Raw genomic sequence first — 54,700 nt, forward strand, 5'->3', positions numbered from 1 at the left:
CGGCGTGCTCGGCCTGATGCGTGCCGTGCAGGCCGAGCCGCAGCGCCGCGCGCTCGATCAGCTTTTGGTGCTGGGCACCCTGCTGGAGGGGCACGCCGATCACGTGATGGATGCCGTCGGGCCGGCGGTGGTGCCCACGGTCTCGACCATCCGGCGTCGCTTCGACGAACGCAGGCAGCGTAAGCAGCCCCCGCTGCAGCGCGTGGTCCGCGCCCTGTTGGGCTTCGATGCCAAGATCAGCCAGTACACCCGGGGCAAGGCATTCGTCGACCATGTGGTGCGGGAAGTCGGGATGGCCCGGTTCAACACGGTCTGGTCCAGCCCCGACACCCTGCCGCAACCCGACGAGATCGACGAACCGCAACGATGGATCGAACGGGTGCTGTAGCCGCGCTGCGGCAAGCGGTCGCGGCCACCGGCGAGGGCGTCGATGGCTCGACATGGTGTGTGGCATTGTCGGGCGGCCCGGACTCCCTGGCGTTGACCGCCGTCGCGGCCGGCCTGCGGCCCACCACCGCGCTGATCGTCGACCACCGGTTGCAAGCCGGATCGGACGCCGTCGCCGAAGCTGCGCGCAGGCAGGCGATGGCATTGGGATGCGTTGCAGCGCATGTTCTTTTGGTTGACGTAGGCCGTACCGGCGGGCCGGAGGCGGCGGCACGTCAGGCCCGTTACGCAGCACTCGACACGGCCCGTGCCGGCGCCCCGGTACTGCTCGGCCACACGCTCGACGACCAGGCCGAGACGGTGCTGCTCGGGCTGGGCCGCGGATCGGGTGCCCGCTCGATCGCCGGGATGCGCCCGCATGACCCGCCGTGGCACCGGCCCCTGCTGGGGGTGCGTCGCACACTGACGCACGCCGTCTGCGACGAACTCGGCGTCAGCCCGTGGCAGGACCCGCACAATGCCGAACCCCGGTTCACCCGGGTCCGGCTCCGCCGCGAGGTGCTGCCGCTGCTGGAGGACGTGCTCGGCGGCGGGGTGGCCGAGGCCCTGGCCCGCACCGCGACCGCGCTGCGCGAGGACACCGAGACGCTCGATGCGCTGGCCGGCGAGGCCCTGGCCGGGGCGCGCACCGAGGCCGGCGGTCTGGACATCGCCGGGTTGGCCCCGTTGCCCGACGCGGTGCGGCGCCGGGTGATCCGGGCCTGGTTGCTGGACAGCGGCGCGTGTGATCTGACCGACATCCAGATCCGCGGCGTCGACCGGCTGGTGACGGCCTGGCGCGGGCAGGGTGGCGTGGCCGTCGGGTCCGGGCTGCGCAAACAGCGGTTGTTCGCGGCGCGGCGCGGCGGCGTGCTGATGATGCATACCGAACCGGTCTAGCGATCCGCGTTGGAAAGCAGCTGCCTCGCATGGCACGCTGTTCGATGTGGCTGTCGACTCTGCCGAGCTGTATGCGGGAGACATCAAATCGGTGCTGTTGTCCGAGGAGCAGATCCGGACCCGCACCGTCGAACTCGCCGAGATGATCGCCGAGCAATACCGAGACAATCTGGGCAACGACGACCTGCTGTTGGTCACCGTGCTCAAGGGCGCGGTCATGTTCGTCACCGATCTGGCCCGGACCATCCCGCTGCCCACGCAGCTGGAGTTCATGGCGGTCAGCTCGTACGGCTCGTCCACCTCGTCCTCGGGTGTGGTGCGCATCCTCAAAGACCTCGACCGCGACATCAATGACCGCGACGTGCTGATCGTCGAGGACATCATCGACTCGGGGCTGACCCTGTCCTGGTTGCTGCGCAACCTGGCTACCCGTGGCCCGCGCTCGCTGCGGGTCTGCACGCTGCTGCGCAAGCCCGACGCCGTCAGGACCGAACTCGACGTCGCCTACGTGGGCTTCGACATCCCCAACGAGTTCGTCGTCGGATACGGCCTGGATTTCGCCGAGCGCTACCGCGATCTGCCCTACATCGGCACCCTGGAACCGAAGGTGTACGAAACGCCCTAAGCCGGAGGCTTACAAAAGGCCGGAGTCCGGCGCACAATTCGGGGCATGGCTGATACCCGCACGGCCCTTCGGATCTGCCCCTTCTGCGAGGCCACCTGCGGCCTGACGCTCACCATCTCCGACGGTCGGGTGACCGCCGCCCGCGGCGATCGTGACGACGTGTTCAGTGCGGGATTCATCTGCCCCAAGGGCGCCAGCTTCGGTGAGCTCGACAACGATCCGGACCGGCTGACGCGACCACTGATCCGGCGTGACGGCGTACTCACCGAAGCTACGTGGGCTGAGGCGTACGCGGTGGTCGCCGAGCGACTCGCCGCGGTGATCGCCGAGCACGGCGGTGCCGCGGTCGGGGTGTACCTCGGCAACCCGAACGCGCACACCATCGCCGGCAGTCTGTATGCGCCGCTGATCATCCGGGGCCTCGGCACCCGGCAGGTGTCCAGCGCCAGCACGCTCGACCAGATGCCCAAGCACGTCGCGCTGGGTCTGATGTTCGGCAGCCCGGTCGCGTTCACCGTCCCCGATCTCGACCGCACCGACTATCTGGTGATCATCGGTGCGAATCCGCTGGTGTCGAACGGCAGCCTGGCCACCGCCGCCGACTTCGGAGGCAAGCTACGGGCCTTGCGCAAACGTGGCGGCAAGCTCGTCGTCATCGATCCGGCCCGCACCCAGACCGCCAAACTGGCCGACCGCCACCTCGCCCCGCGGCCGGGTACCGATGCGGCGCTGCTGTTCGCCATCGTGCACGTGCTGTTCGAAGAGGAGCTCGTCGAACTCGGCGGGCTCGCCGAGCACGTCACCGGAGTCGAGCAGGTCCGTGGCCTGGCCGACGAGTTCTCACCCGAGGCCGTCGCGCAGGCGTGCGGCGTGGCAGCCGAAGAGATCCGGGATCTGGCCCGCGAGCTCGCCGCCGCCCCGACCGCCGCCGTCTACGGCCGGATGGGTACGTCCACAGTCGAGTTCGGGACCATCGGCAGCTGGCTCGTCGACGTCATCAACGTCCTCACCGGCAACCTCGACCGCCCCGGCGGAGCGATGTTCGCGCTCGGAGCCGCCGCACCCGCACCGCGCCCGCCGAAACCCGGCCGCGGATTCCAGACCGGGCGGTGGGCCAGCCGGGTCTCGGGCTATCCCGAAGTGCTCTCCGAACTGCCGGCGGCCGCGCTCGCCGAGGAGATCGACACCGCCGGTGAAGGGCAGATCAAGGCGATGATCACGATCGCCGGAAACCCGGTGCTTTCCGCGCCGGACGGCGACCGCCTCGACCGGGCCCTGGACCGGGTCGACTTCATGCTGTCTGTCGATCCGTACCTCAACGAGACCACCCGCCACGCCGACGTCATCCTGCCGCCGCCCCCGCCGGCCTGCAGCGCGCACTTCGACGTGGCGCTGAACAACCTCGCCGTCCGCAACAACGTGCGGTACTCCCCGCCGGCACTGCCGCTGGACGGACGGCCCGACGAGCCCGAGATCCTGTCCCGGCTCGCCCTGATCCTCTACGGCATCGGGGCCGATGGGGATCCGGCTCTCGTCGACGCCCAGGTGATCGCCAAGACGCTGGCGAAGGAGACAGCCGACCCCGATTCGCCGGTGGCGGGCCGCGACGTCGAAGAGCTCACCTCGATGTTGTACGACGGCCCCGGGTACGAACGCCGCCTCGACATGATGTTGCGGCTCGGGCCCTACGGCGACGCGTTCGGTGCCAAGCCCGACGGGCTCACCATGGAGCTGTTGAAGGCAAACCCGCACGGCATCGACCTGGGGCCGCTGAAACCGCGGGTCCCCGAGGTCCTGCGAACCCCAAGCGGGCGAATCGAACTCGCGCCGGAGCCGATCGTCGCCGACGTGGCGCGGCTGCGCGATGCACTCGGCCGCGCGGTAGGCGGGTTCCTGCTGATCGGGCGGCGTCATCTGCGGTCCAACAACAGCTGGATGCACAACCTCCCGGCGCTGTCGGGCGGCTCCAACCGGTGCACCCTGCAGATCCATCCCGACGATGCCGCTGATCTGGGACTCACCGACATCGCCGTGATCAAGGGCCCCGGCGGTGAACTGCTGGCCCCGATCGAGGTGAACGACGGCATGCGGCGCGGCGTGGTCTCGCTGCCCCATGGCTGGGGACATGACCGCGGCGGCACCGGCCAGCAACTCGCGGCCAGCCGGCCTGGGGCGAACGTCAATCAACTCAACGACGGGACACATCTGGATCCGTTGTCGGGCACCGCGGTGCTCAATGGCATCCCCGTCGACATCGCACCAGCGGGTTGACCCCGGCTCGGCGTCTCGGCGTGTCGGCGCGGGAAAGCGATGGCCGACCTGCCCGGCTGTTAGCGACTTTTCAGCGACAATCGCCTCGTGGGCATCTGTGACCACTCTGGTCGCAGACGCGATTTGTACTCGCGTCACTTAGGGTGCAATTTGCCTCGTGCATAACAGATTTCGGGGTGCCCGGCTGTCAGCGACAGAGTCGCTATGAGTCGGGCGCTGGACTGATGAGGCTCGTGGGGTCAGAGATGCTGGCGTCGCAAAACTGGTTAGCGACAATGGGTTTGGTGAGTTCCATGTTGTCGATGTGGCGATTGTCGCTGAAAAGTCGCTGATAGCCGGGCACATCGGATACCCCGCTGGAATTTGTGACTGGCGTGACTTGTCGGTCCCTCTTGGCACTGTGACGCCATGAGGGACAAACTCCTGCTGCGGGGCACCAATCTTCGCTATGTACTGACCGTGCAGCTGCTCCGGTACGGCGCGCAATCGGTGGCCGACCTGGTCGATGCACTCGAGGATCAGGGATTCACCACAAGGGGACGGCCGTCGAAGGCGATCTCCGACGCCCTGCGTTGGGAGATGGCCCACGGCCGGGTGTGCCGGGTCAGGCACGGGCGTTACCGCCCCGCCGGGATGCCGCGTTCCACGGAGTACCGCATCCGCGAACGAGTCGCGGCACTCCGCGCGGCAGCCGCCGACCGCACGGCGGCCTAAGTCAGCTCCCAGATGACGGTCACCGAGAAGTTCACCGTCTGCTGACCGGGTTCCAGCGGAACGGCTTCCATCGCCGCCCGCGGCATCGGGGTGGGCGTGGGCGGGGTGGAGCCACCGGACTGCTCGGATATCGAGATCACCTTGCCCAGGTGAAGCCCCGACAACCCGGCGTACTGATCGGCGCGGTTCTTGGCGTCGTCGAATGCCCGGGCACGGGCGTCGCGCACCAGGTCCGAATCGTCCTCGATCGAGTAGTTGACCGAGTTGATGCGGGTGGCGTCGCCTCCGGTGCTCGCGATCAGCGCCAGGGTCTGGGAGGCCTTGGCGGTGTCACGGATCTTCACCTTGATCGCATTGCTGGCCTGATAACCCGAGATCTTGCTGTCGGTGAATTGTGGCTGCACGCTGACCTGCGTGGTGCTGATGTCCTTGCGGTCGATGCCCGATCCGACCAGCGCATCGATCACGGCCTGCTGGCGCTGGCTGGATTGGTTGAGCGCGCCCGACACGTCCGGGGCGGTGAACTCCATCGCCACATCGGCGGTCAGGGTGTCTGGCACGCCCTGCACCTGGCCGGATCCGACGACGGTCACCTGTCGGGCGCCGTCCGGCGCGCCCGCGGCGGGCCCTGAGGTCGCATCACACGCGCTTGCGCTGACGGCGATCAATCCCGCGGCGGCAACGCCGAGTACCCGCAATTTCGCATTCCCGATCGGCATGACCGAACCCTACCGGGACGTCACGCGGTCACCAGGACTTTGCAGTGCCGGTCGCAGCCGAGGCGGTCCCGCGCCCCGACCCGGTCCGTGTCGTATTGCAGTGCGGTGGTGGGGGATTGGCCCACTCACCGCAGACCTCCCAGGAACTCCAAGAGCGCTTTGTTGACCTCGTCGGGTCGTTCCTGCTGCAGCCAGTGCCCGGCGCCGTCGAGCAGCGCCTCGCGGTAGTCGCCGGTGACCACGTCGTGCACCCGGTCGCGCGGGGTGAAGCCCAGTACCGGATCCGCGGTACCTGCCAGGAACAGGGTGGGCACCGTGATGGTCGATGCGGGAGTGTTTTCGGTCAGCTCCCAGTTCCGGTCGAAGTTGCGGTACCAGTTCAGCGGCCCGGTGAATCCGTTCTCGGTGTAGGCCTGCACGTAGCGCTCGAACTCGTCGGCGCTGATCCAGTCCGGCAGCGGCGGCAACGGGCGTCCCGACAGGCTTTCCGGGGGCGCACTGATGCCTTCCATCGAGAGCATCCGGCGCAATGATTGCCGCGGGTCGGCGCCCAGCGCGGCGTCGGCGACACCGGGTTCCTGGAAGTACAGGATGTAGAAGAAGTTGTCCCCGACGATCTTGCGCCAGATCTGCGTCGGGGGCGCGGGCGCTCGCGGTACCGGCGGCACGCTCATGGCCACGACTGCTCTGACCCGGTCGGGGTAGAACAACGGAAAGTTGGTCGCGACGGGCGAACCCCAGTCGTGGCCGACGAGCACCGCCTGCTCGGCACCGACGTCATCGAGCAGGCCGGCGATGTCGGCGGTCAACTCAACGATGTTGTAGGCGTCGATGTCTTCGGGTCGCGATGAACCGCCGTAGCCGCGCTGGTCAGGGGCCAGTACGTGATAGCCGGCCGCCGCGAGCGCCGGAATCTGGTGCCGCCACGAGTACGCGAGCTCGGGAAATCCGTGGGTCAGCACCACCACCGGATTTCCGCGTTCACCCGCCTCGGTCACCGTCAATGTCACGCCATTTGTATCGACTAACCGTTCGGTCGGTGTGAGCACGATCTCACCCAAGCACAGGATCGACGGCTGCGTAAGCCTGCCTATTCAAAACTATCGATACCAAAACGACCGTATGAGATACGATAGATACATGCTTCGCGTGTGCATTCGGGTGATCGTCGTCTGCTGTGTTGTCGCGGCTGGACTCGGCGCGGTGATCCTGTGTCAGAACGACTTCGACATCACCGAGGAGCATGTGGAGATACCCGGGTCGAAGCAGCCGCTCGACGCGATCCTGGCGCTGCCGACCCGCGGGGAGAAGCCCTACGGTCTGGTGGTTTTCGTGCACGGCGATGGCCCCGCTGACGCGTCGCGCGATTCGTTCTACCGGCCGCTGTGGGAGTCGTTCGCCCGGGCCGGTTACGCCTCGGTGTCCTGGAACAAGCCCGGAATCGAAGGGGCGCCGGGCAATTGGCTGTACCAGAGCATGCATGACCGTGCCGTCGAGACCGAGGCTGTGCTGACCTGGGCGCGCGGCCGCGGCGATATCGACCCGCACCGCATCGGGGTGTGGGGGATCAGTCAGGCCGGCTGGGTGCTGCCCGAGGTGGCCGCGAACCACCCCGAGCTGCGGTTCATGATCCTGGTCGGGCCGGCGGTCAACTGGCTGCGTCAGGGCGAATTCAACCTGCTGGCCGAACTTCGGGCACAGGGAGCGGGCAGCCCCGAGATCGCCGCCGCGCTGAAACGCCGGGCCGAATCGGTGCGGCTGTTGCGTGCCGGCGCCGACTACGACCGGTACGTCGCGAGCGGCATCGACGACCCGCCGATGTCCGCCGACCGTTGGCGGTTCGTGAGCGCCAACTACCTGTCCGATGTCACTTCGGTACTGCCCCGGATCAAGGTTCCCGTGCTGCTGATGCTCGGCGCGGACGACCGCAACGTCGACGTCGCCGAAACTGAGCGGGTCTATCGCGCGCAGCTGCCGCCGGATCGACTCGCCGTCCAGAAGTTCCCGGACGCCTCGCACAGCATCGCCAAGGCCCGGCTCGACCATCACCAGGGGTTCCGTTCGTTCCTGGTGGCCGTGTTCGCGCCGCGCTCGCTGTACGCACCCGGTTACCTCGACTCCCTGCGGGAGTTCGTCGATCATCTTCCTGACAGGAGCACACCATGAGAGTCCTCGCGCTGGGCGGAGCCGGAGCGATGGGTGCCGCAGCGGTTCGGACCGCAGCGTTCTCCGGAGACGTGGAGCGGATCGTGATCGCCGACCGCGATCTCGCGGCGGCCGAGCGCGTCGCCCGAGAGTTGGTGGGAGCGCCGGTGCCGACCGTCGCCCGCCGGGTCGACGTCACCGATGGCACCGAACTCCGCAGCGCCCTCGCCGAGGTCGACCTGGTGCTCAACACCGTCGGCCCCTACTACCGCATCGGCCTGGCGGTGTTGCGTGCCGCGATCGACACCGGGACGCACTATCTCGACATCTGCGACGACTGGGAACCCACGGTGCAGATGCTCGAACTCGACGCCTCGGCCCGTGCGGCGGGGGTGACTGCCGTGATCGGCATGGGCGCCAGCCCTGGCGTGAGCAACCTGCTCGCCGCGACGGCAGCGGCTCCGCTCGACACCGTGCGCGACGTGTACACCGCCTGGCCGGTCGACGTGACAGCCGGGATCGAGGACAGCGGCGACCAGCTGATCGGCCCGGACGGATCACCGACCGCGGCCGCAGTTCATTGGATGCAGCAGAGCAGTGGCACCATCACAGCGGTGCGGGCAGGTTCATTGACCGAACAACCGCCGTTGCGTCCGGTGACACTCGAGCTGCCCGGCGGACGTCGCGGCACTGCCTACACCGTCGGACACCCCGAACCCGTTACGCTGCAACGCACCCTCAAACCGACCGGGGAATCGGCCAACCTCATGGTCGTCACGCCGTCGGCGGTCGCCTTTCTCGACGTGTTGCGGCGCGACATCGACAGCGGCAGGCTCACCAACGAGGCCGCCGCACGTCGCGTCGCCAAGCCGCATCTCACCACCGTCATCCGGTCGCTGCCGCGTGCGGTGCTGAACAAGGGCCCCGGCACGCTGCCGCCGTTCTTCGCGGTGGCCTACGGTGACCGCCACGGCCGCGAGGTGGCGGTGCTGGCCCACCTCAGCGGTGAGGCCGGCATTGGCGCACTGCTGACGGACATGGCCCGCGCCACCGCAATTCCCTTGGCGCTCGGCATGTCCCAGGTCGTCGACGGCACCGCGCGGCGGGCCGGTGTACACCCACCCGATGCGGTGATGAGCAGCGAGCGCTTCTTCGCCGACCTCGATCGCGAGCTCGGCCGCACCGGTTCACCGCCGCTCATCGTGACGGAGCAGGAGTACCGATGAGCCCTGAGGCGAGCATCGACGCCGACCGTGCCATCCCGACCCGCACCCTGGTGGAGAGCCTGATCCGCGAGGATGCCACGGTCGACGCGGGCGAACTCTACGAAGTCGCCAACACCCTCGGCATGAGCGACCAGCAGGTCAGGTTGTGCATCAAGCGCCTCGTCGCCGAAGGGCAGTTCGTTCAGGACGGCCGCGGGCGGAAGGCGGTGTTACGCGCGACTCCCGAGGTCCGCAGCACCATCGAGCCGGACCTCGAGTTCGTCCGCTACATGTACGCGCAGGACCGCGGGCAGGCCGACTGGGACCACGAATGGCATGTGGTGGCCTTCGCGATCGGTGAGTCGGCCCGCGCGGCCCGCGACGCGATGCGCGATGCCGTTCTCCGGTTGGGCGGCGCACCCATCCAGGGCGGACTCTATGTATCGCCCAACGCGTGGGAGCCGCACGTGCGGGCTGCGGCCGACCGATTGGGCGTCTCCGACCGGGTCACCATCCTCACCACAACCGACCTCGACGTCGGGGGAGTCACCGAGCCGCAGGCGCTGGCCGGAGCGCTGTGGCCGCTGGAGGCCATCGCGGATGGCCACCGGCGACTCCTGGCGACCGCCCAGCGATCGGTGCGTGCGCTGCCCCGCGCCACCCGCGCCGTCCGACTCGGCGTCGCGATCGAGCTGGCCGCGGAGTTCACCCGGGCGGTGGAGCCGGATCCGCTGCTGCCACCCCAACTGTTGCCGCAGCCATGGATCGGTGCCGTGGCCCGCGCTGCGGTCGCGGACTGCTGGTCAGACCTGCTGCGCGACGATCAGCCCGAGCCGTTGAACCTCTTCCGCTGGTATGCCGATGTCATCGCAGAAGTGGCCGGTATCGCCCGCCGGCAGTAGTGCTTCCAGTATGTGTAGTGGGGCTGGATACCGTCGGGAACTGCCGGACGTTGGTCTAGCGGTAGCCTTGAATGTCTCAACTGCGCACGTTGGAAGGACCGGGCCGAACTCGGCCGAGTGATCGATGAACCGCAAAAATGTGATCCGTACGCTGACCGTGATCGCGGTCGTGCTGTTGCTGGGCTGGTCGTTTTTCTATTTCAGCGACGACACCCGCGGCTACAAACCCGTCGACACCTCGGTGGCGGTGGCGCAGATCAATGCCGACAACGTCAACAACGCCCAGATCGACGACCGCGAACAGCAGCTGCGTCTCGATCTGAAGAGCGGCAAAGACGAGACCGAGAATTCCGACAAGGTCATCACCAAGTACCCGACCGGCTATGCCATCAAGCTGGCCGATCAGCTGGATGCCAAGCACATCAAGTTCGGCACCACTGTCAATCAGGGCAGCTTCCTCGGCTCGATGCTGATCTACATGCTGCCGCTGCTGTTGCTGGTCGGCCTGTTCGTGATGTTCTCCCGGATGCAGGGCGGCGGCCGGATGGGCTTCGGCTTCGGCAAGTCGAAGGCCAAGCAGCTGGGCAAGGACATGCCCAAGACCACGTTCGCCGACGTCGCAGGTGTCGACGAGGCGGTCGAGGAGCTCTACGAGATCAAGGACTTCCTGCAGAACCCGAGCCGGTATCAGGCGCTGGGCGCCAAGATCCCCAAGGGTGTGCTGCTGTACGGCCCGCCCGGAACCGGTAAGACCCTCCTGGCCCGCGCGGTCGCCGGTGAAGCCGGCGTTCCGTTCTTCACGATCTCCGGTTCGGACTTCGTCGAGATGTTCGTCGGTGTCGGCGCCTCCCGGGTGCGCGACATGTTCGAGCAGGCCAAGGCCAACAGCCCCTGCATCATCTTCGTCGACGAGATCGACGCCGTTGGTCGTCAGCGCGGCGCCGGCATGGGCGGCGGCCACGACGAGCGTGAGCAGACGCTGAACCAGTTGCTCGTCGAGATGGACGGGTTCGGCGACCGCCAGGGCGTCATCCTGATCGCGGCCACCAACCGGCCCGACATCCTCGACCCGGCCCTGCTGCGTCCGGGCCGCTTCGACCGGCAGATCCCGGTGTCCAACCCCGACCTCGCCGGCCGTCGCGCGGTGCTCAAGGTGCACTCGGCGGGCAAGCCGATCGCCCCCGACGCCGACCTGGACGGGCTGGCCAAGCGCACCGTCGGCATGTCCGGTGCCGACCTGGCCAACGTCATCAACGAGGCCGCACTGCTCACGGCCCGCGAGAACGGCACCGTCATCACCGGTGCGGCGCTGGAAGAGGCCGTCGACCGCGTCGTCGGCGGACCACGCCGCAAGGGCCGCATCATCAGCGAGCTGGAAAAGAAGATCACCGCGTACCACGAGGGCGGGCACACCCTGGCCGCGTGGGCGATGCCCGATATCGAACCGATCTACAAGGTGACGATCCTGGCCCGCGGTCGCACCGGCGGCCACGCCGTCGCAGTCCCCGAGGACGACAAGGGTCTGATGACCCGCTCGGAGATGATCGCCCGGCTGGTGTTCGCCATGGGTGGCCGCGCCGCCGAGGAGCTGGTCTTCCGCGAGCCCACGACAGGTGCGGTGTCCGACATCGAGCAGGCCACCAAGATCGCGCGCGCCATGGTCACCGAGTACGGCATGAGCTCCAAGCTGGGCGCCGTGCGATACGGCACCGAGCACGGCGACCCGTTCCTGGGCCGCACCATGGGCACCACGCCGGACTACTCCCACGACGTCGCCCGCGATATCGACGATGAGATGCGCAAGCTCATCGAGGCCGCTCACACCGAGGCGTGGGAGATCCTCACCGAGTATCGCGATGTGCTCGACACCTTGGCCGGTGAGCTCCTGGAGAAGGAGACACTGCACCGCGCCGAGTTGGAGGCCATCTTCAGTGACGTGAAGAAGCGTCCCCGGCTGACCATGTTCGACGACTTCGGTGGCCGGGTGCCGTCGGACAAGCCGCCGATCAAGACGCCGGGCGAGATCGCCATCGAGCGTGGCGAGCCGTGGCCGCCGCCGGTCCCCGAGCCGGCGTTCAAGGCCGCCATCGCTGCCGCCAGCCGAGAGGCCGAGCGGGCCAACGAGACCAACGGTGCCGGCACCAATGGTGCGCCGCCGAACGGTTCGACCCAGCCCGACTACGGCGCACCGGCCGGTTGGCACGCCCCTGGCTGGCCGCCCGCGCCGTCGCAGCCGGGATACCAGCCGCCCCAGCAGCAGCAGGGTTACTGGTACCCCCCGCCGCATCCGTCGGGATGGCAACAGCCCCAGCCGTACCCGTATCAGCCCTATCCTCATCCCGGCCAGCCCGCCCCCAATGAGGAGGCGAGTCAGGATGGCGGTCCCGAGCGGGCCGACCGGTCCAACCCACCGGCCCACGGCTGATCCGAGAACGGAGGCTTCGATGTCGCAGTCGCTGCGCGAGCATCACAACAACACCGATACGACCACGCGGGTGTTCGACCAACCGCGGGCCGAGGCGGCGGTGCGTGAGCTGCTGATCGCCATCGGTGAGGACCCTGACCGTCAGGGTCTGCTCGAAACCCCGGCCCGCGTGGCGCGTGCGTACAAAGAGCTGATGGCCGGGCTCTACACCGACCCGGACGCGGTGCTCAACACGACCTTTGACGAGGAACACGACGAACTCGTGCTGGTCAAGCAGATCCCGTTGTACTCCACGTGTGAACACCACCTGGTGTCGTTCCACGGGGTGGCCCATGTCGGGTACATCCCCGGGGTCGACGGCCGGGTGACCGGGCTGTCGAAGATCGCCCGCCTGGTCGACCTGTACTCGAAGCGCCCGCAGGTGCAGGAACGCCTGACCGCCCAGATCGCCGATGCGCTCATGCGCAAGCTCGACCCGCGCGGGGCAATCGTTGTGATCGAGGCCGAGCACCTCTGCATGGCCATGCGCGGCGTCCGCAAACCCGGCGCGGTCACCACCACCTCGGCGGTGCGCGGACAGTTCAAGACCGACAAGGCATCCCGGGCCGAGGCGCTGGAACTTATCCTGCGGAAGTGAACCTCCCCAGCCCGATTGTCCCTCGCGGAACGCGTGTGCAGGTCATGGGCGTGGTGAACGTGACCGACGATTCGTTTTCCGACGGCGGCAAGTTCATCGACCGTGACCGCGCTGTCGCACACGGGCTGGCGCTCGCTGCCGCCGGCGCCGCGATAATCGATGTGGGCGGGGAATCAACCCGCCCCGGTGCGGTGCGGGTTGACCCTGGCGTGGAGGCGGCCCGCGTCGCTCCCGTGATCGAAGCGCTTGCCTCCCAGGGGATCGCCGTCAGTATCGACACCATGCATGCCGACGTGGCGAAGGTCGCCCTGGAAAGCGGCGCGCAGATCGTCAACGACGTGTCCGGCGGACGCGCCGACCCGAACATGGCGCCCCTGCTCGCCGAGGCGAAGGTGCCGTGGATCCTGATGCACTGGCGTTCGGTCAGTGCCGAGCAGCCCCACCACGCCCCGGGTTACGGCGACGTGGTGGCCGAGGTCCGCGCCGAGCTGCTGGCCGCTGTCGATGCCGCGGTCGCCGCGGGTGTCGACCCGCAGCGGTTGATCATCGACCCGGGCCTGGGATTCGCCAAGACCGCCCAGGACAACTGGGCCTTGCTGCGTGCGCTGCCCGAATTCATCGACACCGGGATCCCGGTGTTGGTCGGTGCGTCACGCAAACGTTTCTTGGGTGCATTGCTGGCCGCACAGGATGGGACACCGCGGCCACCGGACGGCCGGGAGACCGCCACCGCGGCGATCTCGATGCTGGCCGCCCAGCACGGTGCCTGGGGTGTTCGGGTGCACGATGTGGTGGCCTCCGTCGACGCGCTCGCCGTGTTGGAAGCCTGGGAATCTGGAGGTCGGGTTGGCTGATCGAATTGAGTTGCGCGGCTTGCGGGTTCGCGGCAATCACGGGGTTTTCGACCATGAGCGCCGCGATGGCCAGGAGTTCGTCGTCGACATCACGGCGTGGGTGGACCTGCGCCGCGCGGCGGCCACCGACGATCTGGCCGACACCCTCGACTACGGCGCACTGGCCCAGCAGGCAGCTGACATCGTCGCGGGCCCGCCGCGCAATTTGATCGAGACGGTCTCCGCCGAAATCGCCGACGCCATCATGATCGACGAGCGCCTGCACGCGGTCGAGGTTGTCGTGCACAAGCCCAGCGCCCCGATTCCGCTGGCCTTCGACGATGTCGCCGTGGTGGCCCGGCGGTCCCGCAGGGGCACGCTGTGACCACCACTGTCCTGTCGATCGGGTCGAATCTCGGCGACCGGCTGGCCCGGTTGCAGTCGGTGGTCGACGGCCTCGGGAGTGCGGTGCGCGCGGTGTCGCCGGTATTCGAGACCGACGCCTGGGGCGGAGTCGAGCAGGGCCCGTTCCTGAACGCGGTGCTGATCGCCGATGATCCCGACCTCGACGGACACGGTTGGCTGTGCCGCGGCCAGCGGCTCGAGCAGGCGGCGGACCGGGTCCGGGAGCAGAAGTGGGGCCCGCGCACCCTCGATGTCGACCTGGTGACCTGCCATGACGGTGACGTTGAGGTGCTTTCCCATGACGACGACCTGACGTTGCCGCATCCGCTTGCTCACCTGCGCGCGTTCGTCCTGATCCCGTGGTTGGTCGTGGATCCGGATGCCACGCTGACGGTGGCCGGCCGGTCCCGTCGGGTGGCGCACCTGCTGGAGGAGATCGATCCGGCCGAGCGGGCCGGGGTCAGGCGCACCGACCTGGCGCTGGACTTCGGCACCGGACCGGTGGCGGACTGATGGGCCCCACCCGCAAGCGTGACCTGGCCGGCGCGGTCGCCGTCGTCGCCATCGTCGGCTACGTGCTGATCGGGGTGCTCTACCGGTGGTTCCCGCCGGTGACGTTGTGGACCGGGCTTTCGCTGCTGGCGGTCGCGCTCGTCGAGGCGGGCTGGGCGTTCTACGTGCGGGCCAAGATCAACGACGGCCAGATCGGGGTCGGCGGGGGCCGGTTGCACCCGCTCACGGTGGCCCGGTCGGTCGTGATCGCCAAGGCCTCGGCCTGGGTAGGCGCCATCGTCGCGGGCTGGTGGATCGGTGTGCTGGTGTACCTGCTGCCCCGACGGGGCGAACTGCGGGTGGCCGGCGAGGACACTCCGGGCGCGGCGGTGGCAGCGGTCAGTGCCCTGGCTCTGGCTGTCGCGGCGGTGTGGCTGCAGCACTGTTGCAAGTCCCCCGAGGAACCGCCGGACAACGGGGACACTGCGCCTGAGTGACGGATTGTCTGAGGTAGTTTGGCCGAATCGCCGCGGTGGTCGCCAGGCTAGATGACCGGTGACGGGTACAGTCGGCGCATGACCGTTCTGCCCCGCGGTGGTCGGCCACGGCGCGGCGGCCGAAGGCCAGGCTGGCTGCTCTTAACGGTATTGCTGGTACTCGCCATTCTGGCCAGTTCCGCATTGGTGTTCACCGATCGCGTCGAGTTGCTGAAGCTCGCAGTCATCCTGGCCCTGTGGGCTGCCGTGGTGGCGGCCTTCGTCTCCGTCATCTACCGGCGTCAGAGTGACCTGGACCAGGCCAAGGCCCGGGACCTGAAGTTCGTCTACGACCTGCAGCTGGATCGGGAGATCTCGGCGCGGCGGGAGTACGAGCTGACCGTCGAGACCGAGCTGCGCCGGGAGCTGGCCTCCGAGTTGCGCGCGCAGGCCGCCGACGAGGTTGCCGCGCTGCGCTCAGAGCTGGCCGCGTTGCGGGCGAACCTGGAGATCCTGTTCGACACGGACCTGGTGCACCGCCCGGCGATCGAGACCGACAAGAGCGCCGTGCGCACCGCGGGCCGGGTGACCGCCAGCCGCCTGGACGTGCCGCCGGTCGAGGTCACCGACATTCGGATTTCGCGGACCGAGGAAAGCCCCATCATCGATGTTCCGGCCGAACCGCATCCGCCGGAGAACGACTGGGCGACCTCGGGTGGTGCGCATCGTCTGCCGTCGCGACCGATGCCTGCCGGTGAACAGGCCCGGCGCCGACGGCGTCAGCAGGAGGCCCCGCGTCAGCAGGAGGCCCCCCGTCAGCAGGAGGCCAGGCCCCAGCCGTGGCCTGAACCACAACCCGTATCTCGGCCAGAACCGCAACCTGCGCCTCGACCTGAGCCGCAACCTGCGCCTCGACCTGAGCCGCAACCTGCGCCCCGGCCGGAGCCGCAACCCCGACCCGAGCCGCAACCGGCCGCACGCAGGCAGCCCGAGCCGCCGTCGACCTGGGCGCCGCCCCCACCGCCGCCGGCGATGCCGCCGATGCAGCCCTCGCCCACGATCGAAGCCCCTGAACCCGAGCCGGCGAGCACGCCTGCACCGGCAGTCGAGCCTGCGGCCACGGGTTGGCAACCGGCTCCCGCCGAGGGGCAGTGGATTCCCGCCGGCGCCCCCGGCAGCAACTGGGCTGCGCCCATCGCTCAGAACGGCGCCACGACGGAGTATGTCGGCAGGCGTCGCGCACCTGATTCAATGCTCGAAGCAACCCCGCCGGACGCCCCCGAGGCAACGCCGCCGGAGGCCCCCGAACCGGCCCCGGCGCCTGCCGAACCGGCCCCGCCGGCGGCCCCCGCAATGTCGGCGGCTCAGGCTCCCGAGCCGCCCCGTGGCCGGCACTCCGCCGCAGCGGAGATCGCCGATCCCGGCCGCTCCCCGGCGGCACCGGCGTCCCCGGCATTGGCCACAGAATCCTCGCAACCACCGACGCCGCCCCGGCGGGCTTCACGGCACGGCAGCGAAGCGGAACCCGAGCCGGCGAACGGACACCATGCCGACGGACAGTCGGTGAATGAGCTGCTGGCGCGGTTTCAGTCCGGCCCGGCCGAAGGCGGGCGTCGCAGGCGCCGCGAGGAGTGAGCTAGTCTCGTGACGACCGTCCGGTACCCGCAACGCGGGACTGGAACGAGAAGAACCTATTCATCCTGTGAGGTCGTCTGCGATGGAGCAGCCCCCTGCAAACGGGTGGTCCCCCCCTGAGGGATTGCGTCCTGCCAGGCTCAGCGTCGGCATCATTTCGGCCGGCCGGGTCGGCACGGCGCTCGGCTATGCCCTGGAACGGGTCGAGCACGTGGTGGTGGCGTGCAGCGCGATCTCCGAGGCCTCGCGGCTGCGGGCGCAGCGCCGGCTGCCCGACACCTCGATCCTTCCCGTCCCCGACGTGGCGCAGCGGGCCGAACTCCTGCTGTTGACGGTTCCGGACGCCGAGCTGCCGTCACTGGTATCGGGTCTGGCATCCACCGGCGTGGTGCGGCCCGGCACGATCGTGGTGCACACTTCCGGCGCCAACGGGGTCGCGGTACTGGCCCCGCTGACCGAGCAGGGGTGCATTCCGTTGGCCATTCACCCGGCGATGACGTTCACCGGCTCCGACGAGGACCTCGCGCGGCTGCCCGATACGTGCTTCGGGATCACCGCGGCCGACGAAGTCGGTTACGCGATCGGTCAGTCGCTGGTGCTGGAGATCGGCGGTGAGCCGTTCCGGGTGCCCGAGCACGCGCGGACGCAGTACCACGCGGCGCTGGCGCATGCCAGCAACCACCTGGTCACCCTGGTGCTCGACGCCGTCGACACCCTGCGGGCCTCACTGCGCGGCGAGGAACTGCTCGGCCAGGAACTTGTCGGCGATGCCCCCGGCGGTCTGCCCGAGCGGGTGGTGGGCCCACTGGCCCGGGCCGCGCTGGAAAATGCGCTCCAACGCGGCCAGGCCGCATTGACCGGACCTGTTGCGCGTGGTGACGCAGCAGCGGTGGCCGCGCATCTGAATGCCCTACGCGCATTGGATTATCAACTGGCCCAGGCGTATCGGGCCGATTCGCTGCGTACCGCCCAACGCGCCCACGCGCCCATGGACGTCTTCGAGGTGCTCTCAGGCACCGGCCCGGAAACCAGCCCTGAAACGAGTCAAGGATGACCCAGAGCAACCCTCCCAAGTTCGTCGCCGGTGAACTGAACGTCTACTCGGCACCTGCCGATGTCGCGGCCGTCACCCGGGCCCTGCGCGCCAGCGGGCGCCGGGTCACCCTCGTACCCACCATGGGTGCGCTGCACGAGGGCCACCTGACGCTGATCCGCGCCGCCAAGCGCGTCCCCGGTGCCGTCGTGGTGGTGTCGATCTTCGTCAACCCGTTGCAGTTCGGGGCCGGAGAGGATCTCGACGCCTACCCGCGCACCCTCGATGAGGACCTGGCCGCGCTGCGTGCCGAAGGGGTCGAGATCGCTTTCACCCCAACCGGTTCGGCAATGTACCCGGACGGCCCGCGGACCAGTGTGCAACCGGGTCCTGCGGGTGGCGAGCTCGAAGGCGCCTCGCGCCCCGGTCATTTCGCCGGTGTGCTGACCGTCGTGCTCAAGCTGCTCCAGATCGTCCGGCCCGACCGGGCCTTCTTCGGCGAAAAGGATTATCAGCAACTGGCATTGATCCGGCAGATGGTCACCGATCTCAACATCGACGTACAGATCGTCGGAGTTCCCATCGTCCGCGAATCCGACGGACTGGCGATGTCGTCGCGGAATCGATACCTGGACGCCGATGAACGTGAGCAGGCCGGGGCGTTGTCGGCGGCGCTGCTGGCCGGTAAGTACGCCGCGGCCGGCGGCGCGTCGGCCACCATCGATGCGGCCCGGGCCGTGCTCGATGAGGTACCCGCGATCGACGTCGACTACCTGGAGGTGCGGGACCCGATGCTGGGCCCCGCGCCGGGCGAGGGCCAGGCGCGGCTGCTGGTGGCGGCTCGGCTGGGCCGAACCAGACTGCTGGACAACATCTCTGTCGACATCGGGGCGTCCGCCGGAATCGACGGACACCCTCGCGTCGGCGACGGCGACAATCACGAACTGCCCTGGAGGAACTGATGCAGCGCACCATGCTGAAATCCAAGATCCACCGTGCCACGGTGACGCAGGCCGACCTGCACTACGTGGGCTCGGTGACCATCGACGCCGACTTGATGGAGGCGGCCGACCTGCTCGAAGGCGAGCAGGTGACCATCGTCGACATCGACAACGGTGCCCGGCTGGTGACCTACGCCATCACCGGTGAGCGCGGCACGGGGGTGATCGGGATCAACGGTGCCGCAGCACATCTCATCCACCCCGGCGACCTGGTCATTCTCATCGCCTACGGGGTGATGGAGGACGCCGAGGCTCGCACCTACCAGCCGCGGATCGTGTTCGTGGACGCCGACAACAAGCACATCGACCTCGGTGAACACAGCCACGACCCCGCGTACGTCCCCGCAGATGCGTCCGAACTGATGTCGCCGCGATAATGCTGCTCGCCATCGACGTCCGCAACACCCACACCATGGTCGGACTGATCTCCGGTTCCGGAGACCACGCGAAAGTGGTGCAGCAGTGGCGGATCCGGACCGAATCCGAGGTGACCGCCGATGAGTTGGCGCTCACCATCGACGGCCTGATCGGTGACGACTCCGAGCACCTGACCGGGGCCGCGGGGCTGTCCACCGTGCCTTCGGTGCTGCATGAGGTGCGTCTGATGCTCGAGCAGTACTGGCCCTCTGTGCCGCATGTGCTGATCGAGCCCGGCGTGCGTACCGGTATCCCGTTGCTGGTCGACAACCCCAAGGAAGTCGGCGCCGATCGGATCGTGAATTGCCTTGCCGCCTACCACAAATACGGCACCGCGGCGATCATCGTCGACTTCGGCTCGTCGATCTGCGTCGACGTGGTGTCAGCCAAAGGTGAGTTCCTCGGCGGGGCGATCGCACCCGGTGTGCAGGTGTCCTCCGACGCCGCGGCCGCCCGCTCGGCCGCGCTGCGCCGGGTCGAGTTGACCCGTCCGCGCTCGGTGATCGGCAAGAACACCGTGGAATGCATGCAGGCCGGTGCGGTTTTCGGGTTCGCCGGGCTGGTCGACGGACTGGTCAGCCGGATCCGCGAGGACGTCGACGGGTTCTCCGGCAGCGACGTCGCGGTGGTGGCCACCGGCTACACCGCTCCCTTGGTGCTGCCGGACCTGCGCACAGTCGAGCATTACGACCGCCACCTCACCCTCGACGGCCTGCGCCTGGTGTTCGAGCGCAACCGCGACAGCCAGCGGGGCAGGCTCAAGCCGGCCCGGTGACCGGTGTGAGGTTGTGCACACCTGGAGGGCGGTCTGACCCCCACCGGGGAGCGGGTATGCCCTTGAACCGCCAGTCCAGCGGCTCATGGTCGAGTGCTGCCACCTTGTCGGCGTGCAATTGAGCGCTCACGTGTTCATTTAAGCTGGCATTTTGTGAGCCCAGCCGATCGCGACGACGCGTCCCAGTCCCAGGCCGACCTTCCTGAACAATTCCGGATTCGTCAGGCCAAGCGGGAGCGCCTGCTGGCAGAAGGCCGCGAGCCCTATCCGGTGACCGTTCCGCGGACCCATTCGCTGGCCGAACTGCGCGCCGCCTATCCGGATCTGGCCGTCGACACCCAGACCGGCCAGATGGTCGGTGTCTCGGGTCGGGTGGTGTTCGCCCGGAATTCCGGCAAGTTGTGCTTCGCGACGCTGCAGGAGGGCGACGGCACGCAGTTGCAGGCGATGATCAGCCTGGCCCAGGTGGGGCAGGAGTCGCTGGATGCGTGGAAGGCCGACGTCGATCTGGGCGACATCGTGTTCGTCCACGGCGAGGTGATCAGCTCCAAGCGCGGTGAGCTGTCGGTGCTGGCCGATTCGTGGCAGATGGCGGCCAAGGCCTTGCGACCGCTCCCCGTTGCTCACAAGGAAATGAGCGAAGAGGCCCGCGTGCGTCAGCGCTATGTCGATCTCATCGTGCGTCCGGAGGCGCGCAGCATCGCGCGTCAGCGGGTGGCAGTGGTGCGCGCGGTGCGGGCGGCACTGGAACGGCGCGGTTTCCTCGAGGTCGAGACGCCGATGCTGCAAACGCTGGCCGGCGGGGCGGCGGCACGGCCGTTCATCACCCATTCCAATGCGCTCGACGTTGATCTGTACCTTCGGATTGCGCCGGAATTGTTCCTCAAACGCTGCATCGTCGGCGGTTTTGACCGGGTTTTCGAGTTGAATCGGAACTTTCGTAACGAAGGCGTCGATTCCACACACTCGCCGGAATTCTCGATGTTGGAGACATATCAGGCCTACGGTGACTACAACGATTCGGCGCAAGTCACGCGGGAACTCATTCAAGAGGTTGCCGACGAGGCGATCGGCACGCGTCAAGTGCCATTGCCCGATGGCACTGTCTACGATCTCGACGGCCAATGGGACACATTGGAAATGTATCCCTCGCTGTCTGAGGCGCTCGGTGAGGAGATCACGCCCGACACATCAGTTGAGTACTTGTGGCGTATTGCCGAGGGACTCGAGTTGGAGATTCCGCGGGACCGTGGCTACGGGCACGGAAAATTGGTCGAGGAACTGTGGGAACACACCGTGGGAGAGAAGTTGTGGGCTCCCACGTTCGTGCGCGACTTCCCGGTCGAGACCTCGCCGCTTACCCGGGCTCACCGCAGCATCCCCGGAGTGACCGAGAAATGGGATCTCTACGTGCGGCGTTTCGAACTCGCCACCGGATATTCCGAACTCATCGACCCGGTAATCCAGCGGGAACGATTCGAAGCCCAGGCCCGTGCCGCCGCCGCCGGCGACGACGAGGCAATGGTTCTCGATGACGATTTCCTTGCCGCATTGGAGTACGCGATGCCGCCCACAACGGGTACCGGAATGGGTATCGATCGCTTGTTGATGGCGTTGACGGGGTTGTCTATTCGGGAGACGGTTTTGTTCCCGATTGTTCGCCGTCACAGTAACTAGCCAGTGCAACCGATCCGACTTGATCGACAGGTCGTTGGAAATGTTTGCGTTTTTGTGGCACATTGGGTCGCGGGTGCAGGATACTCAGGTGTAGTCACCAATGCGTATGCAGAAGGGTTCGGTGCGGGGTAATGGCGAAAAAAGTGACCGTCACGTTGGTCGATGATTTCGACGGTGAGGCCACCGCCGATGAGACGGTCGAATTCGGCCTCGACGGTGTTACCTATGAGATCGACCTTTCCTCCAAGAATGCCGCCAAGCTCCGTAACGATCTGAAGCAGTGGGTGGAGGCCGGACGCCGGGTCGGTGGGCGTCGACGCGGACGGGCGGCAGGCCCGGTCCGTGGCCGTGGCGCCATCGATCGAGAGCAGAGTGCCGCCATCCGCGAATGGGCCCGCCGCAACGGGCACAACGTGTCCACCCGTGGCCGGATCCCCGCCGACGTCATCGACGCTTTCCATGCCGCAACATAAACGACTGCAACTTAACCGATAGTTGCCAGCTCCGGACCGGTGAGAATTCCCGGTCCGGAGTTTTTCGCTAGTGGCGAACCGGAAAGCCGTGGATTTCGGAAACGATTCGCCGACCGGCGGCGTTGCTCATCTGCAGAACTACATGTGGACAGCTCGTACCGGGTGATCGCTCTGCGGAACGGACCGCCAACCTCCGCGCCCGGGACGGCCGCCCATTAGAGTGGACGGTAGGTACTACGTGCGGGCTATTGGAAAACCGACAGAACGCGGCCGTACGCGGGTATCGCTAGCGATGGAGAGCAGGTAACCACCGATGTTTGAGAGATTCACCGACCGTGCCCGCAGGGTCGTCGTCCTGGCGCAAGAAGAGGCCCGGATGCTCAACCACAACTACATCGGGACCGAGCACATCCTGTTGGGTCTTATTCACGAGGGCGAGGGCGTAGCCGCCAAGTCGCTGGAGTCGTTGGGCATCTCGCTGGAAGGCGTGCGCAGCCAGGTCGAGGAGATCATCGGCCAGGGCCAGCAGGCCCCGTCCGGGCACATCCCGTTCACGCCGCGCGCCAAGAAGGTGCTGGAGCTGTCCCTGCGCGAGGCGCTGCAGCTCGGCCACAACTACATCGGCACGGAGCACATTCTGCTCGGCCTGATTCGTGAGGGCGAGGGCGTCGCGGCCCAGGTGCTGGTCAAGCTCGGCGCCGAGCTGACCCGCGTGCGCCAGCAGGTCATCCAGCTGCTGAGCGGTTACCAGGGCAAGGAGGCCGCCGAGGCCGGCACCGGTGGTCGTGGTGGCGAGTCGGGCAACCCGTCGACCTCGCTGGTCCTCGACCAGTTCGGCCGTAACCTGACCGCCGCCGCCATGGAGGGCAAGCTCGATCCGGTCATCGGCCGTGAGAAGGAAATCGAGCGGGTCATGCAGGTGCTGAGCCGCCGCACCAAGAACAACCCGGTGCTGATCGGCGAGCCCGGCGTCGGCAAGACCGCCGTCGTCGAGGGCCTGGCCCAGGCCATCGTGCACGGCGAGGTCCCCGAGACGCTCAAGGACAAGCAGCTCTACACCCTGGACCTCGGTTCGCTGGTGGCCGGCAGCCGCTACCGCGGTGATTTCGAGGAGCGCCTCAAGAAGGTGCTCAAGGAGATCAACACCCGCGGCGACATCATCCTGTTCATCGACGAGCTGCACACGCTCGTGGGTGCGGGTGCTGCCGAGGGCGCGATCGACGCCGCGTCGATCCTGAAGCCGAAGCTGGCCCGTGGCGAGCTGCAGACCATCGGCGCCACCACGCTCGACGAGTACCGCAAGTACATCGAGAAGGATGCCGCTCTGGAGCGTCGTTTCCAGCCGGTGCAGGTGGGTGAGCCGACCGTCGAGCACACCATCGAGATCCTCAAGGGTCTGCGTGACCGCTACGAGGCGCACCACCGCGTCTCGATCACCGACGGCGCGCTGGTGGCCGCGGCAACCCTGGCCGACCGGTACATCAACGACCGGTTCCTGCCGGACAAGGCGATCGACCTGATCGACGAGGCAGGCGCCCGGATGCGCATCCGCCGGATGACCGCACCGCCAGACCTGCGCGAGTTCGACGAGAAGATCGCCGACGCGCGCCGGGAGAAGGAGTCCGCGATCGACGCGCAGGACTTCGAGAAGGCCGCGAGCCTGCGCGACAAGGAGAAGCAGCTGGTCGCGCAGCGTGGCGAGCGCGAGAAGCAGTGGCGCTCAGGCGATCTCGATGTTGTCGCCGAGGTCGATGACGAGCAGATCGCCGAGGTGCTCGGCAACTGGACCGGTATCCCGGTGTTCAAGCTGACCGAGGCCGAGACCACGCGTCTGCTGCGTATGGAGGATGAGCTGCACAAGCGGATCATCGGCCAGGAGGATGCCGTCAAGGCCGTCTCAAAGGCGATCCGCCGTACCCGCGCCGGCCTGAAGGACCCGAAGCGCCCGTCCGGTTCGTTCATCTTCGCCGGCCCGTCCGGTGTCGGTAAGACCGAGCTGTCCAAGGCGCTGGCCAACTTCCTGTTCGGCGACGACGATGCGCTCATCCAGATCGACATGGGTGAGTTCCACGACCGCTTCACCGCGTCGCGGCTGTTCGGTGCCCCTCCGGGCTACGTCGGCTACGAAGAGGGCGGCCAGCTCACCGAGAAGGTGCGTCGCAAGCCGTTCTCGGTCGTGTTGTTCGACGAGATCGAGAAGGCCCACCAGGAGATCTACAACAGCCTGTTGCAGGTTCTGGAGGACGGCCGCCTCACCGACGGTCAGGGCCGCACGGTCGACTTCAAGAACACCGTGTTGATCTTCACCTCGAACCTCGGCACGTCCGACATCAGCAAGGCGGTTGGCCTCGGCTTCACCCAGGGTGGCGGCGAGAACAACTACGAGCGGATGAAGCAGAAGGTCAACGACGAGCTCAAGAAGCACTTCCGCCCTGAGTTCCTCAACCGCATCGACGACATCATCGTCTTCCACCAGCTGACACAGGACGAGATCGTCCAGATGGTGGAACTGATGATCGGCCGGGTCGGAAACCAGCTCAAGGCCAAGGACATGGCGATGGAGCTGACCGACAAGGCCAAGGCCCTGCTGGCCAAGCGCGGCTTCGATCCGGTGCTGGGTGCCCGCCCGTTGCGGCGCACCATCCAGCGTGAGATCGAGGACCAGCTCTCCGAGAAGATCCTCTTCGAGGAGATCGGCCCGGGCCAGCTGGTGACGGTCGACGTCGAGGGTTGGGACGGCGAGGGTGCCGGCGAGAACGCGAAGTTCACGTTCGCCGGAGCGCCCAAGGCGGCCGGCTCCGACGGTCCGGATCTGGCGAAGGCCGGAGCGACCGCCGAATAAGGTCCAAGACGAAAAATGCCCCCGCCGCAACGGCGGGGGCATTTTTCATGCCGGTTCCATACCTGCCGATGCGGAGAACTCCTGCGCGGTGTTTAGGATGCTGGTGTAATCGACAGGCAGAGGAACCTGGTGAGAATCCAGGACGGCCGCGCCACTGTTAACAGTCAGACCCTTACCTGTCACGACACGGACTGGGACGCGAATTCCCGGAAAGGACCGGTATGACTCCCACTGAGGCACGCAAGAGCCACGCCCCCGCGATCGAGCTGTCGGCCACCAAGGCGGTGCTCTGGCTGACCCTGACGGCGTTCATCGCGCTGCTGGCCCTCTACTTCGTCGGGATGGACCAAGGCGCAACCTCGGTTCTGGGCAATAACACCTACGTGCACGAGTTCGTGCACGACGCCCGGCACCTGCTCGGTTTCCCCTGCCACTGATACGCAGCGGAGATCCCGAACAAAATGGAAAAACAGATCATCGGGCGCGGCCTTCTGGCCGGCGCCCTAGCTGGCGTGTTCGCCTTCATCTGGGCCAAGCTGCTGATCGAGCCGATCATCGGTCGGGCAATCGACTTCGAGAACGGTGTCGGTGCAGCGCATGAAGCGGCAGAGCATTCACATGGCGCCGGGGGACATTCCCACGGCGGCGGCGAGAGCGCCGAGGTGTTCACCCGCGGCGTGCAGTCCAACATCGGCATGGGTCTTGGCGTACTGATCTTCAGCGTGGCGATGGGAGCGCTGCTGGCCGTCGTGTTCTGCGCGGTGTACGGCAGGGCCAACCTGTCCGCGCGGGCGTTGGCGGCGCTGACCGCCGGCGGCATGCTGGTCTCGCTGTGGATCGTCCCGGCGCTCAAATACCCGCCGAACCCACCTGCGGTCAGCCTCGAGGAGACCATCCAGCAGCGGACCCTGCTGTACCTGCTGTTGGTGGTGCTCTCGGCCGGGCTGTTCGTGGGCTCGGTCCTGCTGGCGCGTCGACTGACGCCGAGGCTAGGGGTGTGGAATGCCACCCTGGTCGGCGCCGCGGACTACGTGGTGTCGATGGCCGTGGTCTTCCTGATCCTGCCGGGCATCCATGAGACCCCGTCGACGTTCCCTGCCGATGACCTCTACCAGTTCCGGCTGTACTCGCTGGGCACCCAGGTGGTGATCTGGGCGACGATCGGACTGGTGTTTGGGGCGCTGGTGTCGAAGGTGCTCGAGGGCAAGCGACAGGAGCAACTGATCGCGTGAGTGAAGTCGTCCGGCTGACGTTGGTGTCTCATGCCATGACCGACGCCACGGCGGCCGGACGATTTCCCACCGATGAGCCGCTGAATGCGTTGGGCCATCGGCAGGCCGATGCGACCGTCGAACTCGGGGTCGTCGACGCCGCGTACTGCGGCCCCGAGAAGCGGGCCCGCCAGACCGCCGAACTGCTCGGCCTGTCGGCGGCGGTCGAACCCCAACTGGCGGATCTGGACTTCGGGAGCTGGCGCGGAGCTGTACTGAGCGGCGTACAGCCCGCAGACCTGGCGGTCTGGCTGACCGATCCGACCCGGGCGCCCCACGGCGGCGAGTCGGTGGTCGACCTCGTCAACCGGGTGCACGGTTGGATGGACAGCCTGGCCTCGGCGCGGGGACGGCTGGTCGCCGTCACTCACCCCGCGGTGATCCGGGCGGCCATCCTGGTGGCCCTGGATGCCCCGCCAAAATCGTTCTGGCGCATCGATATCGCGCCGATGAGCCGGACCGTGATGAATTTCCGTGGTCAGGCCTGGACGCTGCGGAGCAGCGCTACCTCGTGAGGCCGGTCAGGTCACTGGGGATCGAAACTGTCGATGCGCCACTGTCCGTCGACTTTCTTCAGGCCTACCCGCACGGCGCTCTGACTGGTGGAGGGGTCTGGGTTGTCCGTGCTGGTGGTGACTTGATTGAGGAACACCAAAGCCGCTGCTGTGACGGGGTTGTCGATGGAGATGACGCCGGACTGCACAACGGTTGTCGTGGTCTTGACGTTCTTCTGGCGCGCGGCAGGAAGGACGGTCTGCTGGGTGAAATTCTTGTAGTAGTCGGCGAATGCGCCCGTGGTGACCGCAAGTCCCGCAGCCAGGTCCTGCTCGATGGTGTCGGAGGAGTACGTCATGATCTTGACGGTGTTGGTCGCCGCGGCATCGGCGACGGCCTGCCGTAGGTCAGCCTGATCGGCGAGTGCGGACGGTGCTGGGCGGCTTTTCACGATCAGCTGGATGCCGCCGAGCGCAGTCACGGTGGCGACACCGATGATCAATGCGGCGTTGATGATCCACAGAACCGTCTGGCGGCCCGTCACGATGCGAACTCAACTTTCGAAGTCTTGAAGGTGCCGTCGACTTTCTCGATGGTCATGATCAGTCGCCAGTTTCGAGGGGTCTGGTCAGGGGCGGCGTTGCTCGCTGTCTGTGCGACTGCGGCAACGAGAATCATCGCGCTCTCGGCGCGATCGTCGAAGGACTTCAACGCCACGGATTTGGTGGTTGCGGTCGTTGTGACACCGCTTCCTTTCAATGTCTGGACGAAAGTGTCACGCTGTGAGGCGAAGTCGTCGCGAAATGCTCCGGTCGAGTTGTCCAAGATCCAATCGACGTCGGTGTCACTGTTCTTTGCACTCACCGACATCATCCGTTCGGTGAAAGACTTGGCGAAATCGGTATACGGCTGCCACTGTGTCGACGTCGCGGCATGAGGGGTGGGGCGCGACCACTGCCACGCCGTGAACACGCCCGCGCCGGTGAGCAACACGAGGAGCGCCAGCATGACGGCCACCGCCGCGGCGGTCCCGCGAGGTGATGCCGCTGGGACGGCGAACTGCGTCGGTGCCTGCGCCATCGGCGCGATCGCAGCCGGCATCGTCATCTGCTGATGGATCGATTGCGGCGCACCGAACACGGCACCGCCGCCGACACCGGCAAGTGCCTGCGCAAGATCTGAGCACTTCGGGTAGCGGTCGGCGGGCGACTTCGCCAATGCTCGCGCGAAAACCGGGTCCAGCCGCGCCAGTTCGGGCCGGAACTGCGACAGGGGAGGCGGCGCCGCACTGAGGTGCTTGCCGATCACGACGGCAGGATTGGAATCGACGAACGGAGGTGTGCCGGCCAGAAGGTGAAACATCGTGGCGGCCAACGCATATTGATCGGCCCGGCCATCCAGTTGGTTACCCAACAGCTGCTCGGGGGCGGCGTAGGCGACGGTGCCCACGGTGGTGTTGGTTGCGGTCAGTCCGCTGATGTCCCCGGTGCGGCGGGCAATGCCGAAGTCGGCGAGCAGGATGCGTTGGTCGGCGTGGTCGCTCTCGCCGAGCAGAATGTTGGCGGGCTTGACGTCGCGGTGCAACATCCCGTGGCCGTGCGCGTAGTCCAGTGCTGAGGCGACCGCGGTGGCGATCGCCGTCGCCTGGGGCAGCGGCAGCCCCGCCGGATACGCCCGCGCCAGAACCGCAGCGTCCTGGCCGCGGACATAGTCCATCGAGATCCACAGTTGGCCGTCGGCCTCGCCGCGGTCGTGCAGGGCGACGATGTTGGGATGCCACAAACTCGAGGCCAGTTCGGCTTCTCGGGTGAACCGGTCGCGGTAGTCGGGATCCTGGGAGGCGCTGGCCGGCAGAATCTTGATGGCCTCCTGGCGGGGCAGGCGCGGGTGCCCGACCAGATAGACCTCGCCCATCCCGCCGGAGCCCAGCGGCTGTATCACCGTGAACCCAGCAAAATTCGACCCCGTCTGCAGCGGCATGCAGCGGATCGTACCGAGCTAACCCACAGGCGCCATGGCGAATGCCCGCTTGGCAATCTGCAACAACCAGCCTGCAGCGGTGGGGCTACGGAACTTCGGCCAGTTCAGCTGGAAACTGAACACCCACGGCTGCCCGGTGTAGTCCACCGCGTACCAGCTGAAGGTCAAATCGCCGGGCAGGTTGCCGCCCTTGGCGCCGATGTATTTCCACTTGGCGGGATCCGGGTCGATGCCGGGTAGCGCGGAGAGGATGTCCTTCACCGGCGCGGCGGGCCCGTATGCCGAGGCCTGCAGCGCGGCGTGCACCCGGCAGATGTCGGCGGCACTGGCGAACCACTCGAGGCCGTCGTTGGAGGCGGGGGTGTGGGTCCGGTACGGATCTGGTTCGTAGGGGCGGGAATTGGTCTGTTGGAGCAGTGCCACCCGGTCAGCGGGGGAGGCGGTCTTCCACTGGTCGCGAAGATTCGGTTCGCCCCAGCCGACCGAGAACACCTCGTGCATGGTCGGGAACGGGGTCATGCTGGCCGGATCGTGATGGCCCGCAGTCACCAGTGCGCGTTCCACCGCAGCCGGGCCCATCCGCCCGATCAGCAGATCGGTGGCCATGTTGTCACTGGCCGAGATCATCTGCTGGGCGGCGGTCCGCACGGTGATCTGGGCGCCGGGGGGAAGCTTGTCCAGCCCGGCGGAACCGAGCTTCTTGCCTTCCTTGGTGATCGTGAGGTGGTCGTCCCAGCTCAGCGTCCCGGCCTTGACCGCGTCCGAAACCGCAAGCAGTACATACAGTTTGAAGATGGAGGCCAGAGGCAGCGACATATCGGTGTTGGTGCCCGCGACCTGCTCGCACTTGCCGTTGTTGACCTTTGAGACCCGGTAGGAGTACCGCGCCCCCGACTTGGTCAGCTCGGCGTCGATGTCAGACCACTTGTCGATCTTCGGAGGCACGAGGGTGACCTCGAAGCGGTCGACCAGGCCCACGTCGTTGGTCCGCAGCTCGATGTCCTGGGCGACGTTGTAGGACGTCTGCACGTGCAACGTCGCCTGCGCGGCCCCGATGTCCACCGAGTTGACCGTGAACGGGCGATCCCACCAGATGGAGTCCATCTTGGTACCGACCAGATCGACCTTCTCGGGTACGGCGAGGGTGCGCACGCCGATGGGGCCGATCGGCCAGTCGGAGTTGAGCATGTCCATGGTCTGCTTGGCCCGCAGACCGGGCGGGGTGATGGTGTCGATGCGCGCGCCGTAGGACACTTCTGCCGCGGGCGCAACGCTCTGCGAACAGCCACAAGCCAGGGCCGCGACGACCGCGGTGATGGCCGTCAGGCCAACCGTGCGGTGCAGCGTCCGGCCGCGGCTACGCCTGGGCAGCGGGCCCTGCAACGTCCAGCACAACCTCGAACTCCAGCAGCGATGCGCCTGTGGCCACAGGGTTGGCGTGCTCGCCCTTGTGTGCCTCGGCGGCGCGGCCCGTGGCCCAGGCCTGGAAGGCCTCCTCGGTTTCCCACTGCGTGACCACGAAGTAACGGTCTTCGCCCTTGACCGGACGCAACAGTTGGAAGCCGAGGAACCCGGGCTGGTTGTCGACGGAGTGTGCACGGTTGGCGAACCGCTTCTCCAGTTCCGGGCCTGCGTTAGGCGGTACCTCAATGGCGTTGATCTTCACGACAGGCATGCCGTTCAGGCTACCGTGAGTGCCCGGCAAGATAACGGGATGGTCACAGATCTGCTCACCCACAGAGGGGGCCGCGGCGAGCCCATCGTCCTGGTGCACGGCTTGATGGGCCGCGGCAGCACATGGTCACGCCAATCGCCGTGGTTGACGGAGCTGGGTGAGGTGTACACCTACGACGCGCCGTGGCACCGCGGGCGCGATGTGGTCGACCCGTATCCGATCAGCACCGAGCGGTTCGTCGCAGATCTCGGCGATGCCGTGGCCGGGCTCGGGCGGCCGGTGATGCTCGTGGGACATTCCATGGGGGCGTTGCATTCCTGGTGTCTGGCAGCGGCCCGCCCGGAACTGGCTCGCGCGGTGGTGGTCGAGGACATGGCCCCCGATTTCCGGGGCCGCACCACCGGCCCGTGGGAGCCGTGGGTGCACGCTCTCCCGGTCGAATTCGGTTCGGCACAGGAGGTTTACGACGAGTTCGGGCCCGTCGCGGGTCAGTACTTCCTGGAGGCGTTCGATCGGACGGCCACCGGTTGGCGGCTGCACGGGTATCCGCAGTGGTGGCTGGACATCGCTGCCCAGTGGGGGACGCGGGACTACTGGCAGCAGTGGCGGGACGTGCGCGTTCCGACCCTTCTCATGGAGGCGGGCAATTCAGTGGCGCCGCCCGGGCAGATGCGCCGGATGGCCGAGATCGGTCAGGACACAAGGTATCTGCACGTTCCCGGTGCGGGTCATCTGATCCACGACGACGCGCCCGAGGTGTACCGCGAAGCTGTCACCGGGTTTCTAACGGCGCTCGCCTAGGACGCCTGCGCTCGGCCAGGCCGGCTGGTGTTCGAACCGGCTGCGTATCGCGTCGAGGTCATGGCCGGCGCGATACGTCTCGTAGTCGGGTTGGTCGATGTCGAACAGATCGAGGCGGAACCGCAGGATCTTGCTGCGCCGTGCCGCCCAGCCCACTGCCGCGGCGACCGCGAAGGGCGAGATCAGGATGATCAGAGCGAGTGCAACAGTCATGGCAGTAATGCTTGTCGGGGAAATATCCCGCCAACAGTGGCAGCGCTGACACCTTACGATAAAATGCTGCCATGCTGAGAAGCGTCTCCACGCTGGTGCTCGACGGTCTGGCTGTTTTCGAGTTCGGGGTCATCTGTGAGGTCTTCGGGATCGACCGATCCGCTGACGGCGTACCGAACTTCGACTTCAAGGTGTGTGGTCCCGAGCCGGGCAGGCCGGTGCGGACGTCGGTCGGCGCTACGTTGACGCCCGAACACGGCCTCGACGCCCTGCATGGCGCCGACCTGGTGGCGATCCCGGCGATCGGCACCTCCGATTACCTGCCCGAGGCGTTGGATGCCGTGCGGGCCGCCGCCGATGCGGGCTCGATCATCCTGACCGTGTGCTCGGGCGCGTTCCTGGCGGGTGCGGCGGGTCTGTTGGACGGCAGGCCGTGCACCACGCACTGGATGCACGCCGATGCCTTGGCCCGCAAATATCCCACCGCCAAGGTGGATCGCAACGTCCTGTACGTCGACGACGGCAATCTGATCACCAGCGCAGGCACCGCGGCGGGCATCGACGCGTGCCTGCATCTGGTACGCCGCGAACTCGGCAGTGAGGTGACCAACAAGATCGCCCGGCGAATGGTGGTCCCACCGCAGCGCGATGGCGGGCAGCGTCAGTTCATCGATCAGCCGATTCCGGTCAGGTGTTCGGAAGGTTTTGCGCCGCACCTGGATTGGATCATGGGCAACCTGGACAAGCCGCATACGGTGACGACGTTGGCCAGGCGATCGGCGATGTCCACCCGCACCTTCGCCCGCCGGTTCGTCGAGGAGACCGGTACCACCCCCATGCAGTGGATCACCGATCAGCGGGTGTTGTACGCGCGCCGGCTGCTCGAGGAGTCCGACCTGGACATCGACCGGATCGCCGAGCAGGCCGGGTTCGGCACCGCAACGCTGCTGCGTCATCACTTCCGCCGGCTCATCGGCGTGACACCTTCGGACTACCGGCGCCAATTCTCCTGCGGTGCGGGCGAAGACGCCGTCACGGCGTGATGTGTCAGCCGTCGGGCTGGCAGGCCACGTTGACGTAGACCGTGGTGTGCTGAGCCGAATCGATCCGGTACCCGTCCTCGTCGATGTTGGAATCGGCCAGTCCGTGCAACCCCGTGACCCGGCAGTTCGACAGGGCCGTATTGGCATTGGAGTTGATCTGCACCTGATAGCCGCGGCTCTGGAGGTCCCGCACGGTGTCGGCTGCAGAACCGGTGCCGGACGGTGCAGCATTGGCCGGGGCGGCCAGCCCCAGGCCGACGCCCAGGCCGATTGCCGTACACGCAAACGTCGTTGAGAATTTGCTTGACATGAATCCGTTCTATGTGATGCGCGGCCCAAATGGTGTGCCGCGGAACGGATTCATGCCGATCTCATGTAATTTCGCCTTCCCCGGCGAGTGCGAACCGACCGTCGAGGGTTTGCTCGACCAGGCCGTCGACCAGTAGTGAGTCCAGTGCGCGATCCCGTTGCCCCGTATCGGTGAGCCAGGCCACGTCCAGTTGGGCGCGGGTGACCGGAGTGCTGCTGTCGCGCAGCACATCCAGCAGCTTGCCGCGCACCTGCCGATCGGTTCCGGCGTAGCGCTGCACCTTTCGGGTCATCGTGCCCTCCGGATACCCGGCCGACCGCCAACTGCAGTGGCTCAGCGGGCAGCAGCCGCACTGCGGCGAGCGGGCCGTACACACCACCGCGCCCAGCTCCATCAGGGCGGCCGAGAACGTCGGTGCGGTGGCATCCTCAGGCAGCAGCGCGGCGACATCGTCGAGGTCGCGGGCGCGGGCGGGTGCATCGGCCTGCCCACGCAAGACCCTGGTGACCACCCGGCGCACGTTGGTGTCGACCACCGGAACGCTGGCCGAATACGCGAAGCAGGCCACCGCACGCGCGGTGTAGGCACCGATGCCGGGCAGGGTCAGCAGGGTCTCGACGTCGGTGGGCACCTCGTCGCTGTATTCGCCCGCGATCACCACGGCACATTCGTGCAGGCGTTTGGCCCGCCGCGGGTACCCCAGCTTGCCCCAGGCCCGCAGCACCTCGGCCGACCCGGCGGCCGCCGTCGCAGACGGGGTGGGCCACCGGTCGATCCAGGCCAGCCAGATCGGCTCGACCCGGGCCACCGGTGTTTGCTGCAGCATGAACTCGCTGACCAGGATCTGCCAGGCGGTCACCCCTTGTCGGCGCCACGGCAGGTCCCGCTGGGCGTCTCTGTACCAGCCGACGAGCTGCTCCGCGTCGATGCTCATCGGCATCTCATGCAAAATGGCTGATATGCCCAATTCGAATCCGGTGTCCGCGTGGAAGGCACTCAAGGACGGTAACGCTCGCTTCGTCGCGGGCGAACCGCAGCATCCCAGCCAGGACATCGCCCGTCGAGCCAAGCTGACACACGGGCAGAAGCCCACCGCCGTGGTGTTCGGCTGCGGCGACAGCCGCGTTGCCGCCGAGCTTCTGTTCGACCAGGGCCTGGGCGACATGTTCGTGGTGCGTACCGCCGGCCACGTGCTCGACAACGCGGTGCTGGGCTCGATCGAATACGCGGTGTCGATCCTGAACGTGCCGCTGATCGTGGTCCTCGGCCATGACAGCTGCGGCGCGGTCCAGGCCGCCATCAACGCCCTCGACGAGGGGGCGATGCCCGGTGGCTACGTGCGCGACATCGTCGAGCGGGTGACCCCGTCGATCCTGATGGGTCGTCATTCCGGCCTGACCCGCGTCGACGAGTTCGAGGCCTACCACGTCAAGGAGACGGTCAACCAGCTGCAGATGCGGTCGGCCGCGATCTCCAACGGTCTCGCTGCGGGGACCCAGGCCATCGTCGGCGCCACCTACCACCTGTCCGACGGTCACGTGGAACTGCGCAGCCATCTGGGCAACATCGGCGAAGCCTGAGAATTTTGCCGCAGCCCCGACACGCCGAGTCGCCTCGGGCAACTGGGAATGACCTGGGCTTACCGTGAAAGCCGTGTTGGATCTCGAACCTCATGGGCCTCTGCCCTCGCAGATTTACTGGCGGCGCCGGGCGCTGGCCATCGGAATCGCGGTGGTCGTCGTGGGGATCATCGCCGCGATCGTCGCGGTGATCGTGACCAGCAGCTCCGGAGCCGAGACCAAGCCCGCCGACGAATCCTCTGCCGCGGCCGCCCCGCCGACGCCGCTGCCGGGCGAGAACCCCGAGGTCAAGACCCCGGTGGTGCCGCCGGCCCAGCACGCGCCGCCGCCGACGGCCACACCGACCGCTGCCGTCACGCCGCCGCCGCTGCTCAAAGAGGGCGACGACTGCCCCGATTCGACGCTCGCGGTGAAGGGCATCACCAGCCAGCCCGAGTACGTCGTGGGCGATCAGCCGAAGTTCACCATGGTCGTGACCAACATCGGCCTGGTGGCCTGCAAGCGTGACGTGGGCGCCGCGGTGCTGGCCGCCTACGTATACTCGCTGGACAACAACCGGCTCTGGTCGAACCTGGACTGCGCGCCGTCCAACGAGACGCTGGTGAAGACCTTCAACCCGGGTGAGCAGGTGACCACCGAGGTGACCTGGACCGGTATGAGTTCGGCGCCGCAGTGCCCGATGCCGCGTCAGCCGATCGGGCCGGGCACCTACAACCTGATGGTCCAGCTGGGCAATCTCAGATCAGCGCCGGTGCCGTTCATCCTGGCTCAGGCCAATCCGCAACAGCCGGGGCCGCCGCCCGAGGGTGCACCGCCGGCTGAGCCGGCGGCACCGGGTAACTGACGCTCAGGCCAGCCGGTCGGCGATCGTCGACTCGGCCAGCAGGGACAGGCCCTCACGGATGTGGCGGGCCCACATCGACCCGATGCCGTCCACGGACTGCAGATCGTCCGCGCTGGCGGCCAGTAGTCCCTGCAGTGAGCCGAACGAGCGGACCAGTAGATCGACGTGGGCGAACTGCAGTCGCGGTATCCCCGCCATGGCGCGGTAGCCGCGTGAGCTCATTGCCGAATCCTGTGCCTCCGACGTCGACGGGTAACCGAAAACCCTTGCCAGCGTGGTGAAGTCGAGCAATTCACTGTCGGTCAGGGCGTCCAGCTCATCGAGTGTCGCGCCGACCTGAGCGGCGGTCGGCGGATCCGGCAGCGCGTGGTAATCCCGCACGATCAGCTCACGCGCGGCCTCGTTGTCGCCCACGAGCTCGTCGAGCTGCAGCTTGAGCTGGCGTCCGTCGGTGCCGAGTTCGACGACGTCGGCGTCGATCTCGAGGCTGATCCGGCGCACCATTTCCAGGCGCTGCACCACGGTCATGACGTCGCGCAGCGTCACGAAGTCTTCGATCTCTGCGGTGGACAGTTGCTTGCTGACCTCGTCGAGGCGGCCCTTGTAGCGCTCCAGTGTGTTGATGGTCTGGTTGGCTCGCGACAGGATGGTCGCCGAATCGGGCACCACATGCCGCTCCCCGGCGACGTAGACGGTCACGATGCTCATCGAATGGCTCACCGAGATCACCGGATAGCCGGTCTGGATGGCAGTGCGCTCGGCCGAACGGTGACGGGTTCCGGATTCGTCGGTGGGGATCGATGGATCCGGCACCAACTGGACGTTGGCCCGCACGATCCGGCCGCCGTCGCTCGACAACACCACCGCGCCGTCCATCTTCGACAGCTCACGCAGCCGGGTGGGGGCGTAACGCACGTCCAGGGCGAACCCGCCGTCGCAGATGCCCTCGACGCTGTCGTCGTAGCCGAGCACGATCAGCGCGCCCGTCTTGCCGCGCAGGATGCGTTCCAGGCCGTCACGCAACGGCGTACCGGGGGCCAGCCGGCCGAGGGTTTCTCGTAGCGTCGGCCGAGCCAGATGCACGACGGTGCGGCTGGTCCTGGCGCCGGAGTTCACGGCCATCGGTTCTCCTAGGGTCGGCCGCTATTGTCCATGCTGCCCACGATTGCTGGCAATCGCGATGTCCTTGAGTGCCCGTAATGCCGCGCCGATGTGATCGACGGTGATGATGCGCAGCCCCGCCGGTGCACTGGTGGCCCCCGGTGGCACCACGGCAATGTTGAAGCCCAGCCGGGCGGCCTCGGCCAGCCTGCGATCCATGCCGGTGACCCGGCGCAGATCGCCGACCAGCCCCACCTCGCCGATAACCACCGCGTTCATCGGCAACGCGATGTCGAGATAGGCCGACGCGATGGCGACGGCCACGGCCAGGTCCGAGGATGGATCGGTCAGCCGCATGCCGCCGACGGTGGACAGGTAGATGTCGTTGTTGCCGATCGGCAGGCTGCAGCGGGTCTGCAGCACCGCGCCGATCATCGCCGCACGGGCCGAATCGATCCCGCTGACGACCCGCCGAGGAGGCCCGACCGGCGGGGCGACGAGCGCCTGTATCTCGCCGATCATCGGGCGCTTGCCGTCGAGGGTGACCGTGATGGCGGTGCCGGGTACCGCCGCCGGACGCTGGTCCAGGAACAGTCCGGACGGATCGCTGACACACTCGATTCCGTTGTCGTGCATCTGAAAACAGCCGACCTCGTCGGCTGCGCCGAACCGGTTCTTGACCCCGCGCACGATGCGCAGGCTCGACGCGTGATCACCTTCGAAGTGCAGCACCACGTCGACCAGATGCTCCAGGGAACGCGGCCCCGCGATGGCGCCGTCCTTGGTCACGTGCCCGACCAGGATCATGGCCACAGCCGGGTCTCCCACGGCGGTCTTGGCGTGGCCGGTCAGCGCCGTGGTCACCGCACGCACCTGGGTCACCCCACCCGTCACGCCGTCGGCTTCGGTGGTGGACATGGTCTGCACCGAATCGACGATCACCAGGCTCGGTTTGACCTCCTCGATGTGACCGAGCGCGATCTGCAGGTCGGATTCGCCTGCCAGATAGACGTTGTCGTGCGTACAGCCGGTGCGTTCGGCGCGCAGCCGGATCTGGCCCGCGGACTCCTCGCCGGACAGGTACAGCGCCCGTCGGCCGGTGTGCGCCCAGCGGTTGGCGACCTCCAGGAGCAGGGTGGACTTGCCGACGCCGGGTTCACCGGCCAGCAGCGTGACCGAGCCGGCCACCAGGCCGCCGCCCAGAACCCGGTCCAGTTCAGTGACCCCGGTCGCGTAATGCCGGGTGATTCCGGGGTCGATAGAGGTGATCGGAACCGCGGGCGAGGTCGGGGCCACCGAGCGGCGGACTGACCCGCCCACTCTGTCGGAGAGAGCGAGCACGGCCACCTCATCCACCGTGCCCCAGGTACCGCAATTGGCGCAGCGGCCGACCCATTTGGGTGTGGCGTGCTGACACTCCGAGCAGCGGTATTGCGAACGTACTTTCGAAGCGGCCACGCCGTGACAGTAACGGGTGCCCCCGACATCGGTGCCGTGTACGCGCCGGTGGGGACCCCGGTGGGTCAGAGGTTCAGATCAGTGATGGCCACCGGCTGCGGCGCCCTCGGCGGGCTCCTCGCCGGCGTTGTCGCGTCGGGGCGTTTCGCCTGCCGAGATTGGCACGGCCACCGTGGTCTCGCCGTTCTCGAACTTGAACGTGAAGTCGTAGAGCAGCCCGTTGGTGACCGGCTTGGTCAAGGTGACCTTGGCGGTGACGGCCTCGGCGGGCTCGGCCTTCTCCAGCGGCTTCGTCTGACCATCGGGCTCGCCCACCACGAGGACGCCGCCTGCCGGGATGGTCTGATCCCCGGTCAGTGCCACGTCGCCGACGGTGGTCTTGATCGAGACGAGCTTGTTGGGCGCCTCGGTGGATTCGTTGGCCGCGACGAACAGCAGCTCGGTCTCGGAGCCGGGCTCGACGTAGTCCTTCTGCTGCGGCGCGCGCAGGTGCACGTTACGTAGCGCGACCGTGCCGGCCTGCGCGTTGACACCGTTGACGGCGGGCTCCTGGGTTGCCGTCTGGGAGACCTGCCCGGCACTGCAACCGGTGAGAACGGCTGCGGTCAGGCCACATGCGGCCAGACCGGCCGAGGTGCGCATTGCGAAGCGGTTCACTCAAGCCTCCTGAGCTGGGTCGGCGTACTTCGACTATGCACAGTAGTAGGTGGCCTCGGTGGGCGGAATGCGAGGGCTTGGCAGAGCGCTTCGCCAGGGGTGTTTCAGGCCCGCAACGGCCTTGCGGTCGGGCCCGGTTCGGGTGTCCGACAGGCGCTTTGGTTGCACGCTTTCGTCACCATGTCAACCCCTGTTCTTCATCTGCAGTGCCCCTGACCTGCGCAGTTGGTGCGCATGTGATCTGGGCCCGTGTTAGGATGGACTAGCGAAAGGGGCTCGAATCAGATGATTTTTAAGGTCGGAGACACCGTCGTCTATCCACACCACGGTGCTGCGTTGATCGAGGCGATCGAAACCCGGACTATCAAAGGCGAGCAGAAGGAATATCTCGTCCTGAAAGTATCCCAAGGGGATCTGACCGTTCGAGTGCCCGCAGACAACGCCGAATACGTCGGAGTCCGCGACGTCGTGGGCCAAGAAGGCCTCGACAAGGTTTTCCAGGTGTTGCGTGCTCCGCACACCGAAGAGCCGACCAACTGGTCGCGCCGCTACAAGGCCAATCTCGAGAAGCTGGCCTCCGGTGACGTGAACAAGGTTGCCGAGGTTGTCCGGGATCTGTGGCGTCGGGATCAGGAACGCGGTCTGTCCGCGGGTGAGAAGCGAATGCTGGCCAAGGCCCGGCAGATTCTGGTCGGCGAACTTGCGCTGGCTGAGAACACCGATGACGCCAAGGCCGAGACCATCCTTGACGAGGTTCTGGCTGCCGCGTCCTGACGCGTCGTGGCAACAACTGTCGCGGTCGTCCCGGCCGCCGGCTCTGGTGAGCGGCTAGGCGCGGGCAGGCCGAAAGCATTCGTCAATCTGGGGGACAAACCCCTGTTGGAGCATGCCCTCGAAGGCCTGCTGGCTTCAGGGGTGATCGACAAGGTCGTGGTCGCGGTGCCGCCCGCGCTCACCGATGAAGCCATCATGGTGTTCGGTGGCCGCGCGCAGATCGTGGCCGGGGGAGCCGATCGAACCGAATCGGTAGGGCTGGCTCTTGCGGCCGCTGACGACCCCGATTTCATCCTTGTGCACGACGCTGCCCGGGCATTGACTCCTCCTTCGCTGATCGCCCGGGTAGTGGCTGCCTTGGCCGACGGTCACGCTGCCGTCGTTCCCGGCCTTCCGTTGGCCGACACCATCAAGGCGGTCGACGCCAACGGTGCGGTGCTGGGGACGCCCGAGCGGGCCGGTCTGCGGGCCGTGCAGACCCCGCAGGGTTTCCGTACCGACGTATTGCGCCGCGCCTATCAGCGCGCCGGGGCCGGAGTGGTCACCGATGACGCCTCACTCGTCGAACAGATCGGTACGCCGGTGCAGATCATCGAGGGCGACCCGCTGGCTTTCAAGATCACCACGCCTCTGGACCTGTTGCTCGCCGAGGCTGTCATGGCGCGTGGCGCGTGAGGATTCCCAGGGTCGGGCTCGGCACCGATGTCCATCCGATCGAGTCGGGGCGCCCCTGCTGGTTGTTGGGGCTGCTTTTCGACGGCGCCGACGGCTGCGCCGGCCATTCCGACGGCGACGTCGCCGCGCACGCATTGTGTGACGCCCTGCTCAGTGCGGCCGGACTCGGCGACCTGGGCGGCGTCTTCGGCACCGACCGGCCGGAATGGCGCGGGGTCACCGGCGCGGACATGCTGCGTCACGTCCGCGGATTGGTGCAGGCGGCGGGCTTCGAGATCGGCAATGCCACGGTGCAGGTGGTCGGCAACCGGCCCAAGATCGGGCCACGCCGGGAGGAGGCCCAGCAGCTTCTCTCGGAGCTGATCGGGGCGCCGGTATCGGTGTCGGCCACCACCACCGACGGGCTCGGGCTGACCGGCCGGGGTGAAGGATTGGCCGCGATAGCCAGCGCTTTGGTGGTTCCTGCCGAATAGGCCGGTAAGCTGGCACGTCGTGACCGATCGCGCTCAAGCCGTCGCGTCGGGGTTTGCCTCCGATTTGCGGCTGTACGACACCATGGCGGGTGCCGTACGAGATTTCGTACCGCTGCGGCCGGGGCACGCTTCGATCTACCTGTGCGGTGCTACCGTCCAGGGCTTGCCGCATATCGGTCATGTCCGTAGCGGAGTCGCGTTCGACGTGTTGCGCCGCTGGCTGACCGCCAATGGATATGACGTTGCGTTCATCCGCAACGTCACCGATATCGACGACAAGATCCTCAACAAGGCGGCCGATGCGGGCCGGCCGTGGTGGGAGTGGGCCGCGACCTACGAGCGGGCGTTCAGCGCCGCGTACGACGCGCTGGGCGTGCTTCCGCCGTCGGCTGAGCCGCGGGCCACCGGACACATCACCCAGATGGTCGAGCTCATCGACCGGTTGATCGCTCGAGGACACGCGTACGCCGCCGGCGGGGACGTCTACTTCGACGTGCTGAGCCTGCCCGATTACGGCGCGCTGTCCGGCCACCGGATCGACGATGTGCACCAGGGTGAGGGCGCGGCGACGGGTAAGCGCGATCAGCGCGATTTCACGTTGTGGAAGGGCGCCAAGCCGGGCGAGCCGTCGTGGCCGACGCCCTGGGGCCGGGGACGCCCCGGCTGGCACACCGAGTGCGTGGCGATGTGCGAGGCCTATCTGGGCGCGGAGTTCGACATCCACGCGGGCGGTATGGACCTGGTCTTCCCGCACCACGAGAACGAGATCGCCCAGGCGCAGGCCGCGGGCGATGGCTTCGCCCGGTACTGGCTGCACAACGGCTGGGTCACCATGGGCGGCGAGAAGATGAGCAAGTCGTTGGGCAATGTGCTCTCGATTCCTGCTGTGCTGCAACGGGTTCGGGCTGCCGAGCTGCGCTACTACCTGGGCAGCGCGCATTATCGGTCCATGCTGGAATTCTCCGAGAATGCGCTGCAGGACGCGGTCAAGGCCTACAGCGGCATCGAGGATTTCCTGCACCGGGTGCGTAACCGGGTCGGCGCCGTCGCCGTGGGTGACTGGACGCCGAAGTTCGCGGCCGCCCTGAATGACGACCTCGCGGTGCCGATCGCACTGTCCGAGGTGCATGCCGCCCGGGCGGTGGGCAACCGCGCGCTGGACGCCGGCGATCACGAAGGCGCGATGGCGCAGGCCACCTCGATCCGGGCGATGATGGGCATCCTGGGCTGCGATCCGCTCGACGAGCGCTGGGAATCCCGCGACGAGACTTCGGCCGCGCTGGCTGCCGTGGATGAACTGGTGCAATGGGCACTGGCCGGCCGGGCCGAGGCCCGGACCAATCGTGACTGGGCGGCGGCCGACGCCATCCGCGATCGGCTCAAGGCGGCCGGTATCGAGGTCACCGACACCGCCGACGGTCCACAGTGGGCCCTGGTGGACGGGAACGGAGCGTAGATGGCCGGGAATTCGCAGCGGCGCGGCGCAGTGCGCAAGCCGGGGACCAAGAAGGGGCCGACCGTCGGGTCCGGCGGCGTGCGTCGCCGCGGGCTCGAGGGTCGCGGGGCCACACCCCGTGCAGATCAGCGCCCGCACCATCCGGCCGGCAAGAAGGCCGCGAAGGCGGCGCGTCAGGCGCAGGGGCGACACAAGAAAACCGACGACACCGAGTTGGTGTTGGGCCGCAACCCGGTGGTGGAATGCCTGCGGGCCAAGGTTCCGGCCACTGCGCTGTACGTGGCGCTGGGTACCGAGGCCGATGAGCGCCTCACCGAATCCGTCCAGATTGCGGCCGACCGCGGTATCTCGATCCTTGAGGTGCAGCGCCACGATCTGGACCGGATGAGCTCCAACGCGTTGCACCAGGGCCTGGCCCTGCAGGTGCCGCCGTACAACTACGCCCATCCCGACGATCTGCTGAAGGCGGCCCGGGAGTCCGGGGAGCCCGCACTGTTGGTGGCTCTGGACAACATCTCCGATCCGCGCAACCTGGGTGCCATCGTGCGTTCGGTGGCCGCGTTCGGCGGGCACGGTGTGGTGATCCCGCAACGGCGTTCGGCCTCGGTGACCGCGGTGGCGTGGCGCACCAGTGCCGGTGCCGCGGCCCGTACGCCGGTGGCGCGGGCGACGAATCTGACTCGCACGCTGAAGAGCTATGCCGACGCCGGTCTTCAGGTGGTCGGCCTGGATGCCGGTGGTGACACGACACTCGACGAGCTCGAGGGCGGCGGACCGATGGTCGTCGTCGTCGGCTCGGAGGGCAAGGGCCTGTCCCGGCTGGTGCGGGAGAACTGCGATGCGGTGGTCTCGATCCCGATGGCCGGGCCGACGGAGTCGCTGAACGCTTCGGTGGCGGCCGGTGTGGTGCTGGCCGAGATCGCCCGTCAGCGCCGGAGTTAGGCGCATGTCGAGAGGACGAAGCGCCAGCAATCCCGCGGATTTTCTCGCCGCCGTGCCGTTCACCCGGGAGGAAGTGTTCAGCGAACCCTGCCCGGTTCCGGAGCTGCCCGGAGCCAACGGTTGGTGGTTTCGCACGGTGCCCGCGGGCATTGACGTTTCGGGGTGCCGGCAGCGGGATGGCCTGACGCTGCTCTACGTGGGGATCAGTCCAACCCGCCCGCCGGTTGGCGGGAAGCCGCCGAGCACCCAGAATCTCCGCAAGCGGGTGAAGTACCACTACGGGGCAGCCAACGCCGACGCTGACGGCTCGACGCTGCGCAAGACGCTCGGCATCCTGCTGGCCGATGAGCTTGGCTTCAAGTTGCGCCGGATCGGCTCGGGCGACAGGCGGACCTTTGCCGGTGGAGAGGCCGTTCTGACGCAGTGGATGGCCGAGAACGCCCTGGTGTCCTGGATGGTGCACCCCGAGCCGTGGTTCCTGGAGGAAAAGCTGATCGCCACGTTCGATCTGCCGCTCAACGGCCAGGAGTCCAACAAGGGCAACGCCTTCTACCCGGAGCTGAAGCGCCTGCGGCGCGAAGCGATGAACAAGGCGAACAAGCTGCGGGTGCTCAAAGAGTGGTGAGCTGCTTCCTAGCCATTGAAGAGTCGCAGGCTCAGCCATAATCCGAGTACCGAGGCCGCCAGGGTCAACGGCACGGTGGCCAGGCCGATTCGGCTGAACTCGGTGAACTTCGCCGGCAGGCCTTCGCGGTGAACAACATTGCGCCACAGCAGATTTGACAGTGATCCGACGTAGGTGAGGTTGGGGCCTACGTTGACCCCGATCAATACGGCCAGCAGCGCGCCCGGTCCGGCGCCGGCCACCAAGGGCAGCAGCACCAGCACCGCGGGCAGGTTGTTGACCACATTGGCCAGCACTGCGGCCACCGCCGCCAGGCCCAGCAGCGCAGGCAGTGAGTCGCCGACCGGAAGCACCTCACGCATGGCGTCGCCGAGACCGTTGTGCACCACCGCATTCACCACCACGCCGAGGCACAGCACGAACGCCAGGAACGGCACGTTGACGGCGCGCACGATCCCGCCGACCGTGCTGCGGCGCTGTGCCAGACTGCGCACCCCCAGCACCACCGCCCCCGCCAGTGCCGCCCAGGCCGGCGACACATCGACGACCGAGGCGACGACGAAACCCGCCAGCGTGAACCCCAGCACCACGAGCACGAACACCGGAACCTCGGGCGGCGGGGGAGTCACCTCGGCCGCCGGGCGGCTCAGCTCACGGCGGAAAAACCAACGCAGTAAGACGAATTCGGCGCCGATGGCGGCCAGCCAGGGCAGCGCCATGACGGCACTGAACTGAGTGAAGGACAGCCCCGCCACGGTGAAGGCCAACAGGTTGGTCAGGTTCGACACCGGAAACAGCAGCGACGCGGAGTTGGCCAGATGTGCGCTGGCGTAGGCATGCGGCCGCGGCGGTATCGCGAGTGTGCGGGCGGTGGCCAGCACCACCGGCGTCAACAGCACCACGGTCGCGTCCAGGCTCAGCACGGCGGTCGTCGTCGCCCCGATCAGGAACACCCGGGTCAGCAACCGCCGGGAATCACCCCTGCTCGCCCGGGCCATCAGTGTGCCCGCGGCGTGGAACAGGCCCTCGTCGTCACACAGGTGGGCCAGCACCAGCACGGCGGCCAGGAATCCGACCACGGGCAGCAGGCGGTTCACCTCGGCCAGGGCATCGTCCGGCGAGATCACGCCGAGCGCGATCAGCAGCCCGGCGGCCGGGATCGCCACGACGGCCTCGGGCCAGCCCTCGGGCCGCGCCAGCGCGAACACCAGCACGACGGCCAGCAGCACCAGGGCCAGAATCAATGGCGTGGGTCCTTTCGGCCAGTCGAACATTCGATGACGATTCGCGTATCGGGCCTAGCGGACCTGACCGTACCCGGGTGACTCGCTAGCGTTGGTGACCATGCGTCCGGCTGCTCCGATGGTCCTGTTGTTCGCTCTGGCTGCCGCGTTCCAGTCTGTCCCGCCGGCCGTCGCGGCGCCCACCGGGTTCGACCTGCAGTCACACCGTGGCGGACGTGGCGAGACGACCGAGGAGTCGCTGCGGGCCTTCGCGAAGTCGTTGGAGCTCGGGGTGAGCACGCTCGAGCTCGACATCGTGCTCACCAAAGACAAGCAACCCCTGGTGTGGCACGACCCCCGGATCGACGAGACCAAATGTGCCGACACAGCCCCGGCGTTCCCGGGCGACCCCATGTACCCGTACGTGGGGAAACTGGTGCACGATCTCACGCTCGAGCAGATCCGCACGCTCGACTGCGGCAAGTTGCTGAGCGGCTTTCCCGATGCTGAGGTGGTGCGCGGCAACAAGATTGCCGTGCTGCCCGAGGTATTCGCGCTGACCGATGCCTACGGCGCCGACGTGCGTTTCAACATCGAGACCAAGATCGAGGCCGACAAACCCGAAACCTCGGCCACGCCGCAGGAGTTCGTCGACGTCATCCTCGATGCCGTGCGCGTGGCGGGCAAGCTCGACAAGGTGGACATCCAGAGCTTCGACTGGCGCACACTGCCATTGGTGCAGCGGGCCGAGCCTTCGCTGCCGAGGGTGGCGCTGTGGGATGACACGACCTGGGTGCCCGACTCTCCGTGGCTCGGTGGGGTCAATCCGGCAGTGGACGGCGATCCGATCGCCGGCGCGATATCGGTGGGCGCCACGGTCCTCTCGCCCCAGTATCAGCTGGTGGACCGCGGATTCGTGGAGCGGGCACACGCGCTGGGCCTCAAGGTGACTCCGTGGACCGTCAACGATCCGGCCGCCATGCGGGCGTTGATCGCGGACGGCGTCGACGGCCTCATCACCGACTACCCGACGCGGCTACGTGGCGTGCTGGCGGAGCTGGGTCTGCCGCTGCCGCCGTCGTTTCAGCGGCTCAATTGACCCAGGGATCGGAGCGCTCCCACAGCGTCGGCAGGTGCAGGCTGACACCGTCCTGTTCGGCCAGTCGGGTCAGCACGCGCATCGAGACGTCCAGGTCATCACCGGCATATGGCAATGCGCGCAAGGGCTTGTGCAGCGGGCGGAAGAAGTCGTCCCAGTGGATCAGCACCACGCGCCGCGCGCCGACCGTGCGGACGGTGTGGGTCCAGTAGTCGATCAGGTAGTGCTTGGGTTGCAGGCCGAGTTGGCCGATCCCCAGGTAGACCACCTCGGCGTGCTGCCCGTCCAGTGCGCCCGGCACCGCACCGGCGCTGCCGACGATCAGCAGGCTGCGGTCGCTGGGCCGGTGGCGGACCAGGGTCGACCAGGCCTCGCCGCACTTGTACGCCGATGTCTTCACCGGCGGAACGACGGGCGCGGTGATGACACCGGGGAAGCGGTCCGGTGGGCAGTGCTCGGATTCGAACAGCGTCACGTCGTACGCGCCCAGAGCGACGGCTTCGCCCGGGGTGACCGTGACGATCCGATCGGGCGCCAGTCCGCCCCCGGCGCCGACCTGGGCGGTCGAGGTGCCGCCCACCAGTCGGGCGCCGGTGCGCTCGGCCACGACGGCCGAGTCCATGACGTGGTCGAAGTGGGTGTGGACCGGCAGCACGGCTTCGAGCTTGTCGACGCCGAGGCGGGCCAGGCTGCCGTCGATGCGGGGCAGTGACGGCGTCAGCTTGCCGAAGACGATGCTCGGCAGTGCGGGCCGGGAGAAGAACCCGTCGGTGAGCACGGCCGAGGTGCCGTCGTCGACCAGGAGCGTGCTGACCCCGGCCCAGGTGACACTGACCGGGGATTGCGCAGTGGCCGACGGTGCGTCGAAGAACCGCGCATAGGAGGCCAGGTCGGGTCTGCCGGGCTTGAGCCGCATGGCCCCACCCTAGGGCTAGACCTGTCCGTAGCGACGGCGGAACTTCTCCACCTGCCCGGCCGAGTCGATGTGCCGGGCCGAGCCGGTCCAGAACGGATGCGAGTCGCTGGTGACGTCGACGACGATCAGCGGGTAGGTCTGGATCCCGTGCGGGCCTACCCACTCGATGGTGCGCTCGCTGGTTGCCGTCGACCGGGTCAGGAACTGGCTGCCGGTCGCGGCGTCCTGGAACACCACGGGGTGATAGTCGGGGTGGATTTCGGGTTTCACTGGTTTTCCCCTTCTGTGTGGGCGGATGTTGCGGGTTCTTCGACCGCGGGCTGGCAAGGTTCTTCGTGCCAATCCCCGAACGGGTCGGGGTAATCGGCCCACTGGTCCGGTCGCGCCAGCTCGTCGTCCGTGAGCAGCGCGCCGCGCAGCGCGTCGATGACCTCGCCGGGCCGGGCGCCGCAGACCAGTACGGTCAGCGAGATGTGGCGATCACCGAACTGGTGATGCCAGTCGATCGCCGCGATCGCCAGCCGCTCCGGGTCGGTGTAGGCCCGCTCGGTGGAATCCATTGCCGCCAGCCATTTTCCGGCGTTGCTGAAATGCATTCCGCCGCCTGCGGATTCAATCCACATGACGTCGGTCGGCCGGTTGGCCAGCCAGGCCCGCCCCCGGGTGCGCACCACGCCGTCGAGCAGCAGGTCGACGGCGGTGTGCAGGCGTAGCGGGTGAAACGGTCGGCGCGCGGCGAATTCGACGATGATTACCTCGTCGTCGGGCTCCAGCGGCGGTTCACCGGCCAGGAGTGGATCGTGCGGTGTCGCGGTGCGCCCGCGCCGGCTGTTCGGTTCCAGATGCGCCAGGCCGAGCTCCACCCGGTCGGGGCCGACGGTGATGCGGGCGCGGGGAGCGAGCCGGCGCAGGACCGCCAGCGTGGTGGCCTCGGCCTCGTTGAGCACCAGCATGTCGGCGAACTCGGCCTGCCCGACGACCACCTGGGCGACAGTGCGCCCGTCGGGCAGTTCCTCGTCGCCGACGGACTGTTGCAGCCAGACCGTCGCGTCGAGGCACGCGATCACCGCGTCGATGGTGACGTCGCGGGAGGCGGGCCCGTCGATGTATCCGGGCCCGACGTGGACCCGGATGGTGTTGATCGCCCAGCACACGGGCTCGGCTTCCAGCCAGGGCATCAACTGCACGACGATGCGGTCCACGTCGCCGCGTCGGTGCAGACGCCGCAACAGGATCAGCAGATCGTCGCGGACCGTGCAGGACACGCAACCGTGGGTGAGCTCGAGGGCGAGTTCGGATGTTCCGCTGCTGTCGGACACGGTCCGCAGGACCACCTGGCCGTCAAAGGTGTGGCGCACCAGCACGGTTCCCGGCCTGCGGCCCAGTTCTTCCGCTACGCCGTCGCTGTCACCTTGACCGGCGATCAGCACCACAGGGGTTCGCACTGCACCTCCCGACGGAGTTGTTGTTGAAAATGATTATCATTATCGTGAGGCTACCCCATCCGAAGGAGACCGATGTCTGCCCACTGCCAAGTCACCGGGCGCTCGCCCGGGTTCGGCAACACGGTGTCGCACTCGCACAAGCGCAGTCGCCGCCGCTGGAACCCCAACATCCAGACCAAGACCTACTACCTGCCAGGCGAAGGGCGCCGGATCCGGCTTCGGGTCAGCGCCAAGGGAATCAAGGTGATCGACCGCGACGGCATCGAGGCCGTTGTGGCCCGCTTGCGTAGCGCAGGGGAGAAGATCTGATGGCCAGCACCGATGTCCGGCCGATCGTGAAGCTGAAATCGACCGCGGGGACCGGGTACACCTACGTCACCCGCAAGAATCGCCGCAACGACCCGGACCGGATCGTGCTGCGAAAGTACGACCCGGTCGTCCGCCGCCACGTCGACTTCCGCGAGGAGCGCTGATGGCCAAGCGATCCAAGATCGTCAAGAACGAGCAGCGCCGGGAACTCGTGGAGCGCTACGCCGAACGGCGGGCCGAGCTCAAGGCGATCATCCGCAATCCGGTCGGCACGCGTGAGCAGAAGGCCGCGGCCGTCTCGGCATTACAACGGCTGCCCCGGGATTCGAGCCCGGTGCGGCTGCGCAATCGAGACGCGGTGGACGGCCGCCCCCGCGGTCATCTGCGCAAGTTCGGGCTGTCGCGGGTCCGGGTGCGCGAACTGGCGCACCGCGGTGAACTGCCGGGTGTGCGGAAGTCGAGCTGGTGATGGCGTCGAATTCCCGGAAGAACACCAAGAGGCGCCCGCCGGCCACCGAACTCAAAAAGCCGAGGCGCAATCAGCTGGACGCCCTCGGGGTGACCGAGGTCGACTACAAGGACGTCCACCTGCTGCGCACCTTCATCAGTGAGCGGGGCAAGATCCGGTCCCGGCGCATCACCGGGCTCACCCCGCAGCAGCAGCGTCAGGTCGCCACGGCGATCAAGAACGCCAGGGAGATGGCGCTGCTGCCGGTGGTCGGCCCGGCTTGACCTACCATTCGAGGCGATAGGGCGACTGCGGATCGTGGAAGCCGGTGAGAATCCGGCGCGGTCCCGCCACTGTGAAAGCCAGATACACACCGCAGTCGCCACCTCGCACGTACTGGGGCGGATCTCCCCGGAGAGGATGGGTACGCCCATGGCTGCTCGTTGGCTGATCGCCGGACTGGCATCAGCGCTACTGGTATCGGGGTGCGCCTCGACCGCAGCGCCCGACGCCGACGGTGACGTCCCACCGGGATTCCCGGTCACTGTCGACAATTGCGGCGTCAGCGCCACCTATGACCGGCCGCCGGCCCGCGCTGTCGCGCTCAATCAGCATGCGATCGAGACGCTGCTGGCTCTGGGGCTCGAAAAATCCATGGTCGGCACGTCCTACCTCGACGACCGGATCCTGCCCGAATACCAGACTGCCTACGACAGCGTTCCGGTGCTGGCCAAGGAATACCCGTCCTACGAGTCGCTGCTGGCTGTCGAACCCGACTTCGTCTACGGCGGCTGGGACAGCGCGTTCGACGAGAAGGAGGGCCGCGGCAGGCAACGGCTGACCGATGCCGGGGTTCACACCTACCTCAACATCGAGGATTGCCGGTCCGAGCCCGTCACCATCTCCACCGTGGATGACGAAATGCGAAACATCGGAACCATTTTCGGAATCACGGACCGGGCTGAGCAGCAGATCGAGAAGCTGCATCGCGAGCTGGCGCAGACCGAAGCGAAGCTGCGCGGCGCGCAACCCGTACGGGTCGCGGTCTACGACAGCGGTGAGGCGACCGTGTTCACTTCGGGCGGTAAGGGCATCGGCAACCTGATGATCGAGGCGGCCGGCGGCGTCAACGTGTTCGCCGATGTCCCGAAGGTGTGGGGCGACGTATCGTTCGAACAATTCGCCGAACGCGCGCCCGAAGTCATCGTGATCTACGACTACGGAGACCAGCCGGTCGCCGACAAGAAGAGATTCCTCACCGAACATCCTCTGCTGCAGCATGTTCCGGCGGTACAACACCAGCGGTTCGCGGTGCTCCCGTTGTCCTCGGTGGTGGTCGGCGTGCGGGTGGGCCGGGCGGTGGACGCTCTGGCCCGACAGCTGCACCCGGACCGGTTCGTGTGACGCCCTACCGCCTGACCTTGGCTGCGCTGGCCGGGGTGTTGCTGATGGCGATGACTGCCGGTGTGGCAATCGGCTCGGTGTCCATCCCGCCGGGACAGGTGTGGGCCATCGTGTTGCACGCCGTCCACCCGGGCCTCGTCGAGCAGAGTTGGCCTGCGGTAAGGGAATCCATCGTGATCGACGCCCGGCTACCTCGGGTGGTCCTGGGCGCGGTGGTCGGTGCCGGTCTGGCGGCGAGCGGTATGGCGCTGCAGGCGGTGGTGCGCAATCCGCTCGCCGATCCCATGCTGCTGGGTGTCTCCTCGGGAGCATCGGTCGGTGCCGTGGTGATCCTGGTGTTCGGCGCCGGTGCATTGCAAGTGTTCACCGTGCCGCTGGCGGCGTTCCTCGGAGCCTTCCTCGCACTCGTCGCGGTGTACTTCCTGGCCCGATCGGGCGGGCGGATGACGACCGCGCGGTTGATCCTGGCCGGCGTCGCGGTGGCCGAAGTGCTGTCCGCGGTGGCCAGTCTGCTGATCGTCACCTCGGACGATCCGCACAAGACCCAGGCGGCCGTGCGGTGGATGCTCGGCGGCCTGGGCGGCGCCACCTGGCGCATGGTCTGGGTGCCCGCCCTGGCGGTGTTCATCGGCGTGGTGGTGCTGCTGGCCTTCACCAGATCACTGAACCTGCTCTACACCGGCGAGGAGGCGGCCGCTTCGCTCGGACTCGACGTACACCGGTTCCGGGCGGGAATGTTCGTGGTCGTGGCGCTCATGGTCGGGGCCATGGTCGCGGTCAGTGGCACGATCGGGTTCGTCGGGCTGATCATGCCGCATGTGGTGCGTCTGCTGGTCGGTGCCGATCACCGTCGAGCGCTGCCGGCCGCCGCGTTGTTGGGCGCGGCGTTTCTGGTGCTGTGTGACATCGTGGCCCGCACCGTGGCCGCGCCGGAGGAATTGCCGGTGGGGATTCTGACCGCGCTCGCCGGCGGGCCGTTCTTCCTGTGGCTGATGCGGCGGAAGGCCGTGACGTGACGGCGGCGGTGTCATTCGAGGCGGTCTCGGTGTCGGTGCGCGGAACACCGTTGATCACCGACGTCTCGTTGTCGGTCGCCCCGGGTGAGATGTTGGCCGTCGTGGGTCCCAACGGCGCGGGCAAGACCACACTGCTGCGCACGTTGTACCGGGCGCAGCGGCCGAGTGCCGGGCGGGTGCTGGTCGACGGCACCGATGTGTGGAAGCTGCCGGGCAAGCAGGCCGCGCGCCGGGTCGCGGCCGTATTGCAGGAAGCCACCGGTGATTTCGAGCTCACCGTGTTCGACATGGTGGCGATGGGGCGCACACCGTACAAGCGATCCTTCGAGGCCGACAACCGTGAGGACCGGCAGATCGTCGGCGCGGCGCTGGCGGCACTGGACGTCGCGGAGCTGAGCGGGGCTGGCTACGGTCGGCTGTCGGGAGGGCAGAAGCAACGCGTGCTCATCGCCCGTGCGCTGGCGCAGCGCACCGAGGTGATCGTGCTCGACGAACCCACCAACCACCTCGATCTGCGACATCAACACGAGGCCCTGCACCTGCTGCGGGAGACCGGTGCGACGGTGGTCGCCGCGTTGCACGATCTGAATCTTGCTGCGGCTTACTGCGACCGGATCTGCGTGCTCGACGATGGAGGGCTGGTCGCCGTCGGCCCGCCGGCCGATGTGCTCACCGAGGGGCTGCTGTCCGACGTGTACGGGGTCGAGGCCCGGATCACCCTCGATGCCGATACCGGCAGGCCGCAGGTCACCGTCCCGCCCAAGGTGGGGGTGAGGCCGTGAACATCGGTGACCAACTCAGCGAAATCGCCTCGTACGGAGGCTTCTTCGCTATCACCGTCGGCGGGGATCCGGGCGACTGGATTCCGGTGCACCGTTGTTACGAGCAGGGCTGCGCCGACCTCGTCGCCTCGACCGCCGCACGCAGTGACACGACGGATCTACGCATCGGTGCGTCCCTGGTCCAGTTCAGTCACGCCTCTCGCTTGTGGTCGCCGCTGCTGGCCTGTGCGCTGCAATACGGCGTGCTGCCGGACCTCACCGATCTGCAGCGCCATGCCGCCCGTACCGAGCTCAGGCTGCCGGTGCCGGTGGGAGGACCCGTCGACGGCCGTCGTCCGCTGGCGCAGCAGCTGTATCAAACGGTGATCACCGAACACCTCGAACCGCTGGCCGCCGGGCTACGGGTCAAGATGGCGCCGCGGCTGCTCTACGGCAATGCCGCGGCCGCCCTGGTCGCCGCGGCGGCCGACCTGGCCCGAGCTAGACCGGAATTGGATGACGACCTCCGCGGAGTCACCGAATCGCTCTTGGCCACCGGGGATCTGGCCGGCACCGGCGTCCTGACCGGGTGGGCGTTCCGCCGGCGCAGCTGTTGCCTGTACTACCGCGTTCCGGGCGGATCGAAGTGTGGTGATTGTGGACTCGCGCGGCCACGCGGGTAGGCCTCAATAGGCGTAGGGGCGTGCCGGGGGATCGGTGCGCGCCACACTCATGGCCGTCATCGTCGGGATGGTGCGCCGGCTCGAATTACTTTGTCCCGCAGGGATCGTGCCCACCACCTTGATCCAGGTGTCGTCCGGATAGCCGGCCACCTGAGCCGCCGCAGGCCCGGAGAGACGAATGCGGGCCAGCTGAGCATCGGCCGCGCAGCAGATGATCACCACCCGGGCCAGGTCGCTGCGGTCACCGTCGCGCATCGTGAACCCGGTGACGGTGATCGTGCGGTTGTCCAGGGTGCCCGCGGAGTCCTGCGCCACGCGGATCAGTGCGTCGGGCAGGGAGATCTCCGGAGCAGTGCCGTCGGGCAGCGGCGGAAACGGACGGCGCAGCACATCGGTGGATACCGCGGTTACCGATGCGGCGTCGGGGCGTATCGCCGGGGGTACGACGAAGGCGAGCAGCGCGATCGGGACGAGGAGCAGCCACGCGACGCCGGGGGAGTGCGGATGATCATGAGCTTCGTCCGTGCCGTCCTCGCGGCGGCCGTGCCGGATATCGCGCACGATCGCGGCAAGGGCCAGCGCGATGAGCAACACCGCGGTCGCGGCGAGGTAGGGCAACAGTCCCGGCTTGACGTACCGGGTGTACGCGCCGGTGATGGTGATGATCGCGGTGCTGACCCCGATCAGCAGCAGCAGTGCGTTCTCGGTCTCGCGGCTCACTGTGGCCCCAGGATCAGCAGGCCGACGCCGGTCGCGGCCAGGGTGGCGACGACGAAGGTGGTAGGTGCGAACCGGACGGCGAACGCGCGGCCGAACATTCCGGCCTGCATCGCGAACAACTTGAGATCGACAGCCGGCCCGACCACCAGGAACACCAGTCGCGGTAGCAGCGGCAGCATGGTCAGGCTGGCCGCGACGAAGGCGTCCGCTTCCGAACACAACGCCAGCACCACCGCCAGCGCCGCCATGGTGATCACCCCCAGCACGATCTGCCCTGCCAGGTGCTCGTACACCCACGGCGGAACCAGCACGTGCAGGGCGGCCGCGGCAGCCGCACCGACGACCAGATAGGAGGCCGCCGAAAGGAAGTCGTGACGTGCCGCTTCGGTGAACACGGCCCACCGGGAACTCTCGCCGTCATGCGGCTTGGGTAGGCGACGGGTGATCCAGTCCGGGCTGCCGAACCGGGCCCAGAGCGCACCCATGATCAGCGCGGTGAGCAGTGATGCCGCACACCGGGCGGCGACCATCTGCGGGTGTCCGGGGAACGCGACGGCGGTCGCCACCAGCACAACGGGGTTGATGGCCGGTGCCGCAAGCATGAATGTCAGCGCGGCCGCGCCCACGGTGCCGTCCCGGGCGTCATCGCCGAAGAGCCTGCGCGCCACCGGCACTGAACCGCATTCGCAGCCGGGCAGTGCCGCGCCGCCGACCCCCGCGGCCAGGATTGCCGCGCTGCGACGTCGGGGAAGCCAGCGGGCCAGACGCTCGGGCGTCACGAAGACCGCGATCAGCCCGCTGATCACCACCCCGAGTGCCAGGAACGGCAGCGCTTGGACGAACACGCCGCAGAACACCGTGGCCGCCGTCGACACATCGGGGGTGCCTTCGACAAACGCCCGCAGCGTGGTGCCGGCCAGGGCCAATGCGATGATGCCGGCCACGAGCACCTGCATGGAACTCGGCCGCCACCGCGTCACCGCCGGGTTCGCCACCACGCGGCCATCATGCCAGGCGAACCTGTCAGCAGAACGCGCTCAGCGTGACCCCTTCAGCGGACAGACGCTCGCGCACCGCTGTGGTGATCTCGACGGCTCCCGGTGAATCGCCGTGTACGCAAACCGATTCCACCGTGACGGGGATGACGGAACCGTCCACCGCGGTGACCTGTCTCCGCATAACCATGCCCGCCACTCGCTCGGCGATCTCGGGGGCATCGTGCAGCACGGCGCCGGGGTCGCGTCGCGACACCAGCGTGCCGTCGGGTTGGTAGGC

General features: G+C 67.6%; 63 protein-coding genes and 1 riboswitch (2 of these 64 only partly in view). Of the genes, 44 read left to right on the forward strand and 19 right to left on the reverse strand.

What is annotated here, in order from left to right; translation table 11 throughout:
* The 5 genes from ACWEFV_RS26880 to ACWEFV_RS26900 form a co-directional block, all read left to right on the forward strand.
* On the forward strand, positions 1-388 hold the end of the coding sequence (locus ACWEFV_RS26880) for a zinc-dependent metalloprotease (protein WP_450072393.1). It extends 689 nt beyond the left edge of the window; only the last 388 of its 1,077 coding nucleotides appear in the window; the start codon falls outside the window, past its left edge; it ends in the stop codon at positions 386-388.
* Entirely contained in the window at positions 367-1,326 is a 960-nt protein-coding gene (gene tilS, locus ACWEFV_RS26885; protein ID WP_450072394.1) for a tRNA lysidine(34) synthetase TilS, read from the forward strand. The genes ACWEFV_RS26880 and tilS overlap by 22 nt, the downstream gene beginning before the upstream one ends.
* Before the next feature lie 37 nt (positions 1,327-1,363).
* Positions 1,364-1,951, forward strand: coding sequence for a hypoxanthine phosphoribosyltransferase (hpt, locus tag ACWEFV_RS26890; protein WP_135459015.1), 588 nt, complete (start codon positions 1,364-1,366; stop codon positions 1,949-1,951).
* A gap of 45 nt (positions 1,952-1,996) precedes the next feature.
* A complete protein-coding gene (locus ACWEFV_RS26895; protein ID WP_450072395.1) occupies positions 1,997-4,222 on the forward strand; it encodes a molybdopterin-dependent oxidoreductase in 2,226 nt (741 codons plus the stop codon).
* A 408-nt stretch (positions 4,223-4,630) separates the two neighbouring features.
* Positions 4,631-4,936, forward strand: a complete 306-nt coding sequence (locus ACWEFV_RS26900) for a hypothetical protein (RefSeq protein WP_450072396.1) — start codon at positions 4,631-4,633, stop codon at positions 4,934-4,936.
* On the opposite strand, the gene ACWEFV_RS26905 is transcribed toward ACWEFV_RS26900, so the two are convergent.
* Complete coding sequence (locus ACWEFV_RS26905) at positions 4,933-5,655, reverse strand: SIMPL domain-containing protein (protein ID WP_135459009.1); 723 nt, start codon at positions 5,653-5,655, stop codon at positions 4,933-4,935. The two genes, ACWEFV_RS26900 and ACWEFV_RS26905, sit on opposite strands and share 4 nt — an antisense overlap.
* Positions 5,656-5,780: 125 nt before the next feature.
* The gene (locus tag ACWEFV_RS26910) at positions 5,781-6,704 is read right to left on the reverse strand and encodes an alpha/beta fold hydrolase (protein WP_450072397.1); all 924 of its coding nucleotides are present in this window, start codon (positions 6,702-6,704) and stop codon (positions 5,781-5,783) included.
* A gap of 91 nt (positions 6,705-6,795) precedes the next feature.
* On the opposite strand from ACWEFV_RS26910, the gene ACWEFV_RS26915 reads away from it, so the two are divergent.
* From ACWEFV_RS26915 to ACWEFV_RS27010, 20 genes are all read left to right on the forward strand, one after another.
* Complete coding sequence (locus ACWEFV_RS26915; RefSeq protein WP_450072398.1) at positions 6,796-7,821, forward strand: alpha/beta hydrolase family protein; 1,026 nt, start codon at positions 6,796-6,798, stop codon at positions 7,819-7,821.
* The gene (locus ACWEFV_RS26920) at positions 7,818-9,026 is read left to right on the forward strand and encodes a saccharopine dehydrogenase family protein (RefSeq protein WP_450072399.1); all 1,209 of its coding nucleotides are present in this window, start codon (positions 7,818-7,820) and stop codon (positions 9,024-9,026) included. The genes ACWEFV_RS26915 and ACWEFV_RS26920 overlap by 4 nt, the downstream gene beginning before the upstream one ends.
* Entirely contained in the window at positions 9,023-9,907 is an 885-nt protein-coding gene (locus tag ACWEFV_RS26925) for a PaaX family transcriptional regulator C-terminal domain-containing protein (protein WP_450072400.1), read from the forward strand. The genes ACWEFV_RS26920 and ACWEFV_RS26925 overlap by 4 nt, the downstream gene beginning before the upstream one ends.
* A 124-nt stretch (positions 9,908-10,031) precedes the next feature.
* Positions 10,032-12,332, forward strand: a complete 2,301-nt coding sequence (gene ftsH, locus ACWEFV_RS26930) for an ATP-dependent zinc metalloprotease FtsH (protein WP_135458993.1) — start codon at positions 10,032-10,034, stop codon at positions 12,330-12,332.
* A 19-nt stretch (positions 12,333-12,351) separates the two neighbouring features.
* Complete coding sequence (gene folE / locus ACWEFV_RS26935; protein WP_450072401.1) at positions 12,352-12,969, forward strand: GTP cyclohydrolase I FolE; 618 nt, start codon at positions 12,352-12,354, stop codon at positions 12,967-12,969.
* Between the two features lie 44 nt (positions 12,970-13,013).
* A complete protein-coding gene (folP, locus tag ACWEFV_RS26940) occupies positions 13,014-13,823 on the forward strand; it encodes a dihydropteroate synthase (protein ID WP_450072447.1) in 810 nt (269 codons plus the stop codon).
* Positions 13,816-14,187 (forward strand): dihydroneopterin aldolase, encoded by a 372-nt coding sequence (gene folB, locus ACWEFV_RS26945; protein WP_450072402.1) that lies wholly within the window; start codon positions 13,816-13,818, stop codon positions 14,185-14,187. The genes folP and folB overlap by 8 nt, the downstream gene beginning before the upstream one ends.
* Complete coding sequence (gene folK, locus ACWEFV_RS26950; protein WP_450072403.1) at positions 14,184-14,720, forward strand: 2-amino-4-hydroxy-6-hydroxymethyldihydropteridine diphosphokinase; 537 nt, start codon at positions 14,184-14,186, stop codon at positions 14,718-14,720. The genes folB and folK overlap by 4 nt, the downstream gene beginning before the upstream one ends.
* Entirely contained in the window at positions 14,720-15,196 is a 477-nt protein-coding gene (locus ACWEFV_RS26955; RefSeq protein WP_450072404.1) for a DUF3180 domain-containing protein, read from the forward strand. The genes folK and ACWEFV_RS26955 overlap by 1 nt, the downstream gene beginning before the upstream one ends.
* 78 nt (positions 15,197-15,274) lie before the next feature.
* Positions 15,275-16,810 carry a DUF6779 domain-containing protein gene (locus ACWEFV_RS26960; RefSeq protein WP_450072405.1) on the forward strand — a complete coding sequence of 512 codons (1,536 nt, stop codon included), beginning with the start codon at positions 15,275-15,277 and terminating at the stop codon, positions 16,808-16,810.
* A gap of 82 nt (positions 16,811-16,892) precedes the next feature.
* Complete coding sequence (locus tag ACWEFV_RS26965) at positions 16,893-17,864, forward strand: Rossmann-like and DUF2520 domain-containing protein (RefSeq protein ID WP_450072406.1); 972 nt, start codon at positions 16,893-16,895, stop codon at positions 17,862-17,864.
* Positions 17,861-18,805, forward strand: coding sequence for a pantoate--beta-alanine ligase (gene panC / locus ACWEFV_RS26970; RefSeq protein ID WP_450072407.1), 945 nt, complete (start codon positions 17,861-17,863; stop codon positions 18,803-18,805). Before ACWEFV_RS26965 ends, panC begins: the two co-directional genes overlap by 4 nt.
* Positions 18,805-19,221: an aspartate 1-decarboxylase gene (gene panD, locus ACWEFV_RS26975; RefSeq protein ID WP_135458973.1), complete on the forward strand. Its 417-nt coding sequence runs from the start codon at positions 18,805-18,807 to the stop codon at positions 19,219-19,221. Before panC ends, panD begins: the two co-directional genes overlap by 1 nt.
* Positions 19,221-20,036: a type III pantothenate kinase gene (locus ACWEFV_RS26980; protein ID WP_135458971.1), complete on the forward strand. Its 816-nt coding sequence runs from the start codon at positions 19,221-19,223 to the stop codon at positions 20,034-20,036. Before panD ends, ACWEFV_RS26980 begins: the two co-directional genes overlap by 1 nt.
* Positions 20,037-20,189: 153 nt before the next feature.
* Positions 20,190-21,713 carry a lysine--tRNA ligase gene (gene lysS, locus ACWEFV_RS26985; RefSeq protein ID WP_135458969.1) on the forward strand — a complete coding sequence of 508 codons (1,524 nt, stop codon included), beginning with the start codon at positions 20,190-20,192 and terminating at the stop codon, positions 21,711-21,713.
* Positions 21,714-21,844: 131 nt separating this feature from the next.
* Positions 21,845-22,186 (forward strand): histone-like nucleoid-structuring protein Lsr2, encoded by a 342-nt coding sequence (gene lsr2 / locus ACWEFV_RS26990; protein WP_135458967.1) that lies wholly within the window; start codon positions 21,845-21,847, stop codon positions 22,184-22,186.
* A gap of 313 nt (positions 22,187-22,499) precedes the next feature.
* Complete coding sequence (gene clpC1 / locus ACWEFV_RS26995; protein WP_450072408.1) at positions 22,500-25,028, forward strand: ATP-dependent protease ATP-binding subunit ClpC; 2,529 nt, start codon at positions 22,500-22,502, stop codon at positions 25,026-25,028.
* A 221-nt stretch (positions 25,029-25,249) separates the two neighbouring features.
* Entirely contained in the window at positions 25,250-25,465 is a 216-nt protein-coding gene (locus tag ACWEFV_RS27000; protein ID WP_135458963.1) for a CbtB domain-containing protein, read from the forward strand.
* A gap of 24 nt (positions 25,466-25,489) precedes the next feature.
* Positions 25,490-26,260: a CbtA family protein gene (locus ACWEFV_RS27005; protein WP_450072409.1), complete on the forward strand. Its 771-nt coding sequence runs from the start codon at positions 25,490-25,492 to the stop codon at positions 26,258-26,260.
* Positions 26,257-26,814, forward strand: a complete 558-nt coding sequence (locus ACWEFV_RS27010) for a histidine phosphatase family protein (protein WP_450072410.1) — start codon at positions 26,257-26,259, stop codon at positions 26,812-26,814. The genes ACWEFV_RS27005 and ACWEFV_RS27010 overlap by 4 nt, the downstream gene beginning before the upstream one ends.
* 11 nt (positions 26,815-26,825) lie before the next feature.
* Here the strand turns inward: ACWEFV_RS27010 and ACWEFV_RS27015 are convergent, their stop codons facing one another.
* From ACWEFV_RS27015 to ACWEFV_RS27030, 4 genes are read right to left on the reverse strand one after another with little or no spacing between them, the layout of a single operon-like run.
* Positions 26,826-27,338, reverse strand: a complete 513-nt coding sequence (locus ACWEFV_RS27015; RefSeq protein ID WP_450072411.1) for a hypothetical protein — start codon at positions 27,336-27,338, stop codon at positions 26,826-26,828.
* Complete coding sequence (locus ACWEFV_RS27020; RefSeq protein ID WP_450072412.1) at positions 27,335-28,774, reverse strand: serine/threonine-protein kinase; 1,440 nt, start codon at positions 28,772-28,774, stop codon at positions 27,335-27,337. The genes ACWEFV_RS27015 and ACWEFV_RS27020 overlap by 4 nt, the downstream gene beginning before the upstream one ends.
* 18 nt (positions 28,775-28,792) lie before the next feature.
* Positions 28,793-30,157, reverse strand: coding sequence for a serine hydrolase (locus ACWEFV_RS27025; RefSeq protein WP_450072413.1), 1,365 nt, complete (start codon positions 30,155-30,157; stop codon positions 28,793-28,795).
* Positions 30,132-30,449, reverse strand: coding sequence for an antibiotic biosynthesis monooxygenase family protein (locus ACWEFV_RS27030; protein WP_064883921.1), 318 nt, complete (start codon positions 30,447-30,449; stop codon positions 30,132-30,134). Before ACWEFV_RS27030 ends, ACWEFV_RS27025 begins: the two co-directional genes overlap by 26 nt.
* Positions 30,450-30,488: 39 nt before the next feature.
* Between ACWEFV_RS27030 and ACWEFV_RS27035 the strand changes: the two genes are divergently transcribed.
* Entirely contained in the window at positions 30,489-31,250 is a 762-nt protein-coding gene (locus ACWEFV_RS27035; RefSeq protein WP_450072414.1) for an alpha/beta fold hydrolase, read from the forward strand.
* Here ACWEFV_RS27035 and ACWEFV_RS27040 read toward each other — a convergent pair.
* Positions 31,233-31,463 (reverse strand): hypothetical protein, encoded by a 231-nt coding sequence (locus ACWEFV_RS27040; protein WP_135458951.1) that lies wholly within the window; start codon positions 31,461-31,463, stop codon positions 31,233-31,235. The two genes, ACWEFV_RS27035 and ACWEFV_RS27040, sit on opposite strands and share 18 nt — an antisense overlap.
* Before the next feature lie 71 nt (positions 31,464-31,534).
* Between ACWEFV_RS27040 and ACWEFV_RS27045 the strand changes: the two genes are divergently transcribed.
* Positions 31,535-32,506, forward strand: a complete 972-nt coding sequence (locus ACWEFV_RS27045; protein ID WP_450072415.1) for a GlxA family transcriptional regulator — start codon at positions 31,535-31,537, stop codon at positions 32,504-32,506.
* A gap of 4 nt (positions 32,507-32,510) precedes the next feature.
* Here ACWEFV_RS27045 and ACWEFV_RS27050 read toward each other — a convergent pair whose 3' ends face one another.
* Together ACWEFV_RS27050 and ACWEFV_RS27055 are read right to left on the reverse strand one after the other, a co-directional pair.
* Entirely contained in the window at positions 32,511-32,816 is a 306-nt protein-coding gene (locus ACWEFV_RS27050; RefSeq protein WP_135458947.1) for a hypothetical protein, read from the reverse strand.
* A gap of 61 nt (positions 32,817-32,877) precedes the next feature.
* Positions 32,878-33,750, reverse strand: coding sequence for an A/G-specific adenine glycosylase (locus ACWEFV_RS27055; RefSeq protein ID WP_450072416.1), 873 nt, complete (start codon positions 33,748-33,750; stop codon positions 32,878-32,880).
* A gap of 25 nt (positions 33,751-33,775) precedes the next feature.
* Between ACWEFV_RS27055 and ACWEFV_RS27060 the strand changes: the two genes are divergently transcribed.
* Both ACWEFV_RS27060 and ACWEFV_RS27065 read left to right on the forward strand, forming a co-directional pair.
* Entirely contained in the window at positions 33,776-34,396 is a 621-nt protein-coding gene (locus ACWEFV_RS27060) for a carbonic anhydrase (RefSeq protein ID WP_135458943.1), read from the forward strand.
* Positions 34,397-34,469: 73 nt separating this feature from the next.
* A complete protein-coding gene (locus tag ACWEFV_RS27065; RefSeq protein ID WP_210115591.1) occupies positions 34,470-35,240 on the forward strand; it encodes a hypothetical protein in 771 nt (256 codons plus the stop codon).
* A 3-nt stretch (positions 35,241-35,243) separates the two neighbouring features.
* On the opposite strand, the gene disA is transcribed toward ACWEFV_RS27065, so the two are convergent.
* The 3 genes from disA to ACWEFV_RS27080 form a co-directional block, all read right to left on the reverse strand.
* Positions 35,244-36,323: a DNA integrity scanning diadenylate cyclase DisA gene (disA, locus tag ACWEFV_RS27070; protein ID WP_210115708.1), complete on the reverse strand. Its 1,080-nt coding sequence runs from the start codon at positions 36,321-36,323 to the stop codon at positions 35,244-35,246.
* 60 nt (positions 36,324-36,383) lie between these two features.
* On the reverse strand, positions 36,384-37,799 hold the full coding sequence (gene radA, locus ACWEFV_RS27075) for a DNA repair protein RadA (RefSeq protein WP_135458939.1): 1,416 nt from the start codon (positions 37,797-37,799) through the stop codon (positions 36,384-36,386).
* 78 nt (positions 37,800-37,877) lie between these two features.
* Positions 37,878-38,456, reverse strand: a complete 579-nt coding sequence (locus tag ACWEFV_RS27080) for a hypothetical protein (RefSeq protein WP_450072417.1) — start codon at positions 38,454-38,456, stop codon at positions 37,878-37,880.
* 285 nt (positions 38,457-38,741) lie between these two features.
* Here ACWEFV_RS27080 and carD point away from each other — a divergent pair, with 285 nt between their 5' ends.
* Genes carD through ACWEFV_RS27110 form a run of 6 tightly spaced genes read left to right on the forward strand, consistent with a single transcriptional unit; the run spans position 38,742 to position 43,401 of the window.
* Positions 38,742-39,230: an RNA polymerase-binding transcription factor CarD gene (gene carD / locus ACWEFV_RS27085; RefSeq protein WP_003882506.1), complete on the forward strand. Its 489-nt coding sequence runs from the start codon at positions 38,742-38,744 to the stop codon at positions 39,228-39,230.
* A 6-nt stretch (positions 39,231-39,236) separates the two neighbouring features.
* Complete coding sequence (ispD, locus tag ACWEFV_RS27090; protein WP_450072418.1) at positions 39,237-39,905, forward strand: 2-C-methyl-D-erythritol 4-phosphate cytidylyltransferase; 669 nt, start codon at positions 39,237-39,239, stop codon at positions 39,903-39,905.
* Positions 39,902-40,378, forward strand: coding sequence for a 2-C-methyl-D-erythritol 2,4-cyclodiphosphate synthase (ispF, locus tag ACWEFV_RS27095; protein WP_135458933.1), 477 nt, complete (start codon positions 39,902-39,904; stop codon positions 40,376-40,378). The genes ispD and ispF overlap by 4 nt, the downstream gene beginning before the upstream one ends.
* A 19-nt stretch (positions 40,379-40,397) precedes the next feature.
* On the forward strand, positions 40,398-41,834 hold the full coding sequence (gene cysS / locus ACWEFV_RS27100) for a cysteine--tRNA ligase (RefSeq protein ID WP_135458931.1): 1,437 nt from the start codon (positions 40,398-40,400) through the stop codon (positions 41,832-41,834).
* The gene (gene rlmB / locus ACWEFV_RS27105; protein WP_450072419.1) at positions 41,835-42,776 is read left to right on the forward strand and encodes a 23S rRNA (guanosine(2251)-2'-O)-methyltransferase RlmB; all 942 of its coding nucleotides are present in this window, start codon (positions 41,835-41,837) and stop codon (positions 42,774-42,776) included.
* A 4-nt stretch (positions 42,777-42,780) separates the two neighbouring features.
* A complete protein-coding gene (locus ACWEFV_RS27110) occupies positions 42,781-43,401 on the forward strand; it encodes a GIY-YIG nuclease family protein (protein ID WP_450072420.1) in 621 nt (206 codons plus the stop codon).
* 8 nt (positions 43,402-43,409) lie between these two features.
* On the opposite strand, the gene ACWEFV_RS27115 is transcribed toward ACWEFV_RS27110, so the two are convergent.
* On the reverse strand, positions 43,410-44,675 hold the full coding sequence (locus tag ACWEFV_RS27115; RefSeq protein WP_450072421.1) for an SLC13 family permease: 1,266 nt from the start codon (positions 44,673-44,675) through the stop codon (positions 43,410-43,412).
* A gap of 70 nt (positions 44,676-44,745) precedes the next feature.
* On the opposite strand from ACWEFV_RS27115, the gene ACWEFV_RS27120 reads away from it, so the two are divergent.
* Positions 44,746-45,723 carry a glycerophosphodiester phosphodiesterase gene (locus tag ACWEFV_RS27120; RefSeq protein ID WP_450072422.1) on the forward strand — a complete coding sequence of 326 codons (978 nt, stop codon included), beginning with the start codon at positions 44,746-44,748 and terminating at the stop codon, positions 45,721-45,723.
* Here the strand turns inward: ACWEFV_RS27120 and ACWEFV_RS27125 are convergent.
* The 3 genes from ACWEFV_RS27125 to mrf are packed head-to-tail and all read right to left on the reverse strand — an operon-like array spanning position 45,716 to position 48,084.
* Positions 45,716-46,639: an MBL fold metallo-hydrolase gene (locus ACWEFV_RS27125; RefSeq protein ID WP_450072423.1), complete on the reverse strand. Its 924-nt coding sequence runs from the start codon at positions 46,637-46,639 to the stop codon at positions 45,716-45,718. The genes ACWEFV_RS27120 and ACWEFV_RS27125 overlap by 8 nt on opposite strands.
* 15 nt (positions 46,640-46,654) lie before the next feature.
* Positions 46,655-46,909: a type B 50S ribosomal protein L31 gene (locus tag ACWEFV_RS27130; RefSeq protein WP_450072424.1), complete on the reverse strand. Its 255-nt coding sequence runs from the start codon at positions 46,907-46,909 to the stop codon at positions 46,655-46,657.
* A complete protein-coding gene (gene mrf, locus ACWEFV_RS27135; protein WP_450072425.1) occupies positions 46,906-48,084 on the reverse strand; it encodes a ribosome hibernation factor-recruiting GTPase MRF in 1,179 nt (392 codons plus the stop codon). Before mrf ends, ACWEFV_RS27130 begins: the two co-directional genes overlap by 4 nt.
* 72 nt (positions 48,085-48,156) lie before the next feature.
* On the opposite strand from mrf, the gene rpmB reads away from it, so the two are divergent.
* The 8 genes from rpmB to ACWEFV_RS27175 all read left to right on the forward strand — a co-directional run bounded on the left by rpmB (position 48,157) and on the right by ACWEFV_RS27175 (position 52,705).
* Positions 48,157-48,393: a 50S ribosomal protein L28 gene (gene rpmB, locus ACWEFV_RS27140; protein WP_044520828.1), complete on the forward strand. Its 237-nt coding sequence runs from the start codon at positions 48,157-48,159 to the stop codon at positions 48,391-48,393.
* Entirely contained in the window at positions 48,393-48,557 is a 165-nt protein-coding gene (rpmG, locus tag ACWEFV_RS27145) for a 50S ribosomal protein L33 (RefSeq protein WP_044520825.1), read from the forward strand. Before rpmB ends, rpmG begins: the two co-directional genes overlap by 1 nt.
* On the forward strand, positions 48,557-48,862 hold the full coding sequence (gene rpsN / locus ACWEFV_RS27150; RefSeq protein ID WP_450072426.1) for a 30S ribosomal protein S14: 306 nt from the start codon (positions 48,557-48,559) through the stop codon (positions 48,860-48,862). Before rpmG ends, rpsN begins: the two co-directional genes overlap by 1 nt.
* The gene (gene rpsR / locus ACWEFV_RS27155) at positions 48,862-49,125 is read left to right on the forward strand and encodes a 30S ribosomal protein S18 (RefSeq protein WP_450072427.1); all 264 of its coding nucleotides are present in this window, start codon (positions 48,862-48,864) and stop codon (positions 49,123-49,125) included. The genes rpsN and rpsR overlap by 1 nt, the downstream gene beginning before the upstream one ends.
* 11 nt (positions 49,126-49,136) lie before the next feature.
* Positions 49,137-49,233: riboswitch (cobalamin riboswitch) on the forward strand.
* 40 nt (positions 49,234-49,273) lie between these two features.
* Complete coding sequence (locus tag ACWEFV_RS27160; protein ID WP_450072428.1) at positions 49,274-50,245, forward strand: ABC transporter substrate-binding protein; 972 nt, start codon at positions 49,274-49,276, stop codon at positions 50,243-50,245.
* Between the two features lie 44 nt (positions 50,246-50,289).
* A complete protein-coding gene (locus ACWEFV_RS27165) occupies positions 50,290-51,261 on the forward strand; it encodes a FecCD family ABC transporter permease (protein ID WP_450072448.1) in 972 nt (323 codons plus the stop codon).
* On the forward strand, positions 51,231-52,043 hold the full coding sequence (locus tag ACWEFV_RS27170; protein WP_450072429.1) for an ABC transporter ATP-binding protein: 813 nt from the start codon (positions 51,231-51,233) through the stop codon (positions 52,041-52,043). Before ACWEFV_RS27165 ends, ACWEFV_RS27170 begins: the two co-directional genes overlap by 31 nt.
* Positions 52,040-52,705 carry a (2Fe-2S)-binding protein gene (locus ACWEFV_RS27175; RefSeq protein ID WP_450072430.1) on the forward strand — a complete coding sequence of 222 codons (666 nt, stop codon included), beginning with the start codon at positions 52,040-52,042 and terminating at the stop codon, positions 52,703-52,705. The genes ACWEFV_RS27170 and ACWEFV_RS27175 overlap by 4 nt, the downstream gene beginning before the upstream one ends.
* 3 nt (positions 52,706-52,708) lie before the next feature.
* Here the strand turns inward: ACWEFV_RS27175 and ACWEFV_RS27180 are convergent, their stop codons facing one another.
* The 3 genes from ACWEFV_RS27180 to ACWEFV_RS27190 form a co-directional block, all read right to left on the reverse strand.
* Complete coding sequence (locus ACWEFV_RS27180) at positions 52,709-53,425, reverse strand: TIGR03943 family putative permease subunit (RefSeq protein WP_450072431.1); 717 nt, start codon at positions 53,423-53,425, stop codon at positions 52,709-52,711.
* Positions 53,422-54,381, reverse strand: coding sequence for a permease (locus ACWEFV_RS27185; protein ID WP_450072449.1), 960 nt, complete (start codon positions 54,379-54,381; stop codon positions 53,422-53,424). The genes ACWEFV_RS27180 and ACWEFV_RS27185 overlap by 4 nt, the downstream gene beginning before the upstream one ends.
* A gap of 67 nt (positions 54,382-54,448) precedes the next feature.
* Positions 54,449-54,700, reverse strand: partial view of a LamB/YcsF family protein gene (locus ACWEFV_RS27190; protein ID WP_450072432.1) — the final stretch only. Its footprint extends 510 nt past the window's final position; only the last 252 of its 762 coding nucleotides appear in the window; its start codon lies beyond the right edge, outside the window — the gene reads right to left on this strand; its stop codon occupies positions 54,449-54,451.

Source organism: Mycobacterium sp. NPDC004974 (assembly GCF_053600815.1).

Excerpts from the sequence above, each read along its gene's own strand:
- ACWEFV_RS27060 (WP_135458943.1), top strand. The coding sequence starts at position 33,776 with ATGCCCAATTCGAATCCGGTGTCCGCGTGGAAGGCACTCAAGGACGGT.
- ACWEFV_RS27020 (WP_450072412.1), bottom strand. The coding sequence starts at position 28,774 with ATGCCGCTGCAGACGGGGTCGAATTTTGCTGGGTTCACGGTGATACAG.
- ACWEFV_RS26955 (WP_450072404.1), top strand. The coding sequence starts at position 14,720 with ATGGGCCCCACCCGCAAGCGTGACCTGGCCGGCGCGGTCGCCGTCGTC.
- ACWEFV_RS27125 (WP_450072423.1), bottom strand. The coding sequence starts at position 46,639 with ATGCGGCTCAAGCCCGGCAGACCCGACCTGGCCTCCTATGCGCGGTTC.
- ACWEFV_RS27035 (WP_450072414.1), top strand. The coding sequence starts at position 30,489 with ATGGTCACAGATCTGCTCACCCACAGAGGGGGCCGCGGCGAGCCCATC.
- ACWEFV_RS27185 (WP_450072449.1), bottom strand. The coding sequence starts at position 54,381 with ATGCAGGTGCTCGTGGCCGGCATCATCGCATTGGCCCTGGCCGGCACC.
- ACWEFV_RS27040 (WP_135458951.1), bottom strand. The coding sequence starts at position 31,463 with ATGACTGTTGCACTCGCTCTGATCATCCTGATCTCGCCCTTCGCGGTC.
- ACWEFV_RS26960 (WP_450072405.1), top strand. The coding sequence starts at position 15,275 with ATGACCGTTCTGCCCCGCGGTGGTCGGCCACGGCGCGGCGGCCGAAGG.
- lsr2 (WP_135458967.1), top strand. The coding sequence starts at position 21,845 with ATGGCGAAAAAAGTGACCGTCACGTTGGTCGATGATTTCGACGGTGAG.
- clpC1 (WP_450072408.1), top strand. The coding sequence starts at position 22,500 with ATGTTTGAGAGATTCACCGACCGTGCCCGCAGGGTCGTCGTCCTGGCG.
- ACWEFV_RS26915 (WP_450072398.1), top strand. The coding sequence starts at position 6,796 with ATGCTTCGCGTGTGCATTCGGGTGATCGTCGTCTGCTGTGTTGTCGCG.
- ACWEFV_RS26905 (WP_135459009.1), bottom strand. The coding sequence starts at position 5,655 with ATGCCGATCGGGAATGCGAAATTGCGGGTACTCGGCGTTGCCGCCGCG.
- ACWEFV_RS27050 (WP_135458947.1), bottom strand. The coding sequence starts at position 32,816 with ATGTCAAGCAAATTCTCAACGACGTTTGCGTGTACGGCAATCGGCCTG.
- ACWEFV_RS26900 (WP_450072396.1), top strand. The coding sequence starts at position 4,631 with ATGAGGGACAAACTCCTGCTGCGGGGCACCAATCTTCGCTATGTACTG.
- folP (WP_450072447.1), top strand. The coding sequence starts at position 13,014 with ATGGGCGTGGTGAACGTGACCGACGATTCGTTTTCCGACGGCGGCAAG.
- folE (WP_450072401.1), top strand. The coding sequence starts at position 12,352 with ATGTCGCAGTCGCTGCGCGAGCATCACAACAACACCGATACGACCACG.
- ACWEFV_RS27045 (WP_450072415.1), top strand. The coding sequence starts at position 31,535 with ATGCTGAGAAGCGTCTCCACGCTGGTGCTCGACGGTCTGGCTGTTTTC.
- ACWEFV_RS26965 (WP_450072406.1), top strand. The coding sequence starts at position 16,893 with ATGGAGCAGCCCCCTGCAAACGGGTGGTCCCCCCCTGAGGGATTGCGT.
- ACWEFV_RS27030 (WP_064883921.1), bottom strand. The coding sequence starts at position 30,449 with ATGCCTGTCGTGAAGATCAACGCCATTGAGGTACCGCCTAACGCAGGC.
- rpmG (WP_044520825.1), top strand. The coding sequence starts at position 48,393 with ATGGCCAGCACCGATGTCCGGCCGATCGTGAAGCTGAAATCGACCGCG.
- carD (WP_003882506.1), top strand. The coding sequence starts at position 38,742 with ATGATTTTTAAGGTCGGAGACACCGTCGTCTATCCACACCACGGTGCT.
- ftsH (WP_135458993.1), top strand. The coding sequence starts at position 10,032 with ATGAACCGCAAAAATGTGATCCGTACGCTGACCGTGATCGCGGTCGTG.
- ACWEFV_RS27000 (WP_135458963.1), top strand. The coding sequence starts at position 25,250 with ATGACTCCCACTGAGGCACGCAAGAGCCACGCCCCCGCGATCGAGCTG.
- ACWEFV_RS26980 (WP_135458971.1), top strand. The coding sequence starts at position 19,221 with ATGCTGCTCGCCATCGACGTCCGCAACACCCACACCATGGTCGGACTG.
- rpmB (WP_044520828.1), top strand. The coding sequence starts at position 48,157 with ATGTCTGCCCACTGCCAAGTCACCGGGCGCTCGCCCGGGTTCGGCAAC.
- rpsR (WP_450072427.1), top strand. The coding sequence starts at position 48,862 with ATGGCGTCGAATTCCCGGAAGAACACCAAGAGGCGCCCGCCGGCCACC.
- rlmB (WP_450072419.1), top strand. The coding sequence starts at position 41,835 with ATGGCCGGGAATTCGCAGCGGCGCGGCGCAGTGCGCAAGCCGGGGACC.
- ACWEFV_RS27165 (WP_450072448.1), top strand. The coding sequence starts at position 50,290 with ATGGCGATGACTGCCGGTGTGGCAATCGGCTCGGTGTCCATCCCGCCG.
- ACWEFV_RS27005 (WP_450072409.1), top strand. The coding sequence starts at position 25,490 with ATGGAAAAACAGATCATCGGGCGCGGCCTTCTGGCCGGCGCCCTAGCT.
- ACWEFV_RS27110 (WP_450072420.1), top strand. The coding sequence starts at position 42,781 with ATGTCGAGAGGACGAAGCGCCAGCAATCCCGCGGATTTTCTCGCCGCC.
- ACWEFV_RS26895 (WP_450072395.1), top strand. The coding sequence starts at position 1,997 with ATGGCTGATACCCGCACGGCCCTTCGGATCTGCCCCTTCTGCGAGGCC.
- ACWEFV_RS27120 (WP_450072422.1), top strand. The coding sequence starts at position 44,746 with ATGCGTCCGGCTGCTCCGATGGTCCTGTTGTTCGCTCTGGCTGCCGCG.
- panD (WP_135458973.1), top strand. The coding sequence starts at position 18,805 with ATGCAGCGCACCATGCTGAAATCCAAGATCCACCGTGCCACGGTGACG.
- ACWEFV_RS27115 (WP_450072421.1), bottom strand. The coding sequence starts at position 44,675 with ATGTTCGACTGGCCGAAAGGACCCACGCCATTGATTCTGGCCCTGGTG.
- ACWEFV_RS26925 (WP_450072400.1), top strand. The coding sequence starts at position 9,023 with ATGAGCCCTGAGGCGAGCATCGACGCCGACCGTGCCATCCCGACCCGC.
- panC (WP_450072407.1), top strand. The coding sequence starts at position 17,861 with ATGACCCAGAGCAACCCTCCCAAGTTCGTCGCCGGTGAACTGAACGTC.
- rpsN (WP_450072426.1), top strand. The coding sequence starts at position 48,557 with ATGGCCAAGCGATCCAAGATCGTCAAGAACGAGCAGCGCCGGGAACTC.
- ACWEFV_RS27055 (WP_450072416.1), bottom strand. The coding sequence starts at position 33,750 with ATGAGCATCGACGCGGAGCAGCTCGTCGGCTGGTACAGAGACGCCCAG.
- ACWEFV_RS27160 (WP_450072428.1), top strand. The coding sequence starts at position 49,274 with ATGGCTGCTCGTTGGCTGATCGCCGGACTGGCATCAGCGCTACTGGTA.
- ACWEFV_RS26920 (WP_450072399.1), top strand. The coding sequence starts at position 7,818 with ATGAGAGTCCTCGCGCTGGGCGGAGCCGGAGCGATGGGTGCCGCAGCG.
- tilS (WP_450072394.1), top strand. The coding sequence starts at position 367 with ATGGATCGAACGGGTGCTGTAGCCGCGCTGCGGCAAGCGGTCGCGGCC.